We start from the raw sequence: 54,913 nt of genomic DNA on the forward strand, positions 1-54,913 counted from the left end.
GACACCCTCACAAGACGCGGCCTGATGGAAATCGCCGTGATGGGGTCGAAGAGGTAGGGGTACCTAGTAGCGGTTGAGATCGTACGAACCAAAGCCCCCTCTCCCTAACCCTCCCCCACGTTGGGGGGAGGGAACTAGAGCGAGTATGGTCGCGATACTGAGAACACCCTTGCTGGAATCCCCTCCCCCCAACGTGGGGGAGGGTTAGGGAGAGGGGGTCACCTCGGTCTCACGATGCCTTGCGCACCAGATTGTCCGCTGCGCGGGTACCGGTGGCGAAGGGACTGAGGCCCAGCCATTTCTGCATCGTGCGGGCCAGCGCATTGTCGCCGGTCAGCTCGAGGCGACCGGCATCGACTTCGCCCTGCACCGTGGCAAGGCCCATCCAGATCGCGGTCATCGAGCGCAGCGGCGCCTCGACATAGAGATCGACCTCGAAACCGGGATCGATGCGGCAGAGATCGACATCGCGCTCCTCGACCACCAGCCACCAATTCTGCTTCGCCGCTGCAAGTTCGGGATAGCGGAACTGGATGGTGCACCGCCGCGGCGGGATCGGCGTCGGATTGAGGTGACGGCGCATGTCCCACATCAGGAGCGATGGATCGAGATGCTTCAGCGATTGCTGGGTGTCGACCCAATGCTGGCCCCAGAAGCCGAGCCTCATCACCACGTCGCGCAGACCTTCGCCGGCCGGCGTCAGCTTATATTCCGCACCACCGGCACCGGTCTGGCTCACCACGACACCAGCACGTTCCAATTCCTTCAGCCGCTTCGAGAGCAGTGTCGGCGAGATGCGCGGGACACCGCGCTTGAGATCGTTGAAACGCTGGCTACCGCACAGCAGCTCGCGCAGAATGAGCGGCGTCCAACGCGTGCAGAAGATTTCCGCCGCCATGGCGACGGGGCAGAACTGCCCATAGCTGGCCTTGATCTCCATGGTCGCACCCTCATGTCGGGAATATCCGGCCACGCTAATCCTGGTGCCGGCGGGTGGCCAGTCCAAAAACTGTACCGGCCGCCGGTCCGCCGCGGGGGTGGAAATCGTTAAAATCGGCGGCATCAGAAGAGCTTGCCAGAAGGCATCGATACACTTCCTGCACTAGAGGCCCCATCGGTGACGTGACAGCATTGGGTTGTGAGGGACGCTTATCTGTCAGGAGAGAATGATTATGACGCTCGCCCAAAAGACCAATCCGCCCGCCCGGAAGACCGATCCAATCGACCCCGTCGCCACCGTGCGCGCCTTGGGGCCGGTTTTTGCCGCCCGCGCCGCCAAGGCTGACGAGACGGACGGTTTCGTCGCCGAGAATTTCGCCGATCTCAAGGCCGCCGGCCTCATCGATGCCGGCGTGCCGGCCGATCTCGGCGGCCAGGGTGCCGACATCCAGGCCCTCTGCGGGATGATTACTGAACTCGCCCATCATTGTGGGTCAACGGCCCTGGCCTTTTCCATGCACACGCACCAGGTGGCGATCCCGGCCTGGCGCTGGGTGCGGCAGCAGGCAGCACCGGTGGCGCCCCTGCTGAAACGGGTGGCGGCGGAAAAGCTGGTCCTGCTGTCGAGCGGTGGATCGGATTGGATCGCCGGGTCCGGCAAGGCAGAAAAGGTCGAGGATGGCTATCGCATCACGGCCCGCAAGATCTTCACCTCGGCCGCGCCGCTGGGCGACCTGCTGATGACCGGCGCTGTGCTGGAAGACCCGGTTGATGGGCCGATGGTGCTGCACTTCGGCATCCCGATGAAGTCGCCCCATGTCAAAGTGATACCAACCTGGAAGACCATGGGCATGCGAGGCACCGGCTCCCACGATGTGGAGATTGACGGCCATGTGGTGCCGGAGGCGGGTGTCGCGCTGAAGCGCAAGCAGGGCGAATGGCACCCCCTCTTCCACATCATTTCGATGATCGCCTTTCCGCTGATCTATGCCGCCTATCTCGGTGTTGCCGAAGCGGCGCGGTCGCGCGCCATTGACCTGGCGCAGAAACGGCGGCCGAACGATCATGTGACGGCACTCATCGGGCAGATGGAAACGGAGCTGCGTGCTGCGCAATATGCCCACGGGGCAATGGTCGCCACGGCCATGACGGCGATGCCGGGGGCGGCCACGACCAACGAGATCATGATCGGGCGATCGCTCGTGGCGCGCCATGCCATCGCCGCGGTCGAGCTCGCCATGGAAGCCGCCGGTGGTGCCGCCTTCTATCGCGACAATGGGCTTGAGCGCCTGTTCCGCGACATCCAGGGCGCCCGCTACCACCCGATGCAAACCGGCCCGCAAGCAATCTATGCCGGCAAGATCGCCCTGGGATTGGAGATCGCGACGACGTTTTGAGCTCTCCCGTGATGACTTCGCCTCCCCCCTTGCCGCCGATTGTCGGCAAGGGGGGAGGGAGTCCGCATCGAGCCCTCAACGCGAAAGACTGAACATCATCTCCCGCCCCGGTCGCTTGCGGCGACTCAACGGATGTTGTGCTGATGGGCGATGTTTCGATCGCACCGCCTCCTCCGCATTTTTGTCCTCGCCACGATCCTCTCAGTTGCGGCGGCGCCGCTTGCCGCCAATGTCATATCAGACGGCCGCTATGATTGGCCGGTGCTGGGCGCCGTCGATGGCGATACGCTGAAGGTGCACCTCCCTGGCCTGCCGATGGAGTTGCAGCCGGTCAAGGTGCGGGTGCGCGGGATCGACACGCCGGAGACGCGCGGCAAATGCGATCGCGAACGGCAGGCAGCGAACAAGGCCACTGCCCTCACCCGCTTTCTTATCACGCAGGCCAAGGCGAAGCAGAAGCCCATCGTCTTTAGCGACATCGGCTGGGACAAATATGGCGGGCGCATCGATGCGCTGGTCATGATCGACGGCCAGTCGTTGGGCGCCATCTTGATCAGTGCTGGCCTCGCACGCGCCTATGATGGTGGCAAACGTGCCGGCTGGTGCTGAGCCCTCACCCAAGCTTGGCGATGATGCCGTCCAGCTGGTCGAGGCTCTTATAATGCAGGGTGACGCTGCCGCCCTTGCCGTTGAAATCGATCTCGACCTTGAGGCCGAGCTTTAATCCCAGATCATGTTCCAGGGCCTTGGTGTCGGCGTCCTTTTCCTTCGGTGCCTTCTTGGCCTTCAGCGTCTTCAGCAGCGATTTCGGTTTGTAATTCTCGGCGAGCTTTTCGGTCTGGCGCACATTAAGGCCCTGCGCCACCACTTCACTGGCAAGGCTCACCGGGTCCGAACATTTGAGCAGCGCGCGGGCGTGCCCCGCGGTCAGGCGTCCGTCGGACAGCATCGAGCGCACGGCACCGGGCAGGTCCATCAGGCGCAGCAGATTGGCGATGCCGGAACGGCTCTTGCCCATCCGCTCAGCCAGTTCCTCCTGCGTGTATTTGAACTCGTCCATCAGGCGGCGATACCCTTCCGCCTCCTCAAGCGGATTGAGATCCTGGCGCTGGATGTTTTCGATGAGTGCGATCTCGAGGGCATCACGGTCCGTGAGCGACTTCTCGACAACCGGCACCTCGTGGAGCTGCGCCATCTGTGCCGCGCGCCAGCGGCGCTCGCCGGCGATGATCTCGAACTCGCCCTTCGGACGGTTGGGATGCGGCCGGACCAGGATGGGCTGCAGCACGCCATTGCTGCGGATCGATTGCGCGAGGTCTTCAAGGGCCTGCGGGTTGAACGTGCCGCGCGGCTGGTATTTGCCCGGATGCAGCAGCTCGATCGAGACATGGCGCTGGCCGGCAACAGGTGCGCTCACTGCCTCCGATGTCACGGCCGCCACCGTATCATTCCCCAGCAACGCCGAGAGCCCGCGGCCCAGATGTTTTTTCGCCATGATGTTTTTACCTTAAGGCTCTGGTCTTCAATTGCTCCCCCTCTCCCCAACCCTCCCCCACGTTGGGGGGAGGGAGTGCCAGCGAGGGTGCACTCAATATCGCGTTTCAGTCTGGATCGAGTTCCCTCCCCCGCCCGCCGACGGCGGAGGAGGGTTAGGGAGAGGGGGTCTTCGTTATGCCACCTTCAGCGATCGTCCTTCGAGCCCCTGCTCCCGCCGCAGCAGCTCGGATGCCAGATGGATATAGGCCTGGGATCCCGCGCAGCGGATGTCGTAGAGCAAGGCGGGCTTGCCGTAGCTCGGCGCCTCGGCGATGCGGACGTTGCGCGGGATCGCGGTCTCATAGACCTTGGCGCCGAAATGGGCACGCACATCGGCCGCCACCTGTTCGTTCAAACTGGAGCGCTTGTCGTACATGGTGAGGACGACACCCTGGATCTCCAGCACCGGGTTGAAATGCTGGCGCACCCGGTCGACCGTCTTGATCAGCTGCGAAAGGCCTTCCAGCGCATAGAATTCACATTGCAGCGGCACGAGGATGCAATCGGCCGCCACCATCGCGTTCAAGGTGAGCAGCGACAAGGAAGGCGGGCAATCGATGAGGATGAAATCATAGGCAAGGCTCGTGGCCGCCAGCGCATCCTTCAGCCGGTATTCGCGGCGCGGAAGATCGATGAGCTCGATCTCGGCGCCAGCCAGGTCCGGCGTCGTCGAGACGATCGACATGTTGGGTACAATCGTGGGTTGTGTCGCCGCGACGATACTCGCGCCGTCGACCAGGACTTCATAGGAGCCGGTTTCGCGCTGTGCGGCCTCAAGGCCAAGGCCCGTCGAGGCATTGCCCTGCGGATCGAGATCGATGATCAGCACCCGCTTGCCGCAGGCGGCCAAGGCGGTCGCGAGATTGACCGCGGTGGTGGTCTTGCCGACCCCGCCCTTCTGGTTGACGACGGCCATGATGCGGGGATGCATATTCTTGTCGGTCAAAGCTGGCCCCGCCGCTGGATGTTGTGAAGTTTCAGGATGACGCCGCTGGAATCGGTGAGACTCTGGTGACGCTCGACGCCCATTGTCCAAGAGCCATTGGCCGCGGTCAATTCATCTTCCGCCTTGGCGCCCTTTAGAAACAGGCAGGTCGTCCCCGTGGTCAGATAGGGCTCGGCCCAGGCCAGCAGCTGATCCAGGGATGCGAGCGCCCGGGCGGTGATGATCGGCGATCCCCAAGCTTTTGCGGCTTCGATCCGGGTGGTGTGGACCTGGACCCTCCCCAGAACACCAGTCTGGCGCGCCACCTCCAGCAGGAAGGCACCCTTGCGCTGGTCGGAATCAATGAGATGCACCTGCCGGTCCGTCATGATCGCGAGGATCAGGCCAGGGAAACCGGCGCCGGAGCCCAGATCCGTGATCGGGTCGTTGCCGGGTGGCAGCAACGGCAACAGCTGGGCTGAATCCAGGAAATGTCGCCGCCAAAGCTCCTGCAGACTGTCCTTGGCCACCAGATTGATCTTCGCCTGCCACTTCCGGAGAAGGGCGGCATAGGTCTCGAGGGCCGAAAATGTTTCACGTGAAACATTTTGGCCGATGCCGCTCATGGCAGAGGTGAATTCGGCGGGGGTCATAGCGGGCCCCCTCTCCCCGACCCTCCCCCACGTCGGGGGGAGGGAGTTCGAGCGAGGGTGTTCACAAGTGGGAGTTTTGGACTGGCTAAAGTCCCCTCCCCCCAACGTGGGGGAGGGCTAGGGAGAGGGGGCGTCAGCAACTGAAGACTCCCGCCAGCAGCACTCAAACCGCCAAACCTCAAGCTGACTGCCTCTCGGCCCGGTGCCGCCGCACATGGCGCAGCAGGATGGTGAGGGCGGCGGGTGTTACGCCGGAAATCCGCTGCGCAGCGCCGAGGGATGCCGGCCGGGCGGCCTTCAGCTTTTCGCGGACTTCGGTCGACAGCGAGCCGATGCTGTCATAATCGAGGTCGTCCGGCAGCAGCAGTGCCTCATCCTTGCGGAAGGCGACGATGTCAGCGTCCTGACGCTTCAAATAGCCGGCGTAGCGGCCGTCGATCTCGATCTGCTCGGCGATTTCCGGCGCAAAGGCCCCGACTTCCGGCCAGATCTCGGCCAGGCGCCCCATGGTGATCTCAGGATATGCCAACAGCCCCAAGGCTGTCCGGCGCTGGCCATCCTGGTTGATATTGAAGCCCTGGGCCTTCAGATCGTTGGGCGTCGCTGAGAGCGATTGCATGGTGGTGCGGGCCGTCTCCAGCGCCGCCATCTTGGCGGAAAAGGCGGATTCCCGGGCTTTTCCAACACAATTCCAGGCAAGACCCAAGGGTGTCAGCCGCTGGTCGGCATTGTCCTGGCGCAGCTGCAGCCGGTATTCGGCGCGGCTGGTGAACATGCGATAGGGCTCGGCCGTGCCACGTGAAACAAGGTCATCGACCATGACGCCGATATAGGCCGTGGCACGATCAAGTGTCACGCCCTCACCTGCTCCACCCGCCAGCCTTGCGGCATTCAACCCGGCCATCAGCCCTTGGGCTGCGGCTTCTTCATAGCCCGTGGTGCCATTGATCTGGCCAGCGAGAAACAGGCCGGGCATCGCCCGCAGTTCCAGGCTGGGCTTCAGGGCACGCGGATCGACGAAATCATATTCGATGGCATAGCCGGGGCGTAGCATCACGGCGTGCTCCAGCCCGGCAATGGTCTTCAGCAACCCCGCCTGCACATCCTTCGGCAGAGAGGTCGAAATACCGTTGGGATAGACCGTGTCGTCGTCGAGCCCTTCCGGCTCCAGGAAGATCTGATGGCGGTCCTTTTCGGCAAAACGCACCACCTTGTCCTCGATCGAGGGGCAGTAGCGCGGCCCCGTCCCTTCGATCTGGCCCGAATAGATGGGCGCCCGGTGCAGGTTGTCACGGATCAGGGCGTGACCGGCCTGGCTCGTATAGGTGATGCCGCAGGCGATCTGCGGGGTTGTGATCTCGGTCGTCAGATACGACATCGGCACCGGCGGATTGTCGCCGGGTTGTGATTCCAGGGATTTCCAGTCGATGGTGCGGCCATCAAGACGTGGCGGCGTACCAGTCTTCAGTCGCCCCATCGGCAGGCCAAGCCGGTAAAGGGTCGCTGCCAGCTGCTTCGACGGCGCCTCGTCGACCCGGCCGGCCGAGATGCGCTCTTCACCGCAATGGATGAGGCCGTTGAGGAACGTGCCCGTGGTCAGGACGACGGCCGCGCAGGCCAGCCGGCGTCCATCTTCCGTGATGACAGCTGCCACGCGACCGGCCGTATCAATTTCAAGATCGCCAGCCGCCCCGGCGAGAATGGTCAAATTGGCCTGCTCGGCGAGCAGCGCCTGGACCGCCTGGCGATAGAGTTTGCGGTCGGCCTGGGCGCGGGGACCGCGGACGGCCGGGCCCTTGGACTGGTTCAGCATCCGGAACTGGATGCCGCCTTGGTCGATGGCCTTCGCCATGATCCCGTCGAGGGCGTCGATCTCGCGCACCAGATGACCCTTGGCCAGGCCACCGATCGCCGGGTTGCAGGACATCTCGCCAATCTTGGCCGGGTCATGGGTGAGGAGCAGGGTGCGGGCGCCAAGGCGCGCGGCCGCAGCCGCAGCCTCTGTCCCGGCATGGCCGCCACCCACCACAATAACGTCGAATTTCATGTCGCTATTCATGTTTCACGTGAAACAATTTCAAATTTACCATATTTTACAATGACTTGATTACTTGCCGATGCAGAATTCCCGAAAGATCAAATCAAGAACATCATCGACTTCCACCCGGCCGGTGATCCGCCCAAGGGCCTGCACCGCCAGCCGCAAATCCTCGGCCTTCAACTCAATCACCGGCGCACCAAGCCCGCGTTGCAGGGCGCCAAGGCACCGCTCCAGCGCCGCCCGGTGGCGCAACCGGGTCAAGGCCGGCTGGGCGCCCGGGCTCAGGAACCGCGCCGCCTTCTCAGCGATGGCGGCCACCAGCGTCTCTATCCCCGCCCCCGTCGCCGCCGAAACAAACAGCGCGCGGTGGCCGGCAATCACCACGTCCGGCGGCAATGTCGCCAATTCGGCCTTGTTCAATACGATAATCGCCTGCGGGTCAATCTGCGCCACGACCGCAGGATCGAAATCCGATCCAGCCGCGGCATCGAACACCACCAGCTTGAGGTCGGCGTGTTCGGCGCGCTGCAGCGCCCGGCGCATGCCCTCCTGCTCGGTCTCGTCACCGCTCTCGCGCAGCCCCGCCGTGTCGGCGATCAGGACCGGATAACCGTCGAGATCCAGCTTCACCTCGATGACATCGCGCGTTGTGCCAGCGCGCGCCGAGACGATCGCGGCATCGCGACCGGCGAGACGGTTGAGCAAGCTCGACTTGCCGACATTGGGCGCACCCAGGATCGCCACCGACAGACCGTCCCGCAGCATCTCTCCGCGATGATTGTCGGCCAGATGCATCTCGATACTTTCAGACAAGGCCCGCATGGTTTCGTCGATGAGCAGCATCAGCCCGTCGGGCAGATCCTCGTCGGGAAAATCGATCGCCGCCTCGATGCGCGCGAGCGCCGAGATCAACGCGCCGCGCCATTCTTCATAGAGCTTCGAGAGCTCACCCTCCGCCTGGCGCAAGGCCTGCCGGCGTTGCGCCTCGGTCTCGGCGGCGATGAGATCGGCAAGCCCCTCGATCTCCAGAAGATCGAGCTTGCCATGATCGAAGGCGCGTCGCGTGAACTCGCCCGCTTCAGCAAGTCGAAGGCCCAGTCGTTGCAGTGCTGCTGCCATCGCCGCGATGATCGCCGGACCACCATGGGTGTGGAGTTCGACCACATCCTCGCCGGTGAAGCTCGCTGGTGCTTTGAAATAGAGGGCGAGGCCGTCGTCAATGGCAGATAGGTCCTCACCCCCCGCCCCCTCCCCGCTGTGCGGGGCGAGAGAGCTCTGTCGATTCCCTCGCCCCGCGTTTGCGAGGAGAGGGTGAGGGGCAGTCGCCGCCGATGAATAAAACCGCCGCTTCACGGCAACACGCGCGGCCGGTAAGGGCCGCTGCGTCAGTGTTTCCAGCGCCTCAGCAGCGCGCTGCCCGGAGATGCGAAAGACGGCGACACCCGAACGGCCCGCCGGCGTGGCGAGCGCGAAGATCGTGTCCTCCGTCGTCCTGTCGGGGCTCATTCCGCCGTTACGCGGGGCCCCGCTTTGGCAACAGCCACGCGATCTTCCGGTACCTTGTCTTCCGGCTGCAGCATCAGGCGCTCGACGCGCTCACCCTTGATGAGATGGCGCTGAATGATTTCCTCGGCGTCCTCGACCGTCTTGTAGCTGTACCAGATGCCTTCCGGGTAGATCACCAAGGTCGGCCCCAATTCGCAACGATCAAGGCAGCCGCTCTGATTGACACGGATGTTGGTGATGCCCAGTTCCTTGGTCCGCGCCTTCATATAATTGCGCAGCGGCTCGGCCCCGCGCGACTTGCAACAACCGCGCTTGTGCCCGGCCGGCCGTTCGTTCACGCAAGCGAACAGATGAGTCTCGAAGTAAGGAGCCGGGTCACCCGGCTTGGCATGAGTGGACTTTGAATGCGACGGCATTTTTTGCGCGTGACTCTATTTGGTGTTGGGGGTCGAACCCGTGGGATTGAATCCGGACTGGCCGAGGCTTTGCCAGAACATCTTTTGAATCTGTTCCAGACCCGCGACGCCAGCCGGCACCCAGGTCTTCAGCAGTGTCTCGGCGTCCGTGCCCTTCATGGACGCCATCACCCGGTCCTGGACTTCCTGCATCACGGCATCCTGCATCGGTGCCACGTTGGGCAGGCCAAAGAAGGCGCGCGCCTCTTCCGGCGAACATTCGATATCGACATTGATCTTCATCAAGAACTCCCGCCCGAAAGGGCTTATCTGGTCTCGCGCGACACTAGCCGATGGCCAGCCAGAACAAAAGCTTGCCAGAACAAAAGCGTGACAGAGCCGGGCCGCCCTCCCGCCGAGGACCCGTCTGCTGATATTGTGAGGACATGACCGGATACATCAATTACCTCGACCGGGAACCCGACCCCCGCCTGCTGCGCCTGCGGGACATCTGGGACAGGCTCTGCGACAAAGGCAGACTGCCGGTCTATACCAGCGCAACCCTGGCCGCCTTTCCGGAAGCCGTGGACCATGCCAGCCTGGTCGAGGTGCAGCAGGACGGCAAACGGCGCCGCTACTTTGTGGTCAGGGACGGGCCGGCGGCAGCGGCGATCGTCGGGGCCGATTTCAGCGGCAGCTATCTCGACAGCACCCACGAGATGCCGGAATTCAACACCATCCTGATCAGCGACTATGACGGCATCGTTGCCAGCCGCCAGCCACGCCTTTATGCCGAGGAACACCATCTGGACGGCTGCGTACGCAGGATCATGGGCATCCAGCTACCTTTTGCCAGCGATGGCGAAACAATCGACTGGATTGTCGAGTTCGTATTCCCGTTCGAGGAATAACCCAATCAACATATTGATATATTTGATTTTATTATAGACCAGACACAGATTGGCGACCCTGGCACGACCGTCTCGCCGTTATTCGGACGCCTGCCTCGCCCTGGCCGTGGAAAACAGATTGATTAACCTCCTGTTTCGCCCACATTCTCCGGCATCATGACCCGACACGCAGCGCCCACCCACACCACAAAACCCAATCCCAACAACCGCCTGGTCCACGAGACCAGTCCCTATCTGTTGCAGCACAAGGACAACCCGGTCGATTGGCGGGCCTGGAACGATGCCACCCTCGCCGAGGCCAAAGCGGCCGACAAACCGATCCTGCTCTCGGTGGGCTATGCCGCCTGCCATTGGTGCCATGTCATGGCGCATGAGAGTTTCGAGGATGACGGTATCGCTGCGCAGATGAACGACCTCTTCATCAACATCAAGATCGATCGCGAGGAGCGGCCGGACCTCGACCAGATCTATCAGCAGGCGCTCTCGCTGCTGGGCCAGCAAGGCGGCTGGCCCCTGACGATGTTCCTGACGCCGGATGGGCAGCCCTTCTGGGGCGGCACCTATTTCCCGAAGGAGCCGCGGTATGGACGGCCAGGTTTCGGCGATGTGCTCACGGCCTTGTCCGACGCCTATCACAATGACAAGGAGAAGGTCGGCAAGAACGTCGCCGGCCTTGCCGAAGCCATGCAGCGTCTCTCATCGCCGCAAGGTGGTGGTGAGATTTCAGCAGAGGTGATGGACCGCATCGCCGAACGGCTGCTGCAGGAAGTCGACCTGGTCAAAGGCGGTATCGGCGGTGCCCCGAAATTCCCGCAAGCCTCGGTCATGAACCTGCTGTGGCGCACTTATTTGCGAAATGGTGACGGGCGCTACCGCGAAGCTGTGCTCTTGAGCCTCACCCGCATGCTGCAGGGTGGCATCTACGATCATCTTGGCGGTGGCCTTGCCCGCTACTCGACCGATGCCGATTGGCTGGCGCCGCATTTTGAAAAGATGCTCTACGACAATGCCGAATTGCTGGGGCAGCTTGCCGAAGCCTGGAGCGATACAAGGGAACCACTCTTCAAGACCCGCGCAGAAGAGATCGTCGGCTGGCTGAAACGCGAAATGCTGGCAGAGCCCGATGCTCAAGGGCATCGGGCCTTCGCAGCCTCCCTCGATGCCGATTCCGAAGGCGTCGAAGGCAAATTCTATGTCTGGGACGAAGCCGAGATCGATGAGGTCCTGGGCGCTGAGTCCAATTTCTTCAAGCATGTCTATGACGTCAGTGCCGCCGGCAATTGGGAGGACACCAACATCCTCAACCGCGGCCACCAGGCGGGCCTGCTGATCGAGACTGATGAGAAGCGCCTTGAGGCAGCACGGCAGAAATTGCTGGCGCGGCGCACCATGCGCATCCGTCCCGGCTGGGACGACAAGGTCCTGGTCGATTGGAACGGGTTGATGATCGCAAGCCTCGCGCAGGCCTCGCAGGTCTTTGAACGACCGGACTGGTTGAAGCTCGCGCAAGACGCGTTCGCCTTCATCGACGGCAACATGCGCGATGGATCAGGCCGCTTGAAACATGCGTGGCGGGCAGGGCGGCTGGCGCATCCAGCGACCCTCGACGATCATGCCAATCTCGCCCGGGGCGCGCTCATGCTCTATCAGGCGAGCGGCGCGGACGGCTATCTCACGGCTGCACGGAAAATCGTCGCCGATCTCGATGCGCATTATTGGGACAAAGCGGCGGATGGCTATTTCTTCAGCGCCGATGACACCAGCGACATCATCATCCGCACCAAATCGGCCAACGACAATGCCACCCCCGGCGGCAACGGCACCATGGTCGAGGTCCTGGCGCGGCTCCATCATCTGACTGGCGACGAGGCCTATCTCAAGCGCGGCGAGGCTCTGCTCGGCGCCTTCGCCGGCGAGATCCAGCGCAACTTCTTCCCGCTTGCCAATCTCCTCAACGGCAATGATTTCCATCTCAACGCCGTGGATGTCGTGATCATCGGCGTGGCTGAGGCGGCAGACACACAGGCGTTGCTGCGCGCCTTCCACGGCCAGGGATTGCCCACCGCGGTGCTGCAGATCGTCGCGGACAGTGGGGTGCTCCCGCCTGCTCATCCTGCTGCCGGCAAAACACAGGTCGGCGGCAAGGCCACAGCCTATGTCTGCCGGCGGCAAACCTGCTCCGCCCCGGTGACGGCGCCTGCGGATCTGGTGGCAACGCTGAGCCGGAACGGCGATCAACCCGTGGCCTGAGCGGCCAAGCATCTGAGAAGATCGCCGACAGCATCGCGCGCCGGTAGTCGGGAGAAGCGTTGGAACGCCTCTCCCGACAGTCATCTACTCCGTGGTGCATCTACTCCACAGTGTCCGTCAGAATCTGACTCGGGTTGGCGTATGTCTGCTTCCGGACGGCAATGTTCGGCACCCAGCCGTCGCATTTGCCATTGGCATTGCAGTAGATGCTGGTCTGTCTGTCGGGGTTGTGGCATTCATAAGTGCCAGAGGTGCCTTCCGTATTGATGGCGATGCCGCCGCCGGCCCGGCATGTGGCGCCGATTTCCTGGCGCGTATGCGTTCCGCCGATCTTGACCGTCTTGGCAAATGCCGCATTCGGGGCGGTCAGAGCCATAGTGGCGACCGCGGCCACCGCGATCAGAGTCCAAACGTCACGCTTGGCATTCATCTTGGTTTTCATGATCATCTCCTAAATCCCCACTCGGATTTGTTGCATGGCGGTGTTGCCATGATTGAGAAGTGGGTCATGGATCGCCTTACCGAAGTGACAGGTCCCACACATCAATTTGCGCGAATTCGCACCCAATGGTGGTGAGATTGGCTGCCATCAGCCTTGATTAGATTGGATTCGAGGGAAATGCCGCCGCTCCAGACAAAAATCACGCGGCGTAAAGACTATTCGGTCTCGGCCCAATCCGCCGGCAGGCCTTCGAGATCAGGCGGCACAACCAGCTTTGGCTTGGATTCCATCGAGCGCTTCTGCGCCGCCTCGACCTGGGTTCATCTTCGCCGCCGCCTCGCACAGCAGCACTCGATCACCCCATAGCTTGAGCCGGAACGGCGATCTGGGCTAGCGTCGCCTACGTATAAGCCAGTCTTCAGTTCACCAATTCTTCAGTTCACCAATCTTTGGTTCACCAGACTTAAGCTGATCGGATTTCACATGCCGGCCAAGCGACGCATTGCCATCGTCCTCTTCAATCTCGGCGGGCCCGACAAGCCAGCGGCGGTGAAACCGTTCCTGTTCAACCTGTTCAATGACAAGAACATCATCGCCCTACCCGCACCGTTCCGCTGGGCGCTGGCCAAGTTCATTGCCATGAAACGCGGGCCGGTCGCGGCCCATGTCTATGACCAGCTGGGCGGCGGATCCCCGATCCTGCCCAATACCGAGGCACAGGCTGCTGCCCTCACCCAGGCTCTCACCCAAGCTCCGGGGAATGCCGAGGATGAGGTGAGGGTCTTCATCGCCATGCGCTATTGGCATCCGTTCACCGAGGACACGGCGCAGGCCGTCAAGGATTGGGGCGCTGACGAGATCGTCCTGCTGCCGCTCTATCCGCAATTCTCGACCACCACCACCGCCTCGTCGCAACGTGTCTGGCAGGCAACCGCCCGCAAGATCGGACTCACGGCGCCGCAGCGCCTCATCTGCTGTTATCCGGATGAAACCGGTTTCGTGACGGCCGTGGCAAACATCACGCAGGATGCTTTGGCGGACGCGTCGGTACGCGCGCCAGGCAAAATGCCCGCCATCATCTTCTCCGCCCACGGCCTGCCGCAGAAGATCGTCGACAAGGGCGACCCCTATGTGGCGCAGGTGCGGGCAACCGTGGCCGCCATCGTTGCACAACTGAAGCTGCCGGACGGGCAATGGCAGGTTGCCTTCCAAAGCCGCGTCGGTCCCCTGCAGTGGGTGGGGCCCGCCACGGATGCGGTGATCGAGAGCCACGCCAAGGCAGGCAAGCCGATCGTCGTGGTGCCGGTGGCCTTTGTCTCCGAACATTCCGAGACGCTGGTCGAGCTCGATATCGAATACCGGCAGCTTGCGGAAATGCATGGCTGCCCGGCCTATGTCCGCGCGCCCACCGTGGCAACGCATCCCGATTTCATCCAGGGCCTTGCCCATCTCGTGCGGCAATCGCTCACCCAGGCAGCGCCCCTGCAATCCGGCTGCGGCCGCGCATCGTGCCAAGGCCACAGTCAATGCGCCCTGGCACAGGCGGGAGTGTGACAATGGATCTCTACACCTGGCTGAAAGCGCTCCATGTCATCGCGGTCATCGCCTGGATGGCCGGCATGCTCTATCTGCCGCGGCTCTATGTCTATCATGTGGGCACCAAGCCCGGCTCCGAGATGAGCGAGACCTTCAAGGTGATGGAACGGCGCCTGCTGCGTGCCATCATCAACCCGGCGATGATCGCGGCCTGGGTGCTGGGCCTCTCCATGGCCTATCTCGGCGATCTCTGGGGGCAGGGCTGGTTCCAGGCGAAACTCGTCCTGCTGCTCGGCATGCAACTCACCCATGCCGGCTATGCCCGCTGGCGCCGCCAGTTCGCGACCGACACCAACCCGCACAGCGCCCGCTTCTATCGCTTCATGAACGAGGTGCCGACCCTGCTCATGATCGGCATCGTCATCCTGGTGATCGTGAAGCCGTTCTGACCTTCCGGTTGCTCCGAATAACACCCTCAGGTTGCATTTCCTGACATTCTGCGTTAGGGTGCGTGTATTCCGTCCTTGCCGGTACTCTGACAATTGGGGGTTCCGTATGACGCATGCGGCCCTATTGCGACGCAGCCTGGTGCTGCTATGGCTCGCCATCCTGTTCGCGCCGGCAGCAGCCATGGCGCAAGCGCAGCCTGCGCCCATTCCGCCCTCCCCCGGTTCACCGGACATCTTCACGCAGGGCGCCACGATGCCGGATGTCGGCGGGTCGGGTGCGATCGGGTCAGCGGTCGCCCCCGATTGGTCGCAATCTGCGGGCCAGAACGGGCTATGGCTGCCGGCCTGCGCCGGCATCACCTGCCTCAGCCCAGCGCAGCGACAGGAAATCAATGCCCTGTGCAGCAAGGCTGGCACGGATTGGACGCAGTACACCCTCTGCCAGGAAATGAGCGCCCGCATCAGCCAGGGCCTTGGACCATGACAATGTCTCCATGGCGCGCCCCGTCGCGCACACTGCCGGCAATCCTGCTGGTTCTAGGCCTCCTGATGATCCAGCCCCAACGCGCCATCGCGCAGGCCACCAGCGCCGACCCAACCGGCAATCCACCCAATAATCCGCTCTGCCAGAAATTTGCAGGCGCGCTGACGCCGGCGGAGCTGGTCGAATATCAGAAGGCCTGTGTGAAGCCAAAGACCGAGCAGGTCAGCAGCAACCGGCCCACCGCCCCCACCTGTGGCACGTTCGGCGTCGACGACAAGGCCCTGGCGCTGGACCTGCAGAAGGCCTGCGGCGAGGACATCAAGAATGGCTTCTCCTATGCCGCCAAACTGCGCCAATACAATATCGATCTCTATCAGTGGCAGCGCAAAGCCAGCGACGACATGCGCATCCTGGTCTGGTTCGTGGTCCTTGCCGGGGTCGGGATGGCGATCTACCAGCTCATCGTCATCATGCAGATCGAACTCTGGCGCGCGCGGCGGCGCCCAGGGAAGACGGCCGCCGATCCGGCCAATGCGGGTGGCGGGGCAGGTGCAGCCATTCCAGCGCAGCAGCTCGAGCTCGGCCTTGGCACCCTCGGCAAGGTTCAGGTCACCTCGTCGATCGTCGGCGTTGTCGTGCTCGTGATCTCGATCGCATTCCTCTACCTCTATTTGACCGAGGTCTACACCATCAAGCCGCCGGTTTGATCTGCAAGGCGCGCAAGCGGCCTACGCCGTTTACACGGAACAAAACACGAACTATAGTCGCTCTCCATCCAGGGGAGAAATACAGATGATTGCGGGAAGCTGCTGCTGCAGCACCATCAAATTTGCGCTTTCGGCCCCGCCCCTGATGATGGGCACCTGTCATTGTTCGCGTTGCCGCAAGATCGGCGCCAGCACCTTCGTCTTTGTCAAAAAGGAAACGTTCCAGTGGATCCAAGGCCAAGAGATGGTCGCCCGCTACACGCCGGATCCGCCGTTCAAATTTAGCCGATGCTTCTGCCGCCGGTGCGGCACCGGCCTTGGCGAAATCGATTCCGACCAGGATTCGTTCCCCATCGCGGCAAATTGCCTGGACGACGATCCGGCCGTCCGCAACCGGTTTCACGAATTCGTGGCGGACAAACCGGCCTGGTACGAGATCTGCGACGGTGCTAAGCAGTTTGCTGAACACCCAACCAAATGACATCCACCCAAATGACACCCGCTGGAATCATGACGCGGGCTTCGGGGTCATTTGACTTTAGAGCAAATTTCCGTTAGGGATTTTCGCAGGTCCAGGTTCACCATTCGGGTTGAACCAGCCTGTCTTCGCAAAACCTCCGCGCCATATTTTGATCAAAAGGCCCTGCATCACAGGGTATCGGCGTTAGGTTCGAAGACCATATTCCCGGCGACGCCGTTCGAAGAACCCAATCCCACGCACTTCCCAGCAGCGCCCCAGGGCCCATCCCCCGCTTCACAACTTCAGAAAACACATGAATTTACAAGAACTTAAGCGCAAGTCCCCGGCCGAACTCCTGGCCTTTGCCGAGAGCCTGCAGATCGAGAACGCCAATTCGCTGCGGCGCCAGGACATGCTCTTTGCGATCCTGAAGCACCTCGCCGACAACGACACCGCCATTTTCGGCGCCGGCGTGCTCGAGATCCTGCAGGACGGTTTCGGCTTCCTGCGCAGCCCGGAGGCCAATTACCTGCCCGGCCCCGATGACATCTACTGCTCCCCCTCCCAGGTCCGGCGCTTTGGTCTGCGGACCGGCGACACTGTCGAAGGGCAGATCCGTGGCCCCAAGGAAGGCGAACGTTATTTCGCGCTCCTCAAGGTCAACACGATCAACTTTGAAGACCCGGACAAGATCCGGCACCGCATCAATTTCGACAACCTCACCCCGCTTTATCCGGACGAGAAGCTGAAGATGGAGCTGGAGGGCAAGGGCGACGATGCCATGCCCGAACCCGCAGCCCTCCCCAAGGCCGAAGCCGCCCGCACCGTCGAGATGAGCCGTCGCGCCTTGAAGGCGCGCGAGAACCGCGACATCAACCGGGTCGATATCACCGGCCGCGTCATCGATCTCATCTGCCCGATCGGCAAGGGCCAGCGCGCGCTCGTCGTGGCGCCGCCGCGCACGGGTAAGACCGTGATGCTGCAGAACATCGCCAACTCGATCGCGACCAATCATCCGGAAGCCTATCTCATCGTGCTGCTCATCGACGAGCGGCCCGAAGAAGTCACCGACATGTCGCGCTCCGTGAAAGGCGAGGTCGTGTCTTCGACCTTCGACGAACCGGCAGCGCGCCACGTGCAGGTTGCTGAAATGGTGATCGAAAAGGCCAAGCGCCTGGTCGAACACAAACGCGACGTCATCATCCTTCTGGATTCGATCACGCGTCTCGCCCGCGCCTACAACACCGTCGTGCCATCGTCAGGCAAGGTGCTGACCGGCGGTGTCGACGCCAATGCGTTGCAGCGCCCCAAGCGCTTCTTCGGTGCCGCGCGCAATATCGAGGAAGGCGGCTCGCTCACCATCATCGCGACGGCCCTCATCGATACCGGCAGCCGCATGGATGAAGTGATCTTCGAAGAATTCAAGGGCACCGGTAACTCGGAAATCATTCTCGATCGCAAGCTCTCGGACAAGCGCACCTTCCCGTCGATCGACATCACCAAGTCGGGCACGCGCAAGGAAGAACTGCTGGTCGACCGTGCAACGCTCTCCAAGATGTGGGTGCTGCGCCGCATCCTGATGCCGATGGGCGTCACCGATGCGATGGAGTTCCTCCTCGACAAGCTGAAGCATTCCAAGACCAACGCCGACTTCTTCCAGTCGATGAATCAGTAAAGGGCAAAGGGCCGGTGAGATTTCACCGGCCCTTTTCTCATTTGCTCACACGTCTTGCCCAAGCCTCTTTCGGGCGCCCTGAGGGACTTCCCCGCATTTTAACAGTTGCTAAACCATCTTCCGGCATTCTCCTTGGGTGCCGTGGGGAAGACGGCATGGTCCTTTTAGGGAACATGTGATCGTGACGATGCTGCGCGCCGCCTTGATCAGCGCTGTCATTTTGCTGGGCCAGATGTTGCTGGCCCCAGCGCTGACCGCTGCCATCGCGCTGGAACCGTTGCCCGTCCCCAGCGGCCAGGTGGTGCTGACGGTCGACGGCAATATCGCGCTGCACAACAACGCCGACGGCCAGGCCCAATTCGACATGGCGATGCTGCAAGCGCTGCCAAAAACCAGTTTCAAGACCAGCACCATCTGGACCGACGGCGTGCAGACCTTCGAGGGTGTCCTTATCGCCGATCTGCTGACCCGCCTGGGGAACGAGGGAACCGAGATCAGGGCATATGCCGCCAATGATTACGAGTTCCGCTTTCCGGTGAGCGACGCCAGCAAACATGACGGACTCATCGCCTATCATATCAACGGGGCGCCCTTGCCGGTCACCAACAAAGGTCCCCTGTGGATCGTCTATCCGTTCGACCGCGACCCGGGGCTGCAGGCGGAGACTTTCCAAAGCGAGTCCGTCTGGAATCTCGAAACCATGACGCTGTACTGATTCATGGCCAGCCACTCTCTCCTCAAGCCGATTGCGCTGTGGAAGCGCGGTGTGGCGGTGGCCTTTGCCATCGTGATCAGCGGGCTGCTCCTCGTCCTGCTGCTGATGCGTGGCGACGTCTCACAGCATTTCGACCGCATGCGCCGGACAGCGGCCAGTGCGCTGACCTGGAACACGGCACAGTTCGAAGTCGACGTGGCGCGCTTCGCGACCACCTTCGCTCTCAACCACGCCGCCGGCATGCCGGCCCAGACATCCAACGTGCCGCCCGATCTCATGCGGCGCTGGCGCGCCGTGCAGAACCGCTATGCCATCCTGACCGACGGCCTGGTGCGGCAGGAGCTGGCCGCCAACCCCAACAGCGCCGTCATCCTGCCGGGGATCGGCCTCGACATGACGGCCCTCACCCTGGCAATCGACGGAACGACGCCGGGACGGCGCCTCACCGCTGACGAAATGATCGCCCTCATCACCAACCTGCAGATCAAGGCTCACCGCCTCGCCGTGCTGACCAATACGGCAGAGGCGGCGGCAGACGAGAGAGCACGAGAATCGCTGGCCGATCTCATCGACACCATTTCCTGGGTGCGCATCGCGCTGGGCATCGTGCTGGGTGTCGGTGTCATGGCTTTGTTCTGGCAGCAGATGCGCCTGCGGCGCCTGACCGCCGATCTCGCCCGCGCCAAAGTGCAGGCGGAAGCCGCCAACCGTGCGAAGACCGATTTCCTCGCTCATATGAGCCATGAGTTCCGCACGCCACTTAATGCCATCATCGGCTTCTCCGACCTCATGCAGGCCGAGGTCTACGGGCCGGTCGATAGCCCGCGCTACAAAGGCTATATCGGCGACATCGCTCATGCCGGCCAGCATCTGCTCAGCGTCGTCAACGAGGTGCTCGATCTTGCCAAGATCGAATCCGGCAAGACCGAAGCGCGCCCCGAACCGGTCGATATTTCGCACCTTCTGCACAATTGCGCCGACCTCATCCGCCAGCCGCTTGCCGAACGACAGCTCACCCTGGCGATGCGCCTGCCTGATACCCTGCCGCCTGTCATGGCCGACCCGCAGCATCTCCGCCAGATCGTGCTCAATCTGCTCAGCAACGCGGTGAAGTTCACCCTGGCCGGCGGCGAGGTCAGTATCGGCGCCGATTGCCATGTCAACAGCAACACCGACCCCGACATCGTCACGGAAGACGGTATCGAGATCTGGGTGAAGGATACCGGCATCGGCATCGCACCTGCTGATATCGCCAAGGCGCTCGCCCCCTTCGGCCAGGTGCGCACCAATGCCACCACTGCCCAGCAAGGAACCGGTCTCGGCCTGCCGATCACCAAATCCCTGGCCGAGCTCAATGGCGGCCGCTTCAAGATCGAAAGCGAGCCCGGCCGCGGCACCAAGGTCAGTATTCACTTCCCGACGGAAAAACTCGCCGCGTGAAGCCGCCGAGCCGGTAACGAGCCTCTGGCTGAGACCCGTGCGGTGCTTTTCCTCGATCGTCTGGGAACTCTATCCTCGGATATTGGTTGAAAATTAACCACTCGCTGCCGACAATCGCGAGATCATCCCTTCATGGTCAGGAGATAGCAGGCACATGCCAAGGATCCCTTGGCCGTCACCTCTATCAATCGGCGGCAAATCGGTGCCGTATGGGTTGGCGGTGGTCCTTGGGGCCATCGGCTACTTTGCGCTGGCGCGCCTCGGGCTCGCTTTTGCGACTCTGCAGGAAAGCGCCTCGCCGGTCTGGCCGGCATCCGGTTTCGCACTTGCCGTCATCATCATCGCCGGCCCACGGACTTGGCCGGCGATCGCCATCGGCGCGTTCGCCGCGAACTTGCTCACCGGCGGCTGGGTCAGCGCCAGTTTCATCACCGTGGGCAACACACTCGAATGCCTGGCGGGCTTCTGGATCTACAGCCGCATCCAGGCGATCGGCACCAGCCAGCTGCCTATCGCGCGCAGTTCCGCCCTGGTTCTTGCAGCACTCGGCGCGTCTGTGGTCAGCGCCGGCATGGGCGTTGCAACCTTCACCATAGCCGGCGTCCTGGGCGAGGCAGAGATCAGCAAGGTGTTCCTGACCTGGTGGGCCGGCGACGTCCTTGGCATACTGCTCGTGACATCTGCCATTCTGGCCTTCATCCGCGCGCCGCTGCACTTGCGTAGCGCAGCCCCGACACAAGCGCCTGCTTCTGTCAGCACGACCGTCCTCATGCTGCGCCGGATCGGCATCCTGGCACTCCTGGTGCTGACCAGCTCAGGCGTCGCGTTCCTGCTGCCAGGTTGGAGCTGGACGTTTCTCCTTGCCTTCCCCGCCATGCTGCTGGCTGCGCGCTGGTTCGGCGACCGCGGCATCAGCCTGCTTCTTCTGCTGACGGCCATATCGTGGCTCTTTGGCACGATCCTGGGTCTCGGCCCGTTTATCGATGCCAACTTCAATGATTCGTTGCTCAATGCACAGCTCATGCTGGCCACCATAGCGATCGCCGGTTTGGTTCTCGCCGACGTCGATTATGTGCGCTCCGCAGCCGCCACAACGGTCTTCCTGGTCGGCTGCCTTATCAGCGGGGCCATCTTTGTCACTCAGCTAGACCGCAATTTGGCCATCGATCAGCGCCACCTCGACAATCTTGCCGTACGTACCCAGGCCCATATCGTGGAACGGATGAAAAGCTATGTCGATGCCCTGCGCGGCGGGGCCAGCTTCTATGCCGCCTCCAGCAATGTCACCCGGGCGGAATGGCGCGCCTACGTCCAATCGCTGGGCTTGGCGCAGAACCTGCCCGGGCTTTTCGGCGCCAGCGTCGTGGTGCCGGTCGATAAATCCAGCGTTGCCGCATTCCTCGCCAGCATTCGCCGCGACAGTGCGCGCGACTTCAACATCACCCCGCTGCCCAACGTTCCGCCGCAGGACGCGGCCTATCCCGAGCACTTCGTCATCATCTATGCTGAGCCGATCGAGCGCAATGCAGGCGCCATCGGCATTGACATCGCCAGCGAGCCGCGACGCCGGGAGGCAGCCATCGCCGCGAGGGACAGCGGGCAGCCCACGCTGAGCGCCCGCATCACTTTGATTCAGGATGCCGAACAGCGGCCAGGTTTCCTGCTGTTCGTACCAATGTACCGCGAACCGCCGGTCAACCCCACCGTGGTCAGCCTGCGCTGGTCCTTTCATGGCTGGATCGATGCTCCCTTTACCGCCGCCTCCTTTTTCGCTGAAGCCCTGCAAGGTGAAACCAATGAAATAGCCCTGCGTGTTTTTGATGGCACCAAGGCGGTCGCGGAAGAACTCATGTATGACAGCCAGGAGGCTGCCGACCGCGGCATCAATATGCCCTTCCGTGTCGAATTGCAGACCAGGTTGACGCTATATGGGCACGAATTCACGCTGCAATGGGCACGCGCGGCGCTGTTCGATGCACAAAGAACCCACATCATCATCCTGTTCTGTTCTGGCCTGCTGCTCTTTTCCGCCTTGCTCGCAGCTCTTGTTAGCACGTTGCTCTCGCAGCGTGAACGCGCAACGGTCATCGCCAGCCAGATGACCGCGGCCCTGACCGCCAGCAACGAGCGCTTTGCCCTTGCCGTCGCTTGCAGCCGGGATGGCGTCTGGGACTATGACGTCACCACCGACCAGGTATGGTTGTCGCCGCGCTACAAAGAGATGTACGGCTATGATGCCGGCGATACCACTGATTACTGGGCATTCTGGAATACCATCATTCTGCCGGAGGATCTGGCGCGCGCGCAGGCTCAATATGACGAGATGATGGCCGGCACCCGTGACGGCATCGACATGGTCCAGCGCTATCGTCACAAAATGGGCCATATCGTTCACGTGCACAGCCGCGCCCTGCCGGTGCGGGACGCGGCAGGCAAGGTCTCCCGCGTTGTCGGTGTTCACACCGACATCAGCCTGGTCGTCAAACTGGAACAGCAGCTGAAGGCCGCAATCAATGTGATGCCCGATGGCTTCGGCCTGTTCGATGCCGATGACCGTGTCATCCTCTTCAACAAAGGCTTCATCGACGAAGGTACCCGCAAGGCGATCGGTGATCCGACCGGCTGCCGGTTCGAGGAGATCGTCCGTGCCTTCGTTGACCACGACATGCCCGATGCCAAGGATCCTGCATTCGACCGCGAAGCCTGGATCGCCCAGCGCATGGAACGGCATCGTAATCCGCCGTCGGAACCCATCGAGGTGAAATGGGGCGGTGATCGCTGGATGCGCATCAGTGAGCGGCGCACCGCTGATGGCGGCTATGTCGGCACCTGGACGGACGTCACGGAAATCAAGCGGCTGGGCCAGCGCCTGCGTGACGCCATCGATGCCCTGTCCGACGGCTTTGCCTTGTTCGACGCCGACGACCGGCTGGTCATCTGCAACACGGGCTTTATCACGGAGAGCATGCGTGAGGTATTCGGCGATCCGACCGGCCATACATTTGAGGAGATCTATCGCGTCTTCGCCGCAAGCGACCCGCTCATGGCGCAGAGCGTCGATCGCGACAGATGGCTGCAGGAACGCCTGTTGCTCCACCGGAACCCGCCGTCACAGGCCTATGAATTTGCCGGTGCCGACGGGACCCGCACCCGCATCCTGGAACAGCGCACCGCCGAGGGCGGCTGGATCGGCACCTGGACGGACGTGACGCCGGAACACCGGGCGCGGCAGCGGCTGCAGGATGCCATCAGCGTGATGGCCGATGGCTTTGCCCTGTTCGATGCTGATGACCGACTGGTCATCTGCAACGATGCCTATATGCATAGCCCGTCCTTGCGCGACATCGGCAGCCTGGTGGGCATGAACATGGAGGATATCCTCCGCCGCATCGCCTATGCCGAGATTACCGACATTCGCGCCAAGGTCGATGCAGACGCCTGGATCGCCGATCGCCTGGCGCGGCATCTCAATCCAACACCGGAACCCTATGAGCTGTTGCTGACCGACGGGCGCGTCATGCACATCAGCGAGCGGCGCACATCGGACGGTGGCATCGTCGGTGTCTGGAGCGATGTCACCGCCCTGCGTGTTGCCGAACGCCGGCTGCAGGATGCCATCGCCAGCATCAATGAAGGTTTCGTCCTCCTGGATGCCGAAGGGCGCTATGTGGTCTTCAACGATGAATTCCTGCGGCTCTACCCCAAGACGGCGCCACATGTCGCAGTCGGTGCCAGCTTCGAACATACGCTGCGCCAGGGTGCCTTGGCGGGTGAGTATCCCGACCTAGACACGCCTGCAAAGGTCGAGGCCTTTGTCGCCCAATGGATTGGTGTTTACCGCGACCCTGCCGCCTATCAGGGCGAGGGCCAGTTCGCCGACGGTCGCTGGGTGCTGATCGGCCATCGCGGCACCACCGATGGCGGCTGCGTCAATGTCTATACCGACATCACTGCCATCAAGCAGCGCGAGAGCGATCTCACCAGCGCCAAGGCGCGCCTGGAAAATCAGGCCGAAGAATTGATGGCCATGACCGACGATCTCAAAAGCGCGCGCCAAGCCGCCGAAGACGCCAGCCGCAGCAAATCGACCTTCCTTGCCGACATGTCCCATGAGCTGCGCACGCCGCTCAATGGCATTCTGGGCTTTTCCGACATCATCCGCAGCGAGATCTTCGGCAAGGTCGAGCCGGACCGATACCGCGACTATGCCGAGGACATTCATAAGAGCGGCGCACATCTGCTGCAGCTGATCAACGATCTCCTCGATCTTTCCAAGATCGAGGCCAACAAGATGACGCTGACCATCGACGCGGTTTCCATGACGGAACTGGTCGATCATGCCACCCGGCTGGTGGCGTCGTTGGCACAGGAGCGCGGGGTTACCGTGAGTGCGCCGGCGCAGGATATCTGCCCGGTGGTACATGCCGATGAAAGACAGATGCGGCAGATCCTGCTCAACCTGCTTTCCAACGCCGTCAAATTCACGGCAGCCGGCGGCAAGGTCACGGTCCGCGCTGTCGAAGACGGCGAGCATGGAATTATCATTTCCGTCACCGATACTGGCGTGGGCATGACCGAGGCCGAACTTAAAAAGGCTCTCGAACGCTTCGGCCAAGTTGAAAACAATCTGGTGAAAAGCGTCCCCGGCACCGGCCTTGGGCTTCCTCTGGTGGCCGCAATCACCAAGCTGCATGGCGGCAGGCTCGACATCGCCAGCGAAAAGGGCAAGGGCACCATCGTCACCGTGCGCCTGCCCTGGCATGGCGGGCTCCATCGCCCCATCTGACGAGACCGGCAACAGTTGCACTGCCCGCAGCACCCGAGTGCGGCATATGCCCACAGAGGGAACGACTTCCCCCGCTTTCACTTATAGCTGTATGCGTTCCCTCAGATAATCGCATAATTATGCGTCACAGACGGGAGATTGCGTGCAAATGCTCTGGACAGCGGGAGTGCAACCTCCCGCGCATGACAGCATCACAGGCCATTCCGGACTTGTCCTGATCCTTGCCGTGTGCGGCTCTTTTGCTCTGGCGGCGATCCTGGCAGGCGGCGGATTGGCCATGCTTGTGCCTGAATGGCAGATGATGATCCGCCAGATCCTGCCGATCGTGCTGTTCGTGACATCGATGACTGCGCTGGTCACGACGCTGCTGTCGCAAAAGGACCGCACCCGCGCCATCGTGCGGCAGATGACGGCAGCCCTTGCCGCCAGCAATGAACGCTTTGCCCTCGCCGTGGCGTGCAGCCGGGATGGCATCTGGGATTTCGACGTCACCTCGGGCCAAGTCTGGACCTCGCCGCGCTACAAGGAAATCTATGGCTATGACAGCGCCAGCCCGACCAAGCATTGGGCCTTCTGGCGCTCGATCATCCTGCCCGAAGATTACGAGCGCGCCCGCAACCAGTTCAATGAACTGATCGCCGGTGACCGGGATGGCATCGACATGATCCAGCGCTATCGCCATAAGCTCGGCCATATCGTCCACGTCCACAGCCGCGCCATGAGCGTCCGCGACCCGGATGGCAACGTGACCAGGGTCGTCGGCGTGCAGACCGACATCACCCTGGCCGTGCAGCTTGAGCAGCAGCTGAAATCGGCGATCAATGTCATGGAAGACGGTTTCGGCCTGTTCGATGCCGAGGATCGCGTCGTCCTTCACAACGACGCTTTCATCGATGCCGGCACCCGTGCGGCGATCGGCGATCCAACAGGTCACAAATTCGAAGAAGTCCTGCGGGCCTTCGCCTATCGCGACATGCCGGTCACCGATCCCGGTTTCGACCATGAAGCCTGGATCAAGGCTCGGCTCGAGCGCCATCGCAACCCGCCCGCGGACCCGATCGAAGTGCAATGGGGCGACGGGCGCTGGATGCGCATCAGCGAACGGCGCACGCCCGATGGTGGCTATGTCGGCATCTGGACCGACGTCACGGAAATCAAGCGCATCGGCCAGCGATTGCAAGACGCCATCGACGCCCTCTCCGACGGCTTCGCCTTGTTCGACGCCCAGGATCGCCTGGTCATCTGCAACGCGGCCTTTCGCGACATCCCGTCCTTGCGCACCGGTAGCGATCCGGTCGGCCAGACGATGGAACAGATTCTCCGTGCCTTTGCCGTCTCCAAAGATACGGATATCGAAACCGATGATCCCGAAGCCTGGATCAGGCGCCGCCTGGCCCGTCACCTCAACCCCCCGGACGAGCCGATGGAACAGGTTCTGACCGATGGCAGCACGATCCGCATCACCGAACGGCGCACCTCGGACGGTGGCATCGTTGGCATCTGGTCCAATGTCACCGCCCTCAAGATCGCCGAGCGGCGGCTCGAAGACGCCATCGAAAGCATCAACGAAGGTTTCACCCTGCTCGATGCCGAAGGCCGCTATGTCATTTTCAACCAGGAGGTATTGCGTCTCTATCCGATATCGGCGCCGTCGATCCACATTGGCGGAAACCTCCTGGACACGCTTCGCTTCGGTGCCGAACAGGGGGAATACCCGCATCTCGACAGCCCGGAAAAGATCGAGGCCTTCATCCAGGAATGGGTGCAGCGCTTCCGCGACCCCACGCCCTTTCGCGAGGAAGGTACCTTTGCCGATGGCCGCTGGGTAACCGTCAGCCACCGCGGGACAGCGGATGGCGGGTCGGTCAATATCTATACCGACATCACCGCGATGAAAGCCCGCGAATCAGATCTTGCCGGCATCAATGCCCAGCTGGCACAGCAGGCCCAGGCCCTGACCACCCTCGCCAGTGATCTGAAGATCGCGCGCATCGCCGCCGACGATTCCAACCGCAGCAAGTCCCAGTTCCTCGCCAACATGTCGCATGAACTGCGCACACCGCTCAACGGCATCATCGGATTTTCCGAGATCATCGCCAGCGAGATGTTCGGCAAGGTCTCCCCGCCGCGCTATCAGGAATATGCCGGCATCATTCGCGACGCCGGCAAGCATTTGCTGGCCCTGATCAACGACATTCTCGATCTCTCCAAGATCGAGGCCAACAGGATGGATTTGAGCATCAACGCGGTCGCGACAGCAGATCTGGTCGACCGCTGCATACATCTCGTGGCCAAGATGGCGGCAGACCGCGGGATCGCAATCGACGCCCATGACATCAGCAGCTGCCCGGTTCTTCATATCGACGAAACCCAGGGACGCCAGATCCTGCTCAACCTGCTCTCGAACGCCGTCAAATTTACCCCGGACAAGGGACGTGTCGCGCTGCGGGTGACCGAAGACGGCGATGCCGGTGCCATCATCACCGTGGAGGATACCGGCATCGGCATGACGAAGGCCGAAATCAAGACCGCGATGGAACGCTTCGGCCAGGCCGAGAGCAGCTATTCGAAGACGGCGCGGGGCACCGGCCTGGGCCTGCCCTTGGCGGAAGGTCTCATCAAGCTGCATGGTGGCAGTCTGACGATCGACAGCAAGAAAGGCGTCGGCACCCTTGTCACCGTGCGCCTGCCCTGGCATGACGGGCTCTACCGCCACACGCTCACGGACAGCGCCGCCTAGAGCCGCCGGAACAGGCCCTCATAATCAATCACGATGCCTGCATCGACATAGGCCATGGTAAATTCCTGGCGTTATCCCGCAGCCAACTGTGCGCGGCGGATCGGTGCCCAACAGAGGGTGCGCATCTGTCCACCCTCTCTCAGGGCAGCAGGATGGTCGAGCCGGTGGTCTTGCGCGCCTCGAGGTCGCGATGTGCTTGCGCTGCTTCCTGGAGCGGATAGGTCTTGCCGATGCGGATCTTCACGGCGCCCTTCACGATCACATCCATCAAGGCATTGGCGGAAAGCTCCAGCTCCTCGCGCGTCGCGGTATAAGCCATGAGCGTGGGACGGGTGAGGAAGATCGACCCTTTCTGCGACAATAGCAGCGGCTCGATCGGCGGCACCGGTCCGGATGCGTTGCCGAATGTCACCAGATAACCGCGCGGCCGCAGGCAATCCATCGACGGTATGCAGGTATCCTTGCCAACGCCGTCATAGACGACATGGACACCCTTGCCACCGGTAATCTCCTTGACGCGCGCGACCCAATCTTCCGCGCGGTAGTCGATCACATGATCGGCGCCCAGCGACTTGACGATGGCGCATTTCTCCGCCCCGCCCGCCGTGCCGATGACGATGGCCCCCAGATGTTTCAGCCACTGCACCGCAATCGACCCCACGCCACCGGCCGCGGCATGGAACAGCACCAGATCGCCGGCCTTCACCGGATAGGTACGGCGGATGAGATATTCGACGGTCATGCCCTGCAGCATCATGGCGGCTGCCGTCTGGTCGTCGATGCTGTCCGGCACCTTCACCAATTTGTCGGCCGGATAGTTGCGCCAGGCGGCATAGGCGCCCAAGGGTGCCGCACAATAAGCGACGCGGTCGCCAACCTTGAGATGCGCAACACCAGGACCCACCGCTTCGACCACCGCGGCACCTTCGAGGCCAAGGCCAGAGGGCAGGGTCACCGGATAGAGGCCGCTTCGGTGGTAGGTATCGATGAAATTGAGCCCGCACGCCTTGTTGCGCAACGTGACCTCGCCGGCTGCCGGCGCGCCCAGCTTGACCGTCTCCCATGTCAGGACTTCTGGTCCACCGGTCCGGTGGAAACGAATGGCATTGGTCTCTGTGGGAATGGTCATGGGCAGCCCCGATGAATTTGTTTGGTGAATCTGTTTGGCCGAGCATAGCCAGCGCGATCACACGCGTCATCTGTCACTGACGCGCCCCACCCATGCCCCAACATTGCCGCTCTGTCGATCCAACCCGGATTTGTGCCATCATGCTGTAGAAACCGATGCGGCTGATGTATCACCGTGCAAAAGCCTGCAGATGACGAGAAAAGCATGGACAACACGTCCCGATCAGAACGAACCCGAAACGCTGTCATTCAAGCAGCCCTTGCCATCATCGCCCGCGATGGTCCGGGCCGGCTGACATTGGATGCGATCGCGCGGGAGAGCGGGATCAGCAAGGGCGGCTTGATGCACCAGTTCCGCACTAAGCAGGCGGTGCTGCGGGCGCTGCTGGAACATCAGGTCGCGTACTTTGAAGATTTTTCGCGAAAATATGTCGCTGAACACGGGACTGAAACGTCGCAGTCCCATCTGGCGGCAGAGATCGCAACGTCGCGCGAAACCATCGCCAAGCCGCACTCCGTCGCCCTTGCCCTCATCGGTGCCGTGGCTGAAGAACCTGGCCTTATGACGATCACCCGCAGCAAGGACGCGCAGAAGATTGCAGCCATCAAGGCCGATGCGCCGGATCCGGATCTGGCCGTCCTGCGTTGGTCGGCAGCACGGGGTCTTGCTTTCAGTTTTCTGCTGGGGCTCTGTCCGTTGACCAAGGCGGAGCGGGAGCGGCTGTTCGAACGGCTCCTCGACGACGGACAATGGTCAGGGCTTTCCCACGCCGGCACCCCTCCCAAGCGCAAAAAAAAGTCGGCACCCAAAAAGGGCTGATGCCCATCTTCGGCATTAACTGCCCGGAATATCAGTGAAAAATAGGCATATCTCCCGGCACCACCTGGCTATATGTCTAAAACAAACCGTCTAGACGGTTTTTATCTGGACTGCTAAGACTGCCGCCGGCACGAGCCCGGCCGGTATGCCCAAACGACCGAACTCGTCTCCCGAGACCCACCCTGAGACGGAGATAACAATGTTCCTCTTCAACAAGAAGGCTGAGCGGATCCTGGCAACGGCATTCTGTGCATCGGTTGCCGCTTGCTCGACGGCTGAGCCGGTCGCCTATTCCGGCATCGAATCGTCACCCTATCTCGCACCCAACCGGCAGGATGATTCCGATCGCGTGCCCTTTCGCTACACCGCCGATGCCAACTGGCAGAAATATGAGCGGGTCCTTATCGATCCGGTCGATATCTACCGCGGTGCGGACCAGCAATTCGGCGATATGTCCGAAGAAGACAAGACCATCCTTGCCAATTACATGCAGAGCCAGTTCGCCGAAACGCTGCGCAGCCGCTTCATCGTCGTGAAGAGCCCGGCACCGAACACGCTCCGCGTGAAGCTGACGCTCACGGGTGCGGCCACCAGCACCCCGGTCCTCAGCACCTTGTCCCGCTTTGATATCAGCGGCGGCATCTACAACAGCGTGCAGGCCGTCAGCGGCGGCGAGGGCCTGTTCACCGGCTCCGTCCTCTATGCCTCCGAAATGTACGATGCCACGACCGGACAACTCCTCGCGGCATCCGTCACCAAGCAATACCCGAACGCCATGAACATCGCAGCCAGCGTCGGATCACTTGCAGCCGCCAAGACCGGCATCGACAAGGGTGCGGATGCGCTGCTGGAACAGCTCACGCATCCGACCCGCCGTTGATCCCGCCAGGCTTGCGCGATCCGCGCCCTTATGCCGCCTTCGCCAGCAAGCTTTCCCGGTACGCCACGATGTCGGTGATGGTCAGCACCGGGAAACCGTTGCGGCGGCCATAGGCCTTCGCCTGCCGGCTGCGCAGCATCTCGCCGTCGCGTGTCATCAACTCGCACAGCACCGCTGCCGAACCGAGGCCGGCGATCTCGGCCAGATCGACCGAGCCTTCGGTATGGCCGCGGCGGGTCAGCACACCGCCGGGGCTTGCACGCAAGGGAAACATGTGGCCGGGGCTCACAATATCGCTGGCCTTGGCACCGGGGGCTATGGCCGTCTTGACCGTGGTCAGGCGATCAGCGGCCGAGACACCGGTGCTGATGCCATGACGCGCTTCGATCGACACGGTGAAGGCTGTCCCGTAACGGCTTTCATTGTTGGTCGCCATCATCGGCAGCTGCAGCCGGTCGACGGTGGCGGCATCCAGGCACAGGCACACGATCCCACTGCAATCGCGGATCATCCGCGCCATGACATCGTGGGTGAGGTTGCTGGCGGCGGCGATCAAATCCGCCTCGTTCTCGCGGTCATCATCATCGAGCACGATGACCGGCAGGCCGGACTGCATGGCCTGAACGGCCGCATCAATACGGCCGTAGATACGGGTAAGTTCAGCTTGGCTGATCAGTTTGGACATATGAAACGCTCCTCGCATCTGTTGCGACAAACGTTCCAGGGCGCAATCAGAGCGTTGTCGCCTGGAATTCCTTCATCGCAGGCGCGACGACGGAACCCATTGCGGGCGTCCCGATCTCGTCTTCTTCCATCCGGACTATGACCGTCGGCTCAGGATTTCGACCTGATCTGCTGACCCGCGAAGGTTTTCACCTGTGCGGCGCTCGCGGGCTCGACCCCTGGATTTGCATCCGGAATGTCCTACCGCCGGTGGGGATTTACGCCCCGCCCTGAAGACGTATTGACGTGTTAAAGCACTAACGGCCGCAACATGGCAGGTCGGAGACGGCCGCGTCAAGCGAGGGAAAATCACGGCGGAATAAGGTTTTCTTACCTAAAACAGCCGTCCTTGGCCCTTTTCCAGGTCGAGGAGGAAGCGTTTCGCGGTGAGGCCGAGATCACTGCTATAGCCGCCGAGTGCCGCTGCCCCGATCACCCGGTGGCAGGGAATGACGATGGCGATCGGGTTCTGCCCGCAGGCCGTCCCGACGGCCCGGGCATCGGTGTAATCGTGTCTGCCCATCAGGGTCGCCAGATCGCCATAGCGCCGTGTCTCGCCAAAGGGGATGCGCAACAGCATGTCCCATACGGTGCGTGCAAACTCCGTCCCCGGATAAGAGAGCGGCAAATCGAATTTGGTGAGCTTGCCCTCGAGATAGGCCTCGACCTGGCGCTTGGCTTCTTCCGCCAAAGGCGACGTCACGACGACCTTGGGCTCGATCTTGCGCCAGTAAAGCTGGGTGATGGCCTGCTCGTCGCAGCGGATCTCGATCCAGCCGATCCTGGCACGCAGCACCGCACCCACGGGAATACCGGTGCCGGGCTTTTCATCGATATTTGCTTCAGCCGTCACCGGCGCCAGGCCTGGACCAGGTTGACCAGGGCACCGACATGTTCGGGCGGCGTCTCCGGCACGATGCCATGGCCCAGGTTGAAGATAAATGGACCTTGCCCCAGCGTATCCAGGATCTTCGTTGCAGCATCCTGCATGGCATGACCACCGGCCACCAGCAACTGCGGATCGAGATTGCCCTGCAAGGCCAGGCGACCCTGCAATTGGGTAAAGGCCCAATCCAGCGGCACGCCGGAATCGAGACTAAGCCCATGCATGAAGCTGGAGCGGGCAAAATCGAGGTAGCCCGCACCGCAGGCGCGCGGGAAGACGATCACCGGAACTTCCGGATGGGCCATCCTGACCCGGTCGACGATCGCCTTCATCGGCGCCAGGCTCCAGCGGAGCAGGCTGGCATGATCGAGTGCACCGGCCCAGCTGTCGAACAGTTGCAGCACTTCGGCGCCAGCCTCGATCTGGGCAATCAGATAGGATGCCGTCGCTTCAACCAGCAGGTTGGTCAGGCGCTGGAAGCTTTCCGGACGCTGATAGGCCCAGGCCTTGGTCCGGGCATAGTCGCGGGACGACCCACCCTCGATCATGTAGCTCGCCACGGTCCAGGGAGCCCCGGCAAAGCCGATGAGTGCCGTCTCCGGGGGCAAGGTCGCCCTGATGCCGGCAACGGCGCTATAGACCGGCCGCAGCTTGCTATGGAACTGATCCATCGCCAGTCGGCCAAGATCGGCATCGTCCTTCAGCGCATCGAGAAGCGGACCGCGTCCTTCTTCAAAACGCAGATCCATCCCCAGCGCATGCGGCACCACCAGGATGTCGGAAAAGAGGATCGCGGCATCAAAACCAAAACGGCGGATCGGCTGCAGCGTCACCTCAACGGCAAAGTCCGGATTATAGCAAAGATCGAGGAACGAACCTGCCTTGGCGCGCAAAGCACGGTATTCGGGCAGATAGCGGCCGGCCTGGCGCATCAGCCAGATGGGTGGCCTTGCCAGGGTCTCGCCTTTCAGCGCCCTTACCAGCAGTTTGTCGGCAGTCTTCATGATCAAATCCGTTCGTTCCCAACAGCCCTCTTCCTACATCTCTAAAAGATAAGACTCTAGGTAGAAGATGATGATGTGCGGTGAATCAGGAGAATCCCCGCTGTTAGCAATCCCTCCCGGAAGCGCTGGGGGTAAGACCTTTAGCATGGCCAAAGCCAGATCACCCATGCATCGGGGTAAATGTGTGCGTAGCTTGCCTCCTACCGCCATGCCCGGGCTTGACCTGGGCATCCACAGTCTCAACTGCCACAGCGGATCCCCGGGTCTTCGCCTGGGGATGACGTCGAAAGCATAAGGATCGCAGGGAAACAGGTGGATAACGGGGATGAATTCGAGCCTGGCGCCCATCCACCTTATCCCCATGATTCAGATCCTGCCCGGGCCACCCTTGTCAGCCGGGAAAAGCAGTGTCATGACATTATGGGTTAGGTGGATGGATTGGCGAAGGGTCGCTTATCCACAACATCCAGGCCGGTTATCAACTGCTCAGCTGTGGGCAACTGGCTGTGGGCAAGGCATCAGCGGGTAAACGAGTCATGGCGAACAACAATGCAGCCAGTGGCAATGCTTCGGGGGGAAGCGCGCCGGGGACCGCCGCAGGGCAGCTGCACATCCATCTCGTCTCCGACGCGACCGGCGAGACGCTGAACAGCATCACCCGCGCCTGCCTGGTGCAGTTCGAGCGCGCCCATCCCATCGAGCATCATTGGACCCTCATCCGCACCACCGGCCAGATGGACAAGGTGCTGGCGGGAATCGAGGCACATCCCGGCCTCGTTCTCTTCACCGTGGTCAATGACCGGCTGCGCCAGCACCTCCTCAATGGCTGCCGCACCCTGGGTGTCAAAATTGTCTCGGTCCTCGATCCTATCATGGGCGCGCTTACCGATCATTTCGGCCAGGCAGCGCGTGGCCAGTCCGGGCGGCAGCATGCCTTGGATGCCGAATATTTCGACCGCATCGCCGCCATGGATTTCGCCCTCACCCATGATGACGGGCAGTCCGCGCGCTCCTACGAGGATGCTGACGTCATTCTGCTGGGTGTCAGCCGGTCCTCGAAGACACCGACCTGCATCTATCTCGCCAATCGCGGCATCAAGGCAGCCAACGTACCGCTGGTGCCGGGCTGTCCGCTGCCGCCGGAACTCTTTCAGGTCCGGAAGCCGCTCATCATCGGCCTCACCAAGGATGTGAATTCCCTGGTGCAGATCCGCCGCAACCGCCTGCTGATGATCGCCAAGGACGAAGAATCGGACTATGTCGATCCGCAATCGGTGCGCGATGAAATCGCCCAGGCCCGCAGGCTCTGTTCCGAACATGGCTGGGACATGATCGACGTGACGCGCCGCTCGATCGAAGAAACGGCCGCCACCATCATCCAGATGCTCTCGGAACATCGCGACCGCGCGGTCGATGCCGCCAGCGCTGCCGAAACACCAGCGGAAGCCTGACCTTCATGGTGGCTCTCGTTCTGGCCTCCGGCAGCGTCGCCCGCGCGAAGATGCTGCGCGATGCCGGCGTCGAGATTGACATCATATTGCCGCGCGTCGATGAGGACGAGATCAAGGCCAGCTACCGCGCCGAAGGTGCCGGTGTCGAGGATACCGCCATTGCGCTCGCGGAAATGAAGGCGCTCGCCATCAGCCGCAAGATCATGGCTGCCGATCAAGGGCGCTATGTGCTGGGTGCCGACCAGATGCTGGATTGCAGCGGCACCTGGTTCGACAAGCCTGCCGACCTCGCCGCAGCGCGGGCACAGCTCGAAGCCCTGCGCGGACGCAGACACCATCTGATCAGCGCTGCCGTCCTGGTCAAGGACGGCGTCCGGATCTGGCACCATGTCGACCGTGCCGAACTGGTGATGCGCGATGTGAGCGATGCCTATCTTGATGAATATCTGGCGCTGGTGGGTGCCGACGTGCTGGGCAGTGTCGGCGCCTATCATCTTGAAGGCCTGGGCGCACAGCTCTTCTCCCGCGTGCGTGGCGATTTTTTCACCGTGCTGGGCCTCCCTTTGCTGCCGGTCTTGGCGATCCTGCGCCACCATGGCATGTTGAAATCATGAGCCTCGATCATCCCAAAACCCTTACGGGCAAGACCATGGTGGCCGGCGTGTTCGGCTGGCCGATCAACCATTCCAGGTCGCCGCGCCTCCATGGCTTCTGGCTGGCGAAGTATGGCATCGACGGTGCCTATCTGCCGTTCTCGACCAGGCCGGAAAATCTCGTCGAGGGTATCCGCGCCCTGCCGAAGCTGGGCTTCCGCGGCGGCAACATCACGCTGCCGCACAAGGAACGCGCCCTCTCCGCGGTCGATGAACTGACCGACGTCGCGCGCCGCATCGGTGCCGTGAACACGCTCATCGTGCGCGACGATGGCAGCATCCTCGGCGATAACACCGACGGCTATGGTTTCCTGCAGCATCTCCAGACCAGCGCGCCCGCATGGCGGGCCGATGCGGGTCCTGCCGTCGTGCTCGGCTCCGGCGGTGCCGCGCGTGCCATCATCGTGGCATTGCTTGATGCCGGCGTGCCGAAACTCATCCTCACCAACCGCACCGCCTCCCGCGCCGAGAATCTTGCGCGCGAGTTGGGCGGCAAGATCGAGGTGATAGGCTGGGATGACCGGGCGACGGCGCTGAAAGATGCGGGCCTGCTGGTCAACACGACGCAGCTCGGGCAAGCCGGCCAATCGCCGCTCGATCTCGACCTCAAGCATCTGCCGACCACGGCCGTGGTGGATGACATTGTCTATGTGCCGCTCGAAACCAACCTCCTGGCATCAGCCCGCGCGCGCGGCAACAAAGTGGTTGACGGCATCGGCATGCTCCTCCACCAGGCCCGCCCCGGCTTCAAAGCCTGGTTCGGTGTGGCGCCGGAGGTAGATGTAGCGCTGAGGGAGTTTGTGCTGGCGAGCTGAGGGCTTCTCCCTCTCCCTTCAGGGGGAGGGCCGGGGKGGGGGCTGCGTTCAGTTTAGCTCCCGGGCAATTGTCGCCCATGCCCCCACCCTATCCCTCCCCCTAAAGGGAGAGGGAATATAGTGTGCCTCGGTTTGGCCGATCGTCGGGAGCTGCTCGACCGACTTGATTTTGCGAAAGGATTGATCATGGAAACGAAGATCGCCGAAATCGCGGACGGAATTTACCGGCTCTCGACCCATGTGGCAGATATTGCACCACCGGCCGGCTTCACCTTCAACCAGTTCCTCATCACCGGCGACGAGCCGCTGCTGTTTCATACGGGACCACGGCGCATGTTTCCGCTGGTACAGGCGGCTGTTGCCAAGTTGATCCCGCCGGAAAGCTTGCGCTGGATCACCTTCGGTCATGTCGAAGCTGATGAGTGCGGCGCCATGAACGAGTGGCTCCGCATTGCCCCCAGATCCGAGATCGCCCATGGCGGCACGGCCTGCATGGTGTCGTTGAATGACCTTGCCGACCGGCCGCCGCAGATGCTGGCGGACAATCAGATCATCGATGTTGGGCAAGGAAGGCGCCTGCGCTATCTCGACACGCCGCATGTGCCCCATGGCTGGGAAGCCGGCCTCTTCTATGAAGAGGGGAGCGGCACCTTGCTCTGTGGCGATCTCTTCACCCAGCTCGGCGACCGGCCGGCACTCGTCTCGGACGACGTCGTCGGCCCTGCCATCGCGGCCGAGGATATGTTCAAGGCATCAAGCCTGCATCCCACGATGGGCGCCACCATCCGGCGCCTGGCCGATCTGCAGCCCAAGCGCCTCGGCCTGATGCACGGACCAAGCTATGAAGGCGATGGTGCCGCAGCATTGCGGGCGTTGGCGGCGGATTACGATCGGCGCCTGGCCCATTGATCAATACGAGAGAGTCGAAGAACGCGGGCCGCCGTCATTTCACCGGCGGCCCGCTTGGTTTCTTACGGTTGGATCAGGATCTGCTTTTTGTTCATGGCGCCATTCAATTTCCCGGGCTTCACTTGGCCCGGCTGCACCTGCCCAACATTCTGCTGGCCGATGTTGATCTTGCCCGGATTGACCTGCACGGGCTTCACGCCGGGATTCTGTACGAAGATCGGCTTCTGCGTGACGATGACCGGGTCGCTGGGATTGATGACCGGCTTCTTCTCAACCAGGATCGGCACCTTGTTCGGGTCGATGCTGGGTTTGGGCTGCGGTTGCAGCTTGCCGACTAGGTCGGGATTGAGTTGAAGGCCGCCGCCATTGCTCTGGTCCTGGGGATCAGGCTGCGGCTGGGGTTGCGGGTTCTGCTGCGGTGGATTGTTGGCGCTGTTCATGTTGCCGCCACCATTCTGGGCGACGCAGCCGGACATCAGCAGGGCGAGGCCGAGAATGGTGGCACCGCTCAACAGGGATTTCTTCATGGCACGAACTCCTTGGGGCAGGTGGCCGGGCGAAAGCCCCAGCCTTCATTGCCTTGGTCGGGCCATTGCTCAGGATCGTTCGCGTCAAATGCCTCAAAGGGTGATGACCGGCACGCTGTTAATCCCCGGAAAATTCAATAAAATGCTCGGTATTTGGCGTGCGCCAAATGGGGTCTATTTTGCTTCGTCATCCCTGGGCTTGACCCGGGGATCAGCCAGCAACTGACGAACAACGTGCCCGGTCGCATCTGATCCCCGGGTCAAGCCCGGGGATGACGGCTGAGCAAACATAACCACCAGGACTGGCTGTCGTACTTTAAGTGTTTGTCACGAATAGCTTTTTCGCCGGTTGATTATACCTCGCCCCACCCCTATCTTGCGCCGCGACAGAACCCCCCATAAATCGTGGCCAAATGACCGATCTCGCGCATATCCGCAATTTCTCCATCGTTGCCCATATCGATCACGGTAAATCGACCCTCGCCGACCGGCTGATCCAGGCCTGCGGTGGTCTCACCGACCGTGAGATGACCGAGCAGGTGCTCGACAATATGGACATCGAGAAAGAGCGCGGCATCACCATCAAGGCCCAGACCGTGCGCCTGATGTACAAGGCCGACAATGGCGAGACCTATCAGCTCAATCTCATGGACACGCCGGGCCATGTCGATTTCGCCTATGAAGTCTCGCGTTGCCTTGCTGCCTGCGAAGGGTCGCTGCTGGTGGTCGACGCCTCACAGGGTGTGGAAGCGCAGACGCTGGCTAACGTCTATCAGGCAATCGATCATCATCATGAGATCGTGCCGATCTTGAACAAGATCGATCTGCCGGCCGCGGAACCCGCGCGCATCAAGCAGCAGATTGAGGATGTGATCGGCATCGATGCCTCGGACGCCGTCGAGATTTCCGCAAAGACCGGCCTCAACATCAAGGGCGTGTTGGAAGCCATCGTCACCAGATTGCCACCACCCAAGGGTGACCGCGACAAGCCCTTGAAGGCGATGCTGATCGACAGCTGGTACGATCCCTATCTTGGCGTCGTCATTCTGCTGCGCGTCATCGACGGCGTGGTGAAGGTGAAGACCGTGGCCCGCATGATGGCCGCCAACGCCGCCTATGAAATCGACCGGGTCGGTTGCTTCACGCCGAAGCAGACCATGACCGGCGAGCTTGGGCCGGGTGAAGTGGGCTTCATCACCGCCGGCATCAAGGCGGTCGCGGATTGCCGGATCGGAGACACCATCACCGACGACAAGAAACCCTGCGCCGAAGCGCTGCCGGGTTTCAGCCCGTCGATCCCCGTGGTGTTCTGCGGCCTCTTTCCCATTGATGCTGCCGATTTCGAAACGCTGCGCGACAGCATGGGGCGCCTGCGCCTCAATGATGCGAGCTTCCAGTATGAGATGGAAACATCGGCAGCGCTCGGCTTCGGCTTCCGCTGCGGCTTCTTAGGTCTGCTGCATCTCGAGATCATCCAGGAGCGGCTGGAGCGCGAGTTCAACCTCGACCTCATCACCACGGCGCCCTCAGTGGTCTACAAGATCCACATGCAGAATGGCGATTTGATCGAGCTGCACAATCCGGCGGACTTCCCGGATATCGTGAAGATCGAGAAGATCGAAGAGCCTTGGATCAAGGCCACCATCATGGTGCCTGACGAATATCTGGGCTCGATCCTGAAGCTGTGCCAGGAACGCCGCGGCACCCAGATCGACCTCACCTACGCCGGCAGCCGCGCCATGGTGGTCTACCGCTTGCCATTGAACGAAGTGGTGTTCGATTTCTATGACCGCCTGAAATCGATCAGCCGCGGTTATGCGAGCTTCGACTATCACCTCGATGGCTATGAGGAGAGCGATCTCGTCAAGCTCAACATCCTGGTCAACAACGATCCCGTCGATGCGCTCTCCTGCATCGTGCACAAAAGCCAGGCCGAAAGCCGTGGCCGCGTGCTGTGCGAGAAGCTGAAGGATCTCATCCCACGGCAGCTGTTCAAGATCGCCATCCAGGCCGCGATCGGCGCCAAGGTCATTGCCCGCGAGACGGTGAGTGCGATGCGCAAGGACGTCACCGCCAAATGTTATGGCGGCGACATCAGCCGTAAGCGGAAGCTCCTCGACAAGCAGAAAGAGGGCAAGAAGAAGATGCGCCAGTACGGCAATGTCGAGATCCCGCAATCGGCCTTCATCGCGGCCCTCAAGATCCACGAATAGCTGGGGCGTCGCCTAATCGTCGAGGCGCTTGCCGACGATGAACAGGATGACGCCGATCACCAGGCAGGGCGCCCAGACCGGCAGCATCAGGATCGGCAGCAGGACATGCTGCCACAGCACCAGGGAAATGCTGCCCTCGATCAGCCTTTGCGTGGCCTGCAGGCTGGCGGGCGCCATCATGCTCCACAGATAGCCCAGCGCCATGCCGTTCCAGCTCGGGGACAGCAGGCGCTCCATGACATCCAGCACCAGCGTGAGGATGCCGGCGGCCATAAATACCAGGGCGGTGATCCGAACGGGGTTCATGGCCTGTTTTATGACATGGGTGCCCGTGACCGGTCGAGCCATGTTGCGGCAAAATAGCGTCGGGCCGGGTCGGATTTGAGCGGTAACAGCGCTATTCCCGTCCTTTTGCGGCGTCCGGGCAGGGTACCGCACTCCCTGGCTGATTTTGGGACTGCGATCTTCTATTGCCTTCAGAATGGCCCTTCGCTAGGTTCCCGCCCGCGCAAGCCCCCCAGATTAGGGAATGGCCGGGCGCGGCAGCTGGCCCCCGCGCTGGGGCCGTCAAGACATCCGGAGGGATGGCCGAGTGGTTTAAGGCACACGCTTGGAAAGCGTGCATAGGGTAAAACCTATCGTGGGTTCGAATCCCACTCTCTCCGCCACGCCTCACGCCCTAACGGGCTTCGGGCCCCCAATAGATCACCTTCAAGGATTGATCGCGGGAAAATCCTCGTTGGCGATGAGCTTTGCTTCTGCCAGCACGGCATCGTCACTGGCCAGCCTGCCGATTGGCCGGCACAGGTCCACCAGGGTCCGTGAACCATTGGCATTCTTGGTATTGGCGCTGACGCAAACGCGGGTCACGTCACTGTCGACACTTTCAAAGCGCACGACCCGGCCCGTTCCCACCACGCCGGTGAGCTGCACCGGTAGATCGCGGGTCACGACACGGAAATCCTTGTCCCAGCTAAGGTCGGAGGCTTCGATCGGCTTCAAGCCTTCGTCCCAGCCGAAATAGCGATAGACCATAATCATGCCCTTCAGATCCGACGTCGCCCCGCGTGGGCTGAGGCTCGTCGATCCGAAAGATTCGACATAGCCACCCTGGGGGCCATAGCGCGTTTCGCAATTGGTCCGATCGGGATGTGCCGCCAGCTCCGCTGCCAGGGCGGTGCCCGCATCGATGAAGGGCAAACAATCCAGTGCTTCTGTGCTGTCGACCCGGTGTGTTGCTGCGTTCTGGGCGCAGCCTGAAGCGAGCAAGGCGAAGGTTGCAACCAGGAGGGAGATGGAAGGGCGCATAGTGCTCCGGCAAGATTGTTGCAGCAAAGAATGCTGCGATTGGCCGGGCACAATAGGGGGCGTCATTATGGATGTAAACGGCCCCAACCCGCCCCTTGGACCATTACGACAAGGCTCCGCCGCTGCATAGGCCGGCGCGGTTATGCATCCGTGTCGGGTGCTGTGGCTGAGCGGTGATGGCCGACCTCGATCGTGCTGGGCGTGTCGCCCCGCCGGCTTCTTTCGAGAGCTTCTTGTATGGCCTTGTACTGCGACGCGTTTGCCTCGTCGCTGCCGGCGGGTTCGCGCCGCACTGACAGCGCCTTGCCGGGGACAACGATGATCTTGCCCGTCTCCGGCTCGATTTCGATCCGGGATACGTCGAACCCGGCGGCCCTCACCGCCTTAATCGCCCGCGTCAGGTCCGACTGCTTGAAGCTGAGCTTTCCCTTGGTCATCGGCTCTTCCTCTTATTGTGCGATCAGCTGCCGCGATCAAAACCGAGTGCAACAGGTTTAGTTGCCTCCCCGCATGCCTCCCCGTCAATCTTCTTGCTCTCCTGGAAACTTGGCTACTGCATTCACTCCAGTGCGCCGGCGCGTCGCCCACGGTGCCACTTGGCGGCATAGGGCAGCACGAACATGTAAAGACCGCTGAACAGGAGCAGGAAGAGCGGGATCAGCGGCGCATAGACCACCCAGGGGGAAGACTCTCCCAATCCCATGGCGACGAAGTTGGCGATGACGGTGATTGTAAAGACGATGGACAGCCAGCGATGGGCCTGCCGAACCCATATATTCATAGCCAATGGGACCTCCTTATGACGATGTGCTGAAGCGGGTTGGACGGATTGTGCCGGCGGATGTCAATCCGCCTGCCCCAATAGCTGCTCCAGGGCCGCGAAGAATCGCGGCCATCCGCCCTTGGCACCCTGGTAGGCCTGCTGCTGATCCGGCCGGAAGCCCGACTGGTTCATGCGCAGGCGGGTCCCCGCGCCCGCAGGGGTGAGGGTCCAGGTGACGATACTCTCGAGACCATGGGCTTCCCATGTGTAAGACAGTGTCTTGTTCGGCTCGACCACCAGCACCCGGCAATCAACACTGCCCCAGTCCGCGCGCAGGTCGAAACGGTGGCCCACGACAGGCATGAAGTTGTTCTTCATGAGCCACTCTTCGATCAGGTGCGGTTGGGTGAGCGCGCGCCAGATCTTTTCCGGCGGATGTGGGATCTCCCGTTCGACAATGACGGAGAGCGTTTCGGTCGATTTATCGATCATTGGTCCATCCTTTTCAGCAGATCCTCGAGGTCGTCGAACCGGTCTTGCCAGAACCCCGTCATCTGGCTTGTCCAGTCGATCAGCGGGGCCAGGGCACCGGGCCGCGCGCTGTAATGCGTTTGGCGGCCCTCGTGGCGGTCGAGCACCAGCCCGGCCTGCTTCAGGACGCCAAGATGCTTGGAGACAGCCGGCTGCGAGACCCCTGCTTGTACGGTCAGGGCCGTGACCGACTGCTCTCCTTCACGGCACAGCCGCTCGAAGATGGCCCGCCGCGTGGGATCGGCGAGCGTTTTGAAGAGCATTTCGTGGGTATGGGGCATCGGGACATATAACTCTCTGGCTATGGGTCTAATCCATAACTGGAGAGTTATATGTGAGTCAATCGAGAATTTCGGGTACCGCCGCGATCGCTGTCATGATCGGCATCTCGTGCACGCGCAGCACCTCTCTCGCCGGCGGCGCGTGCAACCGAAGCTTGACTTGCACATCCGCCATGCCTGCAATGATCCTCGATCAATCGGGATCAAGCATGACCGACAGCAGATACGATCCAGAGGGTGCGACACCCTACCCACGCATGACGTCGATCGATTTTCTCCGCCGTTGCTCCGCTCCTGTGGCGTCGTTCTACCGCCATTGGGACGGCAAGCGGCAGGGACGCAAAATGCCGTCGCGTGCCGATTTCGATCCCATCGAGATGAAGGAGTGGCTGTCCGGCATCATTCTGGTCGACGTGGAGCATAATCCGAGGAGGCTCACCTATCGCCTGGTCGGCTCCCGCTCAGTGGCACTGCGCCAGAGCGATGTGACAGGCAAGACCGTCGAGGAAGGCTATCACGGGCTGACCCTCGCCGAGGTTCTCGAAAACTATCGGCTGGTGGTGGATGAGCAGGTGCTGGTCTATGACTATGACGCGACCAATTCCAGAAGCGGCCTGATGCGCGATTCCGAAACGCTGATGCTCCCGCTCTCCAGCGACGGTGTCACCGTCGACAAGGTCATCGTCTATCTCGAGATCGAAGAATCGCCGATGAGCTGAATGACATCTGGCATGTGATCCGGTCCGTGACCGGTTGCAGCTGCCGCGACGACGATCTCGCCCTGCCATGCCGGCAGGTTTGCCGCATAAATTCTGACGTCGGCCAGAAAGGCTGCGCGTTGCGCCGGTTGGATGGCGTCGAGCATCAGCACGACATAGATGATGCGGCGGCTATTGGAATCAGGCGAAAACGCATCGATCTGCATCCGCGCATCGGTCAGGCGCGTGGCCAGCTTCTTCCAGAAGGTCGCGCGCATGGAGGCAATGATGGTCTTGACCTCGCACAGCACCCGCTTCGCGCCGTCCCTGGCCTGGAGATCTGGCATCTTCGTCATGCCGGCTGGCAGGAACATGACCTCCGTGCAGCCAAGGTCGACCAGGTAGCGATAGGCCTTGGCCTCGTTCAGGATGTCGAAGGCTTGCTGCCAGCCATGCTGTGGCGCCGCTTGCGCAAACCTGCCGGCGACCAGCGTTTTGAGATGTGACCAGGCCAAGGCATCGAGACCGGCAAGATCAGCTTCGATCGCTTCGAATCGCCGAAGCCTGAGCGGATCCACGGCAATGGCCGCTTCGAAATCCCGCACATACGCACGACGGCGGTTCGGCTTCGCTGGACTGTCGAGCAGTTCATGGAGCCGCGGCAGATCTGCCCGTGTGGCTCGCATGCTATGCGACGAAGCCAAGCTTGCGCGCATGGTCGCGGATGTCGGTGGGCCAGCTTTCGGTGAGGGTTTCGAACGTCGTCCGGTCATCGGCATAAAGGGCGCGGATCGCGTCTTCGAAATCGGGGAAGTTGCCGGCCATCGCCGACATGAAATGATAGGCGGCATCCTGCGCCGCGCGCCGCCGCTGCCGGTCGCTGCCTTTGCCGCGTGCATCCTCGACCAGTTTTCGCAAGGCGACCGAGGCGCCGCCCGGCTGGCTGCCCAGCCAATCCCAATGGCGCGGCAAGAGCGTCACCTCACGCGCAACAACGCCGAGCTTCGGGCGGCCGCGGCCGCGTGGTTCGGTGTCGGCCATTGAGGGCACGGCATAGCGCGCCGCGACTTCCGCATCGGCGCCGCGTGTGTCGAGGTCGATGGCGCGGCCGGTGCTGTCGTCATAGATGAGGATCGGCGTGACGGCGTCATCGGCCAGCGCGTGTTTGACCATGACCGCGATCTTCGCCAGCGCGCCGGCCGCAAGGCGGCGCTGTCCGGCGAAGACCGTATAGGTGGGGGTGGCAATCTCGCTCATGTCGGGACCTTCAAATCAGATGGTCCCCAATATATACCCGGGTAAAATTACGCCGTCAATATTACCCGGGTATATTTCTGGCGTTTAATGCCGCTCGCTGTCGAGATGTGCCATCAGGGCTTCGGCATAGCGCATGCCGGCGGCAGCATCCTTGGGGACCGCCCGGTCGATGGCGGCGAGATCGGCTGGCGTCAGGGTCACATCAAGGGCGCCCAGCGATTCCTTGAGCTGGTCGCGGCGGCGCGATCCCACCAGCGGGACAATATCGGTACCTTGCGCCAACACCCAGGCGATGGCGATCTGCGCGACACTCGCCCCCTTGGCTGCCGCAATCCCACGCAACGCCTCGACCAGCGCCAGGTTGCGATCGATATTCCCGTCCTGGAAGCGCGGGCTATGAGCGCGGAAATCGCCATGGCCGGTGACCGCACCCTTCTTCCAATGGCCGCTGATGAGGCCACGCGACAGCACGCCATAGGCGGTGATGGCGATGCCAAGATCGCGGCAGGTTTTGAGGATCCCATCCTCGATCCCGCGCGAGATCAGCGAATACTCGATCTGCAGGTCGGCGATGGGATGCACCTTGGCCGCGCGCCGGATGGTATCGGAGCCGACCTCAGAAAGCCCGATATGGCGCACATAACCGGCCTTCACCATGTCGGCGATGGCGCCGATCGTCTCCTCGATCGGCACATTGGGATCGAGCCGTGCTGGGCGGTAGATATCGATGTAATCGACGCCCAGCCGGTTGAGTGTGTAGGCGAGGAAGGTCTTCATCGCCGCGGGCCGCGTGTCCATGCCGATCCAGCTGCCTGCCGGATCGCGAAGCGCTCCGAACTTCACACTGAGGATCGCCTTGTCGCGCTTGGTTCCGGCCTTGAGCGCTTCGCCGATCAGCAGCTCGTTATGGCCCATGCCGTAGAAATCGCCGGTATCAAGCAAGGTGATGCCCGCATCGAGGGCGGCATCGATGGTGGCCAGGCTCTCGGCACGCTCGGACGGGCCATACATGCCCGACATGCTCATGCACCCCAGGCCCAGGGCCGGGACGGTCAAGCTGGTACCCAATTTACGCTGCTGCATCGCTTCAAATCTCCTGGCCGGCGACCTGTAACGGGGCCGGCATGCTGCGGTTCCAATGCTCAAAATATGGGGATGAGCTCTTCGTTCGATAATCCTGTATAATCTGAACAGCTTGTACGGGATTTTGCACAATGAACCAACCAGACCTTGCCGATCTCGGTGCCTTTGCTGCTGTAGCCGATGCCCGCTCCTTTCGCCAGGCTGCGAAAATGCGCGGTGTCTCGGCCTCGTCGCTGAGCGCTGCCTTGGCCAGGCTGGAATCGAGGCTGGGCGTCCGCCTCCTCAACCGCACCACGCGCAGCGTCACCGTGACCGAGGCCGGGCAGCGCCTGCTCGACCGGTTGGCGCCGGCCCTGGGCGAGGTCGTGGCGGCCCTCGACGCGGTCAATGACTTCCGCGACACGCCCACCGGCACCTTGCGCCTCAATGTCCCCATCATCGTCGCCCGCTATATCCTGCCCTCGATCGTCCCCCGCTTTCTCAGCGCCTATCCCGGCATCACGCTCGAGGTTGCTGCCAATGACCGGTTCATCGACGTGCTGGCGGCAGGCTTCGATGCCGGCATCCGCTATGACGAGGCGCTGGAGCGCGACATGATCCGTGTGCCGCTGGGGCCCAGGGTGCAGCGTTTCATTCTCGCGGCAGCACCGGCCTATCTTGCAACTCATGGCAGGCCGGTTCATCCCCAGGAAATCCTGGCCCATCCGTGCATCCGTCACCGTTTTGAAAGCGGGGCAATGCCGCAATGGGAATTCGAGCGGAACGGCGAGACCATCCATGTCAACCCAACCGGCTCGCTCATCACCAACGCCGTCGAGCTTGGACTGGCTGCCGCCCTCGACGGGCGCGGCCTTGTCTATGCGTTCGAGGAAATGCTGGCGCCCCATCTCGCCAGCGGCGCGCTTGAAGCCCTCATGCCGGATTGGACCATCAGCTTCTCCGGCCCGTTCCTCTATTACCAAAGCCGCCAGCACATGCCGGCCCCCTTGCGCGCCTTCGTCGATTTCGTGAAGGCAGATCCCGCCCGCTAGAACCGCCGATTTGGCGCCCGCGCCCAGCTGTGACCCACATCACAGACGGCTTCCCAGCACAGGGATAAGGTCCCTCACATGAAGCGGGGCTCACCCAACCGTCCCCATCTCCGCTTCAGATCGCGGGCGCCCGATGCCATCCCCATAGGGCGCCCGCAGCTATTTTGGACTTCCCCATCAGCTTGCTTTCCGCTCGCTCCAGCACCATCTTGGTGACCAGAAGGAGCCCTGCCGATGAAAGCCGCAACCCAGCAGACTTTTCCCGTGACCCGCACCGATGCCGAATGGCGCCAGCGCCTGACGCCGGAGCAGTATCAGGTGATGCGCGGCCATGGCACCGAGCGGCCGGGCTCCTGCGCCCTCAATTATGAAAAGCGCCATGGCCATTTCACCTGTGCGGGCTGCGATCAGAAACTGTTCATCTCCGGCAGCAAATTCGAAAGCGGCACCGGCTGGCCGAGTTTCAACGATCCGGTCCCGGGTTCGACCGAAACCACCGTCGACCGCAGCCATTTCATGACCCGTACCGAAGTGCATTGCGCCACCTGCGGCAGCCATCTTGGCCATGTCTTCGAAGACGGCCCGCCACCCACCTATCTTCGCTATTGCATCAACGGCGTCGCCATGAACTTCACGCCGGATGAGGCCGAATAGGCGGCGCGGCGTAAGAATACGGCCCTAAGCCCATTTTGTGACGCCGGTCATGACGAGATCGCCCTAACACCCGCATATGCTCATCAGCTGCATGTTGTGAACCGCTGCTGCTGCGACTAAGCTTTTGGCCGCGGCTGCATCGCTTGGGGGTTCAGATGCGTTGGCTGGTGCGCCTGGTTCTTTGCCTATGTCTTATCCCACTGGCCGGTTTGGCCCAGGCCGAACCGCGCCTCGCTTTGGTCATCGCCAATGGTGCCTATGAGGACGGCTTGCCGCGGCTCGCCAACTCGGTCAATGACGGCAGGCTCATCACGGCCTCGCTGCAGAAGCTCGGCTTCACCGTGACCCTGGCCAGCGATGTCGACCAGCAGGGTATGAAGCGCGCTATTGCGCGATTCGGTTACGCGCTGGCGGCGGCCGGCCCGACCACGACCGCCCTCTTCTATTATGTTGGTGGCGGCGCGGAGGTCGACGGACATCACTATCTGGTGCCGATCCATACAGCGATCCTGCAGGAGGCTGACTTCGAGATCAGCACGATCTCCGCAGAAACCGTACTGAAACATATGGAGTATGCCGCCACGGGCATCGTTATCCTCGATGCCAGCCGCGACAATCCATTCGGTGGGTACACCGGCAGAAGAATTGCGAATTTGCCGCCAGGATTCTTCGTCGCCTATTCAACTGCGCCGGGCGAATCTGCGAGGCCGGGCGACGGCATGAATTCGCCCTACGCGACAGCGCTGGCGGCTGAGATGGTAAAACCTGGGCAGATGATTGAGGAAGTCTTTCGCAATGTCCGCAACCGGGTCATGAAGGCGACGGATGGGAACCAGTTGCCCTGGGAATCCTCATCCATGCCGAACGCGTTCTATTTTGTCGGAGCCGATGATTAGCGGAAATCTAAGGCAGGGAACCGGTACCGTTCAGACCTCCATTGGGGTGACGCATATGAAGCGAGTCATTGCACCTCTGTTCGCCGCGGTTGCGATTCTGGCCATGATGGTGCCGGCGCAAGCGGAACCGCGTCTCGCTTTGGTCATTGCCAACAGTGCCTATGCAGGCGGCCTCGATCCGCTGGCCAATCCGGTGAATGACGGCAAGCTCATCGCCAGCACCTTGCAGAAGCTTGGCTTCACCGTGACGCTGGTAACGGATGCGGACCAGAAGAAGATGAAGCGTGCCGTCTCCGATTTCGGCGAAGCGCTGGGTACTGCCGGTCCCACGGCGTCAGCCCTTTTCTATTATGCCGGCCATGGATTGCAGGTCGATGGCCAGAATTATCTGGTGCCTGTGAATGCCGATATAAGGCGCGAAGCCGATGTCGATCTTGAAGCGGTCTCGGCCGATGCTGTCTTGAAACAGATGGAATATGCAGCACCCAATACCAGCATCGTGATCCTTGACGCCTGCCGCAACAACCCGCTTTCGCGCGGCATGCGCTCGGCGACGCGGGGCCTTGCGCGCATGGATGCGCCCAATGGCTCCTATGTTGCCTATTCAACCGCACCCGGCCAGACCGCGGCCGATGGCGTCGGCAAGAACTCACCTTTTGCCACCGCCCTGGTTGCCGAGATGGTGAAGCCCGGCCAGGGTATCGAGGAATCTTTCCGCAATGTGCGGGTCAATGTCTCCAAGATGACCAATGGCGAACAGACGCCATGGGACAGTTCATCGCTGATGAGCTCGTTCTATTTTGCCGGCGAGAAGAGCCAGGTGGCGGCCATCGCCCAGCCCGCGCCGGAACCTGCGCCAGTCGCCGTTGTGCCATCAACCACAGCGCCAGTGGCCGATACCGCCGAGAAAGATCTCTGGGCGACGATCGAGAACAGCAACCGGGCCGGCGACTATGCCGCCTATCTCAAAAAATATCCGCAAGGCATCTATGCCGAATTGGCGCTCAGTCGAAAGGCAGAGCTTGAAGCTCAGGTCGCCAGCCGCGCGGTGGCGCAGGCGGCGCCTGCACCTGCCGCGCAGACAGCCGCGCAGACAGCCGCGGTGACACCTGACGAACCTGCTTTCGAAAGCCCGCTGGCCGACGGCACCATCGTGCTCTCGCCCAAGACCAAGGGCGCCGTCGATCATTATCTTGGCTATGCCGGCGGCCTTCAGGTCGTGGCGTACTTTGCCGTGTCCAAGGATGGCCGACAGCATGGCGAGGCGGGCTGCGTCAGCAAGAACGGCGGCAATGTGCCTGGCATGGCGATCTGCGGTGGTGGCGACGGGGGGCGGATAGCTACCCGTAAGAAGGCAATGGCGCTCTGTGCCGCTCAAGGTGCGTCGGAATGCGTCCTGCTGTTTGCCGGCACCAGCGAGAAAGCCGCCTACAAACCGCTTCAGTGATCAAGCGCCTCGTCCCATGATCCGGTCCTTGCCGATTGTGGCGACAGTTCGGCTTCCGACCAGCGCAAGGGCAGGGCGTTCTCGACATAGCGGCCACGCCGCACACGAAAGCGCATCAGGCGCTGGGCACCGGCGAAGGTTGCGATCGCCGGATCGTCCCACAGGATTTCCGCATCGACGGTGAGCTGCAGCAAGGCGCCGTTGGTGAAATCCAGGAACAGCAGGCCGGCCTGCGGATAGCTCTCGATATTGCCGAGCGTGTTGAAGAAATTGTTGCCGCGGAAATCCGGCACCGTCAACACGGCCCGGCCATCTTCTTCTGTCACCCGCACGAAGCCTGGCCTGCCGCCGCGATGTGAAACATCGACACCATCACTCGGATCTGCACCGGTTGCTGCTGCCGCGTTTGACGTTGCAAGGAAGAACGTGTCGCTACCGCGCACCAGATCGGCGGCGATGCCCGTGAGCCGGCTGCCGATCGCGATTTCCCGCATCACGCCAACATCGCCGACAAAGGCCGGCTCGCGCGCCTGGATATATTGCGGGCAATTGCCGAAGCTCTGCGCGACGGTGACACTGAACATCTTCTCAGTCCGCCAGGTGAGACGGCCGTTCATGCGGTTGCGGCGGCGCGTTTCGGGCTGCAAGCCCAGGAACCCAAGCTTGGCACCCTCCGTCAGATTGCCTGCCAGCGGATCGCCCGGCAACGGCGCTGCCGCGATGTCGAGCGTCACCGGATCGGGCGCGTCGATAAAGCCGGGCTCACCCACCAGCACCGACGCCCACAGGGCCCCAGCCTCATCCTGGCTGCCGACGATGAGGAACGGCAGATGATTGAAGAAGTCGCGGTGCTGGTCCGGCATGAAGGGGCGGATGCCATAACGGCCCGCGGCCTCGGCTTTATGCGTCACACCGGCGCGCGCCTGCACGGCGACTTCACCGGCATGAAAAGGCAGTCCTTCCTGCGGCCAGCTGCTCATGGCATCACCCGGTCTTGGCTTGTTGCGAGCGCCGCACCGGCACGAAGCCCGGCAACTGTTCGATGCGGGCAAGCCAGGCCAGCACATGGGGATAGGCATCGAGCTCGATGCCACCTTCCGGCGCCAGCGCGGTGTAGCTGTAGAGCGCCACGTCCGCGATCGTGGGATTGCTGCCGACCAGATAGTTCCTCTTGGCAAGATGCGCATCGACCACCTGCAGCAAGGCGCGCGCGACACCTTGCGCCTTCTCGACATCGACCGGCCGCTTGAACAGCAGGCCGACCCGCGCTGTGCTGGGTCCGTTGAACAACGCGCCAGCTGCCACCGACAGCCATTGCTGTACCTGGGCGGCGGCGAGCGGCTCCTGCGGCAGCCAGCTGCGCGCCTTGTCATAGCGGGTGGCGAGATAGACCAGGATCGCGTTGCTGTCATAGACCGTGATGTCGCCATCCTCGATCACCGGCACCTGCCCGAACGGGTTCTTGGCCAGGAAGTCCGGCTTCTTATGGGCACCGTTCATGAGATCGACATCGATCAGTGTCACGGGCAGGCCAAGGAGCGACAGGAACAGCTCGACGCGATGGGCGTGGCCGGACAAGGCGAAGCGGTGGAGGCGGATGGGCTGGGTCATGGTCGAATCTCCCTCAGGGTTTGCGGAGCGGGCTTGCGGTGATCTCTCTCCGGCCCAAACATGCCAATTCCTGACCTCGATCAGAATAACCTCTCTTGACACTTTACTATTCCACATAGTGGAATAATCCGATGGATCGCTACCAGACCATGCGGATTTTCGTGGCCGTTGCGGAAGGGGCGGGCTTTGCCGCCGCTGCCAAGAAGCTGGGCCTGTCGCCGCCCGCCGTGACCCGGGCGGTTGCCGGACTGGAAAGCCGCATTGGGACACTGCTCCTCCACCGCACCACCCGCATCGTGCGGCCGACCGAAGCCGGGCAGCGCTATCTGGTCGATTGCAAACGCATCCTGGCCGAAATCGACGAGGCGGAAGCATCTGCGGCCGGCGCCCATCTCACCCCCAAGGGGCAATTGTCGGTGACCGCCTCGGTCATGTTCGGCCGCCTCCACGTGGCGCCGCTCATTCTCGATTTCCTGGAGCGCTATCCGGCGGTCTCGGTGCGCACCCTGCTGCTCGACCGCGTGGTCGATGTGATCGAGGAAGGCATCGATGTCGCCATCCGCATTGTGCACGCGCAGGATTCCTCGCTGATGGCGGTGCGCGTGGGATCGGTGCGCCGCGTGCTGTGCGCGGCCCCAGCCTATCTCAGGACGCGTGGCATGCCCTCGCGCCCTGCGGACTTGGCCCACCACGCCACCGTCACCTTTGCCAACGCGCTCTGGCCGCAGGAATGGTCGTTCGGGGCCGGTACCCGGCAGGAGCGTATCGCCGCACCCAGCCGCTTCTCCGTCAATGCTTCCGACGTTGCCATCGATGCCGCCATTGCCGGCCATGGCATCACCCAGGCGCTCTCCTACCAGGTGGCGCAACCCGTGGCCGATGGCCGGCTCGAGATCGTACTTGCCGATTTCGAACCGCCGCCCATCCCGGTCCAGGTGGTGCATCCCGAAGGCCGCCGCGCCAGCGCCCGGGTCCGCGCCTTCGTCGATTTCGCTGTCGACCGTCTGCGCGCGGAAGCGGCGCTGCAGGCCGATTAGGCCGCTGCCTTCGGTGCCGGAATGCGGGCAAGCTCAGCGCGCAGTTCGCGTTCGACTTTCCACAAATCATGGGCAATCTGCATGTTGAGCCACAGCGTCGGGTCGGCATCGAACAGGCGACCAAGGCGCAGTGCCATTTCTGCCGTCAGGCTGGTACCACCGCGCAGAACTGCATGCAGCGATTGCCGGCTGACATGCATCTGCCGGGCTGCTTCTGAAATACTCAGGCTAAGATGTTCCTGCAGAATTTCGCGGATCAACAGACCTGGGTGGGACGGCGCGCGATCAGGACGCCCCGTCACCTTATATTCCGCCACTTTGCGTGCCGTCAGCCTAGCGCCGGATTTCTTGGTCATTGCCGCTCTCCGCTCAATGATATTGCTCCAGCATCACGCGCCAGGCGTCGCCATCGCGCCATTCGAAGGTGATGCACCAGGGTCCGTTGACATGCATCGAGTAGCGTTTCGGTTTGCCACGCAGGCCGTGAAAATCGAATCCCGGCTGATTCAACTGCGCAAGATCACCAGCCCGGTCGAGGGCATCAAGACGTAACAAGGCGCGCTGCTGCAGGTCCGGACGCATGCCCTTCGTGTGGCCGGTGTCGAACAGTTCCTTGAGGCTCTTGGCTAGAAATGATCTGATCATGCCCAGCCAACATGCCCCATCAGGATATTCAGTCAGCAATCACATGTGTAAAGTATCGCATTACATGCAGCTGTCAAGCAACGCCTTACAAGTCGATTCCTGATGTCGCGATATGTCTTTTGTCTTGTGGTCCTGCTGCTCGCCGCCTGCGCCAATCCGGCGTCCGACATCCCGTTTCCGGCCCAGGCCGCCGGCAGCTACCGGCTGGACTATAGCGGCGTCTATGGGGTGGGGCGGGTCGATCTGCTGCTGCGGGACGGGCGCGTGAGCGGGCTTGCCGGGACGGCGGGATCGATCACCTATCGCGGTTTCTACCGGACGGCGGCGGACGGACGGCGCGTGGCGCTTGATCTCATCGCACATCTGCCGCCTGCGACACAGCAGGTCCAGGGTGTGACAGTGGTCGGCACCGCGCGCGATGTGCTCGTCCAGTTCGACCTGCCGCAAGATCTCACGCCGGGCCATCGCTGGCCCATCCATATCGAGACGCAGAACGGGCCGGTCTCCGGCACCGTCACAAGACTCACTGGACCCTGATTATATTGCGCAGCAATGACGCGATATCAGTGCGTTAGTCATAGCTGAGCGGTGTCGCCTTGCCGCGGAAGACGTGATAGCTCAGCGCGCTATAGCCGATAATCGCCGGCAGCACGACCAATGCCCCGTAAAGGATGATGAGCAGGCTCTCCGGCGCACTTGCCGCTTCAAAGATGGTGAGCTGGTCCGGCACCACGAAGGGATAGAAGGAATAGGCAAGGCCGCAGAAGGCCAGAATGAAGAGACAGGTCACAGCCGCAAAAGGCAAATGCCGGTGCCGGTCCGTCGCATGGGGCAACCGGCGCAGCAGAAGGATGAGCGCCAGGAAGATGGCGGCCGACCCCAGCGGCAAGGGGGCAAGATAGAGGATCTCCATCCCGCCGAACCATTTTTCAAAGATGCGCGGACTGACCAGAGGCGAGGCGACCGAGATCGCCGCCATGCCGACGGCGGCAAAGACCAGCGCCCGCCCGGCCCAGCCCACGGCGCGCTGCTGCAGGGCGCCTTCCGTCTTGATGATCAGCCAGGTCGATCCCACCAGGATATAGCCAGCCACCAGGCAGACGGCGGTCAGCAGCCCGAAGGCCATATTCGGCAGGTCCTGGCGCAGGCCCATGACATAGACCCCCAGCATATAGCCCTGGTTGAGCGCGGTCATGAGCGAGCCCACGAAGAACACGCGGCTCCAGCGGCGCTTGGCCTGTCCCTCCGACTTCGCGCGGAACTCGAAGGCGACACCGCGCAGGATGAGGCCGATCAGCATGAGGACGACCGGCAGATAGAGCGTCGAGAGGATGATGCCGTGCGCCATCGGGAAGGCCACCAGCAGCAGGCCCACCGCCAGCACCAGCCAGGTTTCATTGGCATCCCAGAACGGGCCGATCGCCGCCATCATGCGGTCCTGCTCCGTCTCGTCGCCCAGGGCGAACAGCATGCCGATGCCAAGATCGAACCCGTCGAGCACGACATAGATCAGGATGGCAAGGCCCATGAGGCCGGCAAAGGCGAGCGGCAGCCAGATCTTGGGGTCGCCGAACAGATCGATCATGACATCTACTCCGCGGCTGCGAATGTGCCGGCAGGGGCCGGCGCATCGGGTGACGGTTTCCGGCCCTTTGCCGCTTTATGGGCAAGGCGC

Annotated in this window: 58 protein-coding genes, 1 tRNA gene and 1 riboswitch (2 of these 60 only partly in view); of the genes, 30 read left to right on the top strand and 29 right to left on the bottom strand. The window is 62.1% G+C overall.

What is annotated here, in order from left to right:
• Positions 1-57 carry the 3' portion of a DNA polymerase III subunit delta gene (gene holA, locus AC1DWZ_RS06185; RefSeq protein ID WP_477167998.1) on the top strand. It extends 969 nt beyond the left edge of the window, so the window shows 57 of its 1,026 coding nt (coding positions 970-1,026); its start codon lies off the left edge, out of view; the stop codon is at positions 55-57.
• Between the two features lie 172 nt (positions 58-229).
• Here the strand turns inward: holA and AC1DWZ_RS06190 are convergent, their stop codons facing one another.
• Entirely contained in the window at positions 230-940 is a 711-nt protein-coding gene (locus AC1DWZ_RS06190; RefSeq protein ID WP_477167999.1) for a winged helix-turn-helix transcriptional regulator, read from the bottom strand.
• 232 nt (positions 941-1,172) lie between these two features.
• Between AC1DWZ_RS06190 and AC1DWZ_RS06195 the strand changes: the two genes are divergently transcribed.
• On the top strand, positions 1,173-2,336 hold the full coding sequence (locus tag AC1DWZ_RS06195; protein WP_477168000.1) for an acyl-CoA dehydrogenase family protein: 1,164 nt from the start codon (positions 1,173-1,175) through the stop codon (positions 2,334-2,336).
• Between the two features lie 150 nt (positions 2,337-2,486).
• Positions 2,487-2,945 carry a thermonuclease family protein gene (locus AC1DWZ_RS06200; protein ID WP_477168001.1) on the top strand — a complete coding sequence of 153 codons (459 nt, stop codon included), beginning with the start codon at positions 2,487-2,489 and terminating at the stop codon, positions 2,943-2,945.
• Positions 2,946-2,949: 4 nt separating this feature from the next.
• Here AC1DWZ_RS06200 and AC1DWZ_RS06205 read toward each other — a convergent pair whose 3' ends face one another.
• From AC1DWZ_RS06205 to AC1DWZ_RS06235, 7 genes are all read right to left on the bottom strand, one after another.
• Positions 2,950-3,831 (bottom strand): ParB/RepB/Spo0J family partition protein, encoded by an 882-nt coding sequence (locus AC1DWZ_RS06205; RefSeq protein WP_477168002.1) that lies wholly within the window; start codon positions 3,829-3,831, stop codon positions 2,950-2,952.
• A 174-nt stretch (positions 3,832-4,005) separates the two neighbouring features.
• Complete coding sequence (locus AC1DWZ_RS06210; RefSeq protein ID WP_477168276.1) at positions 4,006-4,803, bottom strand: ParA family protein; 798 nt, start codon at positions 4,801-4,803, stop codon at positions 4,006-4,008.
• An 11-nt stretch (positions 4,804-4,814) separates the two neighbouring features.
• Positions 4,815-5,450: a 16S rRNA (guanine(527)-N(7))-methyltransferase RsmG gene (gene rsmG, locus AC1DWZ_RS06215; protein WP_477168003.1), complete on the bottom strand. Its 636-nt coding sequence runs from the start codon at positions 5,448-5,450 to the stop codon at positions 4,815-4,817.
• Between the two features lie 178 nt (positions 5,451-5,628).
• A complete protein-coding gene (gene mnmG, locus AC1DWZ_RS06220) occupies positions 5,629-7,497 on the bottom strand; it encodes a tRNA uridine-5-carboxymethylaminomethyl(34) synthesis enzyme MnmG (protein WP_477168004.1) in 1,869 nt (622 codons plus the stop codon).
• Between the two features lie 60 nt (positions 7,498-7,557).
• A complete protein-coding gene (mnmE, locus tag AC1DWZ_RS06225; protein ID WP_477168005.1) occupies positions 7,558-8,997 on the bottom strand; it encodes a tRNA uridine-5-carboxymethylaminomethyl(34) synthesis GTPase MnmE in 1,440 nt (479 codons plus the stop codon).
• A complete protein-coding gene (locus AC1DWZ_RS06230) occupies positions 8,994-9,413 on the bottom strand; it encodes a (2Fe-2S) ferredoxin domain-containing protein (RefSeq protein ID WP_477168006.1) in 420 nt (139 codons plus the stop codon). The genes mnmE and AC1DWZ_RS06230 overlap by 4 nt, the downstream gene beginning before the upstream one ends.
• A gap of 15 nt (positions 9,414-9,428) precedes the next feature.
• On the bottom strand, positions 9,429-9,695 hold the full coding sequence (locus AC1DWZ_RS06235) for a DUF6489 family protein (protein ID WP_477168007.1): 267 nt from the start codon (positions 9,693-9,695) through the stop codon (positions 9,429-9,431).
• A gap of 143 nt (positions 9,696-9,838) precedes the next feature.
• Between AC1DWZ_RS06235 and AC1DWZ_RS06240 the strand changes: the two genes are divergently transcribed.
• Together AC1DWZ_RS06240 and AC1DWZ_RS06245 are read left to right on the top strand one after the other, a co-directional pair.
• A complete protein-coding gene (locus tag AC1DWZ_RS06240; RefSeq protein WP_477168008.1) occupies positions 9,839-10,303 on the top strand; it encodes a hypothetical protein in 465 nt (154 codons plus the stop codon).
• Positions 10,304-10,459: 156 nt separating this feature from the next.
• Positions 10,460-12,553: a thioredoxin domain-containing protein gene (locus tag AC1DWZ_RS06245; RefSeq protein WP_477168009.1), complete on the top strand. Its 2,094-nt coding sequence runs from the start codon at positions 10,460-10,462 to the stop codon at positions 12,551-12,553.
• Between the two features lie 100 nt (positions 12,554-12,653).
• Here the strand turns inward: AC1DWZ_RS06245 and AC1DWZ_RS06250 are convergent, their stop codons facing one another.
• Entirely contained in the window at positions 12,654-12,995 is a 342-nt protein-coding gene (locus AC1DWZ_RS06250; protein WP_477168010.1) for a hypothetical protein, read from the bottom strand.
• Between the two features lie 483 nt (positions 12,996-13,478).
• Here AC1DWZ_RS06250 and hemH point away from each other — a divergent pair, with 483 nt between their 5' ends.
• The 10 genes from hemH to AC1DWZ_RS06300 all read left to right on the top strand — a co-directional run bounded on the left by hemH (position 13,479) and on the right by AC1DWZ_RS06300 (position 27,987).
• Positions 13,479-14,549, top strand: a complete 1,071-nt coding sequence (gene hemH, locus AC1DWZ_RS06255; protein ID WP_477168011.1) for a ferrochelatase — start codon at positions 13,479-13,481, stop codon at positions 14,547-14,549.
• A gap of 2 nt (positions 14,550-14,551) precedes the next feature.
• Positions 14,552-14,980 (top strand): protoporphyrinogen oxidase HemJ, encoded by a 429-nt coding sequence (gene hemJ / locus AC1DWZ_RS06260; protein ID WP_477168012.1) that lies wholly within the window; start codon positions 14,552-14,554, stop codon positions 14,978-14,980.
• A gap of 106 nt (positions 14,981-15,086) precedes the next feature.
• Positions 15,087-15,464, top strand: coding sequence for a hypothetical protein (locus AC1DWZ_RS06265; RefSeq protein ID WP_477168013.1), 378 nt, complete (start codon positions 15,087-15,089; stop codon positions 15,462-15,464).
• Positions 15,461-16,171: a hypothetical protein gene (locus AC1DWZ_RS06270; protein WP_477168014.1), complete on the top strand. Its 711-nt coding sequence runs from the start codon at positions 15,461-15,463 to the stop codon at positions 16,169-16,171. Before AC1DWZ_RS06265 ends, AC1DWZ_RS06270 begins: the two co-directional genes overlap by 4 nt.
• Before the next feature lie 85 nt (positions 16,172-16,256).
• Complete coding sequence (locus AC1DWZ_RS06275) at positions 16,257-16,652, top strand: GFA family protein (RefSeq protein WP_477168015.1); 396 nt, start codon at positions 16,257-16,259, stop codon at positions 16,650-16,652.
• A 292-nt stretch (positions 16,653-16,944) separates the two neighbouring features.
• Positions 16,945-18,306, top strand: coding sequence for a transcription termination factor Rho (gene rho, locus AC1DWZ_RS06280; protein ID WP_477168016.1), 1,362 nt, complete (start codon positions 16,945-16,947; stop codon positions 18,304-18,306).
• Between the two features lie 187 nt (positions 18,307-18,493).
• Positions 18,494-19,021 carry a putative pterin-binding protein gene (locus AC1DWZ_RS06285; protein ID WP_477168277.1) on the top strand — a complete coding sequence of 176 codons (528 nt, stop codon included), beginning with the start codon at positions 18,494-18,496 and terminating at the stop codon, positions 19,019-19,021.
• 3 nt (positions 19,022-19,024) lie between these two features.
• Complete coding sequence (locus AC1DWZ_RS06290; RefSeq protein WP_477168017.1) at positions 19,025-20,461, top strand: sensor histidine kinase; 1,437 nt, start codon at positions 19,025-19,027, stop codon at positions 20,459-20,461.
• Positions 20,462-20,615: 154 nt separating this feature from the next.
• Positions 20,616-25,247, top strand: coding sequence for a PAS-domain containing protein (locus AC1DWZ_RS06295; RefSeq protein WP_477168018.1), 4,632 nt, complete (start codon positions 20,616-20,618; stop codon positions 25,245-25,247).
• 166 nt (positions 25,248-25,413) lie between these two features.
• Positions 25,414-27,987, top strand: coding sequence for a PAS domain-containing sensor histidine kinase (locus AC1DWZ_RS06300; protein ID WP_477168019.1), 2,574 nt, complete (start codon positions 25,414-25,416; stop codon positions 27,985-27,987).
• Positions 27,988-28,126: 139 nt separating this feature from the next.
• On the opposite strand, the gene AC1DWZ_RS06305 is transcribed toward AC1DWZ_RS06300, so the two are convergent.
• A complete protein-coding gene (locus AC1DWZ_RS06305; protein WP_477168020.1) occupies positions 28,127-29,116 on the bottom strand; it encodes a quinone oxidoreductase family protein in 990 nt (329 codons plus the stop codon).
• A 204-nt stretch (positions 29,117-29,320) separates the two neighbouring features.
• Here AC1DWZ_RS06305 and AC1DWZ_RS06310 point away from each other — a divergent pair, with 204 nt between their 5' ends.
• Positions 29,321-29,935, top strand: coding sequence for a TetR/AcrR family transcriptional regulator (locus AC1DWZ_RS06310; RefSeq protein WP_477168021.1), 615 nt, complete (start codon positions 29,321-29,323; stop codon positions 29,933-29,935).
• A 199-nt stretch (positions 29,936-30,134) separates the two neighbouring features.
• Positions 30,135-30,815, top strand: coding sequence for a DUF3313 domain-containing protein (locus AC1DWZ_RS06315; protein ID WP_477168022.1), 681 nt, complete (start codon positions 30,135-30,137; stop codon positions 30,813-30,815).
• A 28-nt stretch (positions 30,816-30,843) separates the two neighbouring features.
• Here AC1DWZ_RS06315 and ribB read toward each other — a convergent pair whose 3' ends face one another.
• The 3 genes from ribB to hemE all read right to left on the bottom strand — a co-directional run bounded on the left by ribB (position 30,844) and on the right by hemE (position 33,428).
• Positions 30,844-31,500 (bottom strand): 3,4-dihydroxy-2-butanone-4-phosphate synthase, encoded by a 657-nt coding sequence (ribB, locus tag AC1DWZ_RS06320; protein ID WP_477168023.1) that lies wholly within the window; start codon positions 31,498-31,500, stop codon positions 30,844-30,846.
• A 114-nt stretch (positions 31,501-31,614) separates the two neighbouring features.
• A riboswitch (FMN riboswitch) is annotated at positions 31,615-31,780 on the bottom strand.
• 92 nt (positions 31,781-31,872) lie between these two features.
• Positions 31,873-32,391, bottom strand: a complete 519-nt coding sequence (locus tag AC1DWZ_RS06325) for a methylated-DNA--[protein]-cysteine S-methyltransferase (RefSeq protein ID WP_477168024.1) — start codon at positions 32,389-32,391, stop codon at positions 31,873-31,875.
• Positions 32,388-33,428: a uroporphyrinogen decarboxylase gene (gene hemE / locus AC1DWZ_RS06330; RefSeq protein WP_477168025.1), complete on the bottom strand. Its 1,041-nt coding sequence runs from the start codon at positions 33,426-33,428 to the stop codon at positions 32,388-32,390. Before hemE ends, AC1DWZ_RS06325 begins: the two co-directional genes overlap by 4 nt.
• Positions 33,429-33,964: 536 nt before the next feature.
• Here hemE and AC1DWZ_RS06335 point away from each other — a divergent pair.
• From AC1DWZ_RS06335 to AC1DWZ_RS06350, 4 genes are all read left to right on the top strand, one after another.
• Entirely contained in the window at positions 33,965-34,879 is a 915-nt protein-coding gene (locus AC1DWZ_RS06335; protein ID WP_477168026.1) for a pyruvate, water dikinase regulatory protein, read from the top strand.
• Between the two features lie 5 nt (positions 34,880-34,884).
• Entirely contained in the window at positions 34,885-35,493 is a 609-nt protein-coding gene (locus AC1DWZ_RS06340) for a Maf family protein (protein ID WP_477168027.1), read from the top strand.
• Complete coding sequence (locus tag AC1DWZ_RS06345) at positions 35,490-36,347, top strand: shikimate dehydrogenase (protein WP_477168028.1); 858 nt, start codon at positions 35,490-35,492, stop codon at positions 36,345-36,347. Before AC1DWZ_RS06340 ends, AC1DWZ_RS06345 begins: the two co-directional genes overlap by 4 nt.
• A gap of 186 nt (positions 36,348-36,533) precedes the next feature.
• Positions 36,534-37,256: an oxygen-binding di-iron domain-containing protein gene (locus tag AC1DWZ_RS06350; RefSeq protein WP_477168029.1), complete on the top strand. Its 723-nt coding sequence runs from the start codon at positions 36,534-36,536 to the stop codon at positions 37,254-37,256.
• 62 nt (positions 37,257-37,318) lie between these two features.
• Here the strand turns inward: AC1DWZ_RS06350 and AC1DWZ_RS06355 are convergent, their stop codons facing one another.
• Positions 37,319-37,783 (bottom strand): hypothetical protein, encoded by a 465-nt coding sequence (locus AC1DWZ_RS06355; protein ID WP_477168030.1) that lies wholly within the window; start codon positions 37,781-37,783, stop codon positions 37,319-37,321.
• Positions 37,784-38,196: 413 nt separating this feature from the next.
• On the opposite strand from AC1DWZ_RS06355, the gene lepA reads away from it, so the two are divergent.
• Entirely contained in the window at positions 38,197-39,996 is a 1,800-nt protein-coding gene (gene lepA, locus AC1DWZ_RS06360) for a translation elongation factor 4 (RefSeq protein WP_477168031.1), read from the top strand.
• A 12-nt stretch (positions 39,997-40,008) separates the two neighbouring features.
• Here the strand turns inward: lepA and AC1DWZ_RS06365 are convergent, their stop codons facing one another.
• Complete coding sequence (locus AC1DWZ_RS06365; protein WP_477168032.1) at positions 40,009-40,302, bottom strand: hypothetical protein; 294 nt, start codon at positions 40,300-40,302, stop codon at positions 40,009-40,011.
• A 272-nt stretch (positions 40,303-40,574) separates the two neighbouring features.
• Here AC1DWZ_RS06365 and AC1DWZ_RS06370 point away from each other — a divergent pair.
• Positions 40,575-40,664: transfer RNA gene (locus AC1DWZ_RS06370), tRNA-Ser, on the top strand.
• Positions 40,665-40,707: 43 nt separating this feature from the next.
• Here the strand turns inward: AC1DWZ_RS06370 and AC1DWZ_RS06375 are convergent.
• The 5 genes from AC1DWZ_RS06375 to AC1DWZ_RS06395 form a co-directional block, all read right to left on the bottom strand.
• Positions 40,708-41,304: a hypothetical protein gene (locus tag AC1DWZ_RS06375; RefSeq protein ID WP_477168033.1), complete on the bottom strand. Its 597-nt coding sequence runs from the start codon at positions 41,302-41,304 to the stop codon at positions 40,708-40,710.
• 140 nt (positions 41,305-41,444) lie between these two features.
• On the bottom strand, positions 41,445-41,741 hold the full coding sequence (locus AC1DWZ_RS06380) for a hypothetical protein (protein WP_477168034.1): 297 nt from the start codon (positions 41,739-41,741) through the stop codon (positions 41,445-41,447).
• Positions 41,742-41,863: 122 nt separating this feature from the next.
• Positions 41,864-42,085 carry a hypothetical protein gene (locus AC1DWZ_RS06385; RefSeq protein WP_477168035.1) on the bottom strand — a complete coding sequence of 74 codons (222 nt, stop codon included), beginning with the start codon at positions 42,083-42,085 and terminating at the stop codon, positions 41,864-41,866.
• Between the two features lie 63 nt (positions 42,086-42,148).
• The gene (locus tag AC1DWZ_RS06390) at positions 42,149-42,559 is read right to left on the bottom strand and encodes an SRPBCC family protein (protein WP_477168036.1); all 411 of its coding nucleotides are present in this window, start codon (positions 42,557-42,559) and stop codon (positions 42,149-42,151) included.
• Positions 42,556-42,879: an ArsR/SmtB family transcription factor gene (locus AC1DWZ_RS06395; protein WP_477168037.1), complete on the bottom strand. Its 324-nt coding sequence runs from the start codon at positions 42,877-42,879 to the stop codon at positions 42,556-42,558. Before AC1DWZ_RS06395 ends, AC1DWZ_RS06390 begins: the two co-directional genes overlap by 4 nt.
• 209 nt (positions 42,880-43,088) lie before the next feature.
• Here AC1DWZ_RS06395 and AC1DWZ_RS06400 point away from each other — a divergent pair, with 209 nt between their 5' ends.
• Positions 43,089-43,598 carry a PAS domain-containing protein gene (locus AC1DWZ_RS06400; RefSeq protein ID WP_477168038.1) on the top strand — a complete coding sequence of 170 codons (510 nt, stop codon included), beginning with the start codon at positions 43,089-43,091 and terminating at the stop codon, positions 43,596-43,598.
• Here AC1DWZ_RS06400 and AC1DWZ_RS06405 read toward each other — a convergent pair.
• The 3 genes from AC1DWZ_RS06405 to AC1DWZ_RS06415 all read right to left on the bottom strand — a co-directional run bounded on the left by AC1DWZ_RS06405 (position 43,565) and on the right by AC1DWZ_RS06415 (position 45,917).
• Positions 43,565-44,263: a hypothetical protein gene (locus tag AC1DWZ_RS06405; protein WP_477168039.1), complete on the bottom strand. Its 699-nt coding sequence runs from the start codon at positions 44,261-44,263 to the stop codon at positions 43,565-43,567. The genes AC1DWZ_RS06400 and AC1DWZ_RS06405 overlap by 34 nt on opposite strands.
• Position 44,264: 1 nt before the next feature.
• Positions 44,265-44,834: a DUF2239 family protein gene (locus AC1DWZ_RS06410; protein ID WP_477168040.1), complete on the bottom strand. Its 570-nt coding sequence runs from the start codon at positions 44,832-44,834 to the stop codon at positions 44,265-44,267.
• Between the two features lie 84 nt (positions 44,835-44,918).
• The gene (locus tag AC1DWZ_RS06415; RefSeq protein WP_477168041.1) at positions 44,919-45,917 is read right to left on the bottom strand and encodes an aldo/keto reductase; all 999 of its coding nucleotides are present in this window, start codon (positions 45,915-45,917) and stop codon (positions 44,919-44,921) included.
• Positions 45,918-46,048: 131 nt separating this feature from the next.
• Here AC1DWZ_RS06415 and AC1DWZ_RS06420 point away from each other — a divergent pair, with 131 nt between their 5' ends.
• The 4 genes from AC1DWZ_RS06420 (at position 46,049) to AC1DWZ_RS06435 (ending at position 49,945) form a co-directional block, all read left to right on the top strand.
• A complete protein-coding gene (locus AC1DWZ_RS06420) occupies positions 46,049-46,948 on the top strand; it encodes a LysR family transcriptional regulator (protein WP_477168042.1) in 900 nt (299 codons plus the stop codon).
• Positions 46,949-47,182: 234 nt separating this feature from the next.
• Positions 47,183-47,602: a peptide-methionine (R)-S-oxide reductase MsrB gene (msrB, locus tag AC1DWZ_RS06425; RefSeq protein WP_477168043.1), complete on the top strand. Its 420-nt coding sequence runs from the start codon at positions 47,183-47,185 to the stop codon at positions 47,600-47,602.
• A 155-nt stretch (positions 47,603-47,757) separates the two neighbouring features.
• A complete protein-coding gene (locus AC1DWZ_RS06430) occupies positions 47,758-48,498 on the top strand; it encodes a caspase family protein (RefSeq protein WP_477168044.1) in 741 nt (246 codons plus the stop codon).
• A 55-nt stretch (positions 48,499-48,553) separates the two neighbouring features.
• The gene (locus AC1DWZ_RS06435; protein WP_477168045.1) at positions 48,554-49,945 is read left to right on the top strand and encodes a caspase family protein; all 1,392 of its coding nucleotides are present in this window, start codon (positions 48,554-48,556) and stop codon (positions 49,943-49,945) included.
• On the opposite strand, the gene AC1DWZ_RS06440 is transcribed toward AC1DWZ_RS06435, so the two are convergent.
• The gene (locus tag AC1DWZ_RS06440; RefSeq protein WP_477168046.1) at positions 49,939-50,925 is read right to left on the bottom strand and encodes a flavin-nucleotide-binding protein; all 987 of its coding nucleotides are present in this window, start codon (positions 50,923-50,925) and stop codon (positions 49,939-49,941) included. The genes AC1DWZ_RS06435 and AC1DWZ_RS06440 overlap by 7 nt on opposite strands.
• A 4-nt stretch (positions 50,926-50,929) precedes the next feature.
• Positions 50,930-51,556 (bottom strand): glutathione S-transferase family protein, encoded by a 627-nt coding sequence (locus AC1DWZ_RS06445; RefSeq protein ID WP_477168047.1) that lies wholly within the window; start codon positions 51,554-51,556, stop codon positions 50,930-50,932.
• A 131-nt stretch (positions 51,557-51,687) separates the two neighbouring features.
• Between AC1DWZ_RS06445 and AC1DWZ_RS06450 the strand changes: the two genes are divergently transcribed.
• Complete coding sequence (locus tag AC1DWZ_RS06450) at positions 51,688-52,593, top strand: LysR family transcriptional regulator (RefSeq protein WP_477168048.1); 906 nt, start codon at positions 51,688-51,690, stop codon at positions 52,591-52,593.
• Here the strand turns inward: AC1DWZ_RS06450 and AC1DWZ_RS06455 are convergent.
• Together AC1DWZ_RS06455 and AC1DWZ_RS06460 are read right to left on the bottom strand one after the other, a co-directional pair.
• The gene (locus AC1DWZ_RS06455) at positions 52,590-52,949 is read right to left on the bottom strand and encodes a HigA family addiction module antitoxin (RefSeq protein ID WP_477168049.1); all 360 of its coding nucleotides are present in this window, start codon (positions 52,947-52,949) and stop codon (positions 52,590-52,592) included. The genes AC1DWZ_RS06450 and AC1DWZ_RS06455 overlap by 4 nt on opposite strands.
• A 13-nt stretch (positions 52,950-52,962) precedes the next feature.
• A complete protein-coding gene (locus AC1DWZ_RS06460; RefSeq protein WP_477168050.1) occupies positions 52,963-53,238 on the bottom strand; it encodes a type II toxin-antitoxin system RelE/ParE family toxin in 276 nt (91 codons plus the stop codon).
• Between the two features lie 102 nt (positions 53,239-53,340).
• Between AC1DWZ_RS06460 and AC1DWZ_RS06465 the strand changes: the two genes are divergently transcribed.
• Complete coding sequence (locus AC1DWZ_RS06465; protein ID WP_477168051.1) at positions 53,341-53,775, top strand: hypothetical protein; 435 nt, start codon at positions 53,341-53,343, stop codon at positions 53,773-53,775.
• Between the two features lie 34 nt (positions 53,776-53,809).
• Here the strand turns inward: AC1DWZ_RS06465 and AC1DWZ_RS06470 are convergent, their stop codons facing one another.
• The gene (locus tag AC1DWZ_RS06470) at positions 53,810-54,823 is read right to left on the bottom strand and encodes a cytochrome d ubiquinol oxidase subunit II (protein ID WP_477168052.1); all 1,014 of its coding nucleotides are present in this window, start codon (positions 54,821-54,823) and stop codon (positions 53,810-53,812) included.
• Positions 54,824-54,828: 5 nt separating this feature from the next.
• On the bottom strand, positions 54,829-54,913 hold the final stretch of the coding sequence (locus AC1DWZ_RS06475) for a cytochrome ubiquinol oxidase subunit I (RefSeq protein ID WP_477168053.1). The gene runs 1,283 nt beyond the window's last position; the window shows 85 of its 1,368 coding nt (coding positions 1,284-1,368); its start codon lies beyond the right edge, outside the window — the gene reads right to left on this strand; the stop codon is at positions 54,829-54,831.

Source organism: Dongia sp. P2_B8, from assembly GCF_056404715.1.

Bases quoted from the DNA above. Each gene is read 5' to 3' on its own strand.
- AC1DWZ_RS06375 (WP_477168033.1), bottom strand. From the start codon at position 41,304: ATGCGCCCTTCCATCTCCCTCCTGGTTGCAACCTTCGCCTTGCTCGCT.
- AC1DWZ_RS06350 (WP_477168029.1), top strand. From the start codon at position 36,534: ATGGAAACGAAGATCGCCGAAATCGCGGACGGAATTTACCGGCTCTCG.
- AC1DWZ_RS06365 (WP_477168032.1), bottom strand. From the start codon at position 40,302: ATGAACCCCGTTCGGATCACCGCCCTGGTATTTATGGCCGCCGGCATC.
- AC1DWZ_RS06380 (WP_477168034.1), bottom strand. From the start codon at position 41,741: ATGACCAAGGGAAAGCTCAGCTTCAAGCAGTCGGACCTGACGCGGGCG.
- AC1DWZ_RS06390 (WP_477168036.1), bottom strand. From the start codon at position 42,559: ATGATCGATAAATCGACCGAAACGCTCTCCGTCATTGTCGAACGGGAG.
- AC1DWZ_RS06305 (WP_477168020.1), bottom strand. From the start codon at position 29,116: ATGACCATTCCCACAGAGACCAATGCCATTCGTTTCCACCGGACCGGT.
- AC1DWZ_RS06340 (WP_477168027.1), top strand. From the start codon at position 34,885: ATGGTGGCTCTCGTTCTGGCCTCCGGCAGCGTCGCCCGCGCGAAGATG.
- AC1DWZ_RS06295 (WP_477168018.1), top strand. From the start codon at position 20,616: ATGCCAAGGATCCCTTGGCCGTCACCTCTATCAATCGGCGGCAAATCG.
- lepA (WP_477168031.1), top strand. From the start codon at position 38,197: ATGACCGATCTCGCGCATATCCGCAATTTCTCCATCGTTGCCCATATC.
- rsmG (WP_477168003.1), bottom strand. From the start codon at position 5,450: ATGACCCCCGCCGAATTCACCTCTGCCATGAGCGGCATCGGCCAAAAT.
- AC1DWZ_RS06415 (WP_477168041.1), bottom strand. From the start codon at position 45,917: ATGCAGCAGCGTAAATTGGGTACCAGCTTGACCGTCCCGGCCCTGGGC.
- AC1DWZ_RS06460 (WP_477168050.1), bottom strand. From the start codon at position 53,238: ATGATCAGATCATTTCTAGCCAAGAGCCTCAAGGAACTGTTCGACACC.
- AC1DWZ_RS06430 (WP_477168044.1), top strand. From the start codon at position 47,758: ATGCGTTGGCTGGTGCGCCTGGTTCTTTGCCTATGTCTTATCCCACTG.
- AC1DWZ_RS06385 (WP_477168035.1), bottom strand. From the start codon at position 42,085: ATGAATATATGGGTTCGGCAGGCCCATCGCTGGCTGTCCATCGTCTTT.
- AC1DWZ_RS06265 (WP_477168013.1), top strand. From the start codon at position 15,087: ATGACGCATGCGGCCCTATTGCGACGCAGCCTGGTGCTGCTATGGCTC.
- rho (WP_477168016.1), top strand. From the start codon at position 16,945: ATGAATTTACAAGAACTTAAGCGCAAGTCCCCGGCCGAACTCCTGGCC.
- ribB (WP_477168023.1), bottom strand. From the start codon at position 31,500: ATGTCCAAACTGATCAGCCAAGCTGAACTTACCCGTATCTACGGCCGT.
- AC1DWZ_RS06290 (WP_477168017.1), top strand. From the start codon at position 19,025: ATGGCCAGCCACTCTCTCCTCAAGCCGATTGCGCTGTGGAAGCGCGGT.
- AC1DWZ_RS06395 (WP_477168037.1), bottom strand. From the start codon at position 42,879: ATGCCCCATACCCACGAAATGCTCTTCAAAACGCTCGCCGATCCCACG.
- AC1DWZ_RS06435 (WP_477168045.1), top strand. From the start codon at position 48,554: ATGAAGCGAGTCATTGCACCTCTGTTCGCCGCGGTTGCGATTCTGGCC.
- AC1DWZ_RS06245 (WP_477168009.1), top strand. From the start codon at position 10,460: ATGACCCGACACGCAGCGCCCACCCACACCACAAAACCCAATCCCAAC.
- AC1DWZ_RS06445 (WP_477168047.1), bottom strand. From the start codon at position 51,556: ATGACCCAGCCCATCCGCCTCCACCGCTTCGCCTTGTCCGGCCACGCC.
- AC1DWZ_RS06310 (WP_477168021.1), top strand. From the start codon at position 29,321: ATGGACAACACGTCCCGATCAGAACGAACCCGAAACGCTGTCATTCAA.
- hemH (WP_477168011.1), top strand. From the start codon at position 13,479: ATGCCGGCCAAGCGACGCATTGCCATCGTCCTCTTCAATCTCGGCGGG.
- AC1DWZ_RS06275 (WP_477168015.1), top strand. From the start codon at position 16,257: ATGATTGCGGGAAGCTGCTGCTGCAGCACCATCAAATTTGCGCTTTCG.
- hemJ (WP_477168012.1), top strand. From the start codon at position 14,552: ATGGATCTCTACACCTGGCTGAAAGCGCTCCATGTCATCGCGGTCATC.
- msrB (WP_477168043.1), top strand. From the start codon at position 47,183: ATGAAAGCCGCAACCCAGCAGACTTTTCCCGTGACCCGCACCGATGCC.
- mnmE (WP_477168005.1), bottom strand. From the start codon at position 8,997: ATGAGCCCCGACAGGACGACGGAGGACACGATCTTCGCGCTCGCCACG.
- hemE (WP_477168025.1), bottom strand. From the start codon at position 33,428: ATGAAGACTGCCGACAAACTGCTGGTAAGGGCGCTGAAAGGCGAGACC.
- AC1DWZ_RS06200 (WP_477168001.1), top strand. From the start codon at position 2,487: ATGTTTCGATCGCACCGCCTCCTCCGCATTTTTGTCCTCGCCACGATC.
- AC1DWZ_RS06190 (WP_477167999.1), bottom strand. From the start codon at position 940: ATGGAGATCAAGGCCAGCTATGGGCAGTTCTGCCCCGTCGCCATGGCG.
- AC1DWZ_RS06410 (WP_477168040.1), bottom strand. From the start codon at position 44,834: ATGAGCGAGATTGCCACCCCCACCTATACGGTCTTCGCCGGACAGCGC.
- mnmG (WP_477168004.1), bottom strand. From the start codon at position 7,497: ATGAAATTCGACGTTATTGTGGTGGGTGGCGGCCATGCCGGGACAGAG.
- AC1DWZ_RS06465 (WP_477168051.1), top strand. From the start codon at position 53,341: ATGTCGCGATATGTCTTTTGTCTTGTGGTCCTGCTGCTCGCCGCCTGC.
- AC1DWZ_RS06405 (WP_477168039.1), bottom strand. From the start codon at position 44,263: ATGCGAGCCACACGGGCAGATCTGCCGCGGCTCCATGAACTGCTCGAC.
- AC1DWZ_RS06470 (WP_477168052.1), bottom strand. From the start codon at position 54,823: ATGATCGATCTGTTCGGCGACCCCAAGATCTGGCTGCCGCTCGCCTTT.
- AC1DWZ_RS06355 (WP_477168030.1), bottom strand. From the start codon at position 37,783: ATGAAGAAATCCCTGTTGAGCGGTGCCACCATTCTCGGCCTCGCCCTG.
- AC1DWZ_RS06230 (WP_477168006.1), bottom strand. From the start codon at position 9,413: ATGCCGTCGCATTCAAAGTCCACTCATGCCAAGCCGGGTGACCCGGCT.
- AC1DWZ_RS06235 (WP_477168007.1), bottom strand. From the start codon at position 9,695: ATGAAGATCAATGTCGATATCGAATGTTCGCCGGAAGAGGCGCGCGCC.
- AC1DWZ_RS06440 (WP_477168046.1), bottom strand. From the start codon at position 50,925: ATGAGCAGCTGGCCGCAGGAAGGACTGCCTTTTCATGCCGGTGAAGTC.
- AC1DWZ_RS06335 (WP_477168026.1), top strand. From the start codon at position 33,965: ATGGCGAACAACAATGCAGCCAGTGGCAATGCTTCGGGGGGAAGCGCG.
- AC1DWZ_RS06205 (WP_477168002.1), bottom strand. From the start codon at position 3,831: ATGGCGAAAAAACATCTGGGCCGCGGGCTCTCGGCGTTGCTGGGGAAT.
- AC1DWZ_RS06420 (WP_477168042.1), top strand. From the start codon at position 46,049: ATGAACCAACCAGACCTTGCCGATCTCGGTGCCTTTGCTGCTGTAGCC.
- AC1DWZ_RS06315 (WP_477168022.1), top strand. From the start codon at position 30,135: ATGTTCCTCTTCAACAAGAAGGCTGAGCGGATCCTGGCAACGGCATTC.
- AC1DWZ_RS06195 (WP_477168000.1), top strand. From the start codon at position 1,173: ATGACGCTCGCCCAAAAGACCAATCCGCCCGCCCGGAAGACCGATCCA.
- AC1DWZ_RS06400 (WP_477168038.1), top strand. From the start codon at position 43,089: ATGACCGACAGCAGATACGATCCAGAGGGTGCGACACCCTACCCACGC.
- AC1DWZ_RS06210 (WP_477168276.1), bottom strand. From the start codon at position 4,803: ATGCATCCCCGCATCATGGCCGTCGTCAACCAGAAGGGCGGGGTCGGC.
- AC1DWZ_RS06450 (WP_477168048.1), top strand. From the start codon at position 51,688: ATGGATCGCTACCAGACCATGCGGATTTTCGTGGCCGTTGCGGAAGGG.
- AC1DWZ_RS06270 (WP_477168014.1), top strand. From the start codon at position 15,461: ATGACAATGTCTCCATGGCGCGCCCCGTCGCGCACACTGCCGGCAATC.
- AC1DWZ_RS06250 (WP_477168010.1), bottom strand. From the start codon at position 12,995: ATGAAAACCAAGATGAATGCCAAGCGTGACGTTTGGACTCTGATCGCG.
- AC1DWZ_RS06455 (WP_477168049.1), bottom strand. From the start codon at position 52,949: ATGACCAAGAAATCCGGCGCTAGGCTGACGGCACGCAAAGTGGCGGAA.
- AC1DWZ_RS06345 (WP_477168028.1), top strand. From the start codon at position 35,490: ATGAGCCTCGATCATCCCAAAACCCTTACGGGCAAGACCATGGTGGCC.
- AC1DWZ_RS06285 (WP_477168277.1), top strand. From the start codon at position 18,494: ATGCTGCGCGCCGCCTTGATCAGCGCTGTCATTTTGCTGGGCCAGATG.
- AC1DWZ_RS06240 (WP_477168008.1), top strand. From the start codon at position 9,839: ATGACCGGATACATCAATTACCTCGACCGGGAACCCGACCCCCGCCTG.